The 54,612-nt window shown below is 67.6% G+C and carries 57 protein-coding genes and 1 tRNA gene (1 of these 58 cut by a window edge); 17 read left to right on the forward strand and 41 right to left on the reverse strand.

Annotated features, from left to right (window positions below; translation table 11 throughout):
• Nucleotides 1–159: 159 nt before the first annotated feature.
• On the reverse strand, nt 160–426 hold the full coding sequence (locus AC4D2R_RS11355) for a GlsB/YeaQ/YmgE family stress response membrane protein (protein WP_294568821.1): 267 nt from the start codon (nt 424–426) through the stop codon (nt 160–162).
• A gap of 339 nt (nt 427–765) precedes the next feature.
• On the opposite strand from AC4D2R_RS11355, the gene AC4D2R_RS11360 reads away from it, so the two are divergent.
• From AC4D2R_RS11360 to AC4D2R_RS11380, 5 genes are all read left to right on the forward strand, one after another.
• The gene (locus AC4D2R_RS11360) at nt 766–1,014 is read left to right on the forward strand and encodes a DUF6458 family protein (protein WP_490940078.1); all 249 of its coding nucleotides are present in this window, start codon (nt 766–768) and stop codon (nt 1,012–1,014) included.
• A gap of 185 nt (nt 1,015–1,199) precedes the next feature.
• Complete coding sequence (locus AC4D2R_RS11365; RefSeq protein WP_490902822.1) at nt 1,200–1,967, forward strand: DeoR/GlpR family DNA-binding transcription regulator; 768 nt, start codon at nt 1,200–1,202, stop codon at nt 1,965–1,967.
• Entirely contained in the window at nt 1,964–2,983 is a 1,020-nt protein-coding gene (locus AC4D2R_RS11370; RefSeq protein ID WP_490940079.1) for a 1-phosphofructokinase family hexose kinase, read from the forward strand. Before AC4D2R_RS11365 ends, AC4D2R_RS11370 begins: the two co-directional genes overlap by 4 nt.
• The gene (locus tag AC4D2R_RS11375; RefSeq protein WP_490940080.1) at nt 2,984–5,077 is read left to right on the forward strand and encodes a PTS fructose transporter subunit IIABC; all 2,094 of its coding nucleotides are present in this window, start codon (nt 2,984–2,986) and stop codon (nt 5,075–5,077) included.
• 156 nt (nt 5,078–5,233) lie between these two features.
• The gene (locus AC4D2R_RS11380) at nt 5,234–5,512 is read left to right on the forward strand and encodes an HPr family phosphocarrier protein (protein WP_490902831.1); all 279 of its coding nucleotides are present in this window, start codon (nt 5,234–5,236) and stop codon (nt 5,510–5,512) included.
• A gap of 189 nt (nt 5,513–5,701) precedes the next feature.
• Here AC4D2R_RS11380 and AC4D2R_RS11385 read toward each other — a convergent pair whose 3' ends face one another.
• The 5 genes from AC4D2R_RS11385 to AC4D2R_RS11405 all read right to left on the reverse strand — a co-directional run bounded on the left by AC4D2R_RS11385 (nt 5,702) and on the right by AC4D2R_RS11405 (nt 9,680).
• On the reverse strand, nt 5,702–6,427 hold the full coding sequence (locus tag AC4D2R_RS11385) for a hypothetical protein (RefSeq protein WP_490940081.1): 726 nt from the start codon (nt 6,425–6,427) through the stop codon (nt 5,702–5,704).
• Nucleotides 6,424–7,146, reverse strand: coding sequence for a hypothetical protein (locus tag AC4D2R_RS11390; RefSeq protein ID WP_490940082.1), 723 nt, complete (start codon nt 7,144–7,146; stop codon nt 6,424–6,426). Before AC4D2R_RS11390 ends, AC4D2R_RS11385 begins: the two co-directional genes overlap by 4 nt.
• Before the next feature lie 219 nt (nt 7,147–7,365).
• Entirely contained in the window at nt 7,366–8,658 is a 1,293-nt protein-coding gene (locus tag AC4D2R_RS11395; RefSeq protein WP_490940083.1) for an endonuclease/exonuclease/phosphatase family protein, read from the reverse strand.
• A 128-nt stretch (nt 8,659–8,786) separates the two neighbouring features.
• Nucleotides 8,787–9,437 (reverse strand): hypothetical protein, encoded by a 651-nt coding sequence (locus AC4D2R_RS11400; RefSeq protein WP_490940084.1) that lies wholly within the window; start codon nt 9,435–9,437, stop codon nt 8,787–8,789.
• Nucleotides 9,438–9,607: 170 nt separating this feature from the next.
• Nucleotides 9,608–9,680, reverse strand: a tRNA-Lys gene (locus tag AC4D2R_RS11405).
• Nucleotides 9,681–9,845: 165 nt separating this feature from the next.
• Between AC4D2R_RS11405 and AC4D2R_RS11410 the strand changes: the two genes are divergently transcribed.
• The 3 genes from AC4D2R_RS11410 (at nt 9,846) to AC4D2R_RS11420 (ending at nt 12,310) form a co-directional block, all read left to right on the forward strand.
• Complete coding sequence (locus AC4D2R_RS11410; RefSeq protein ID WP_490902840.1) at nt 9,846–10,493, forward strand: hypothetical protein; 648 nt, start codon at nt 9,846–9,848, stop codon at nt 10,491–10,493.
• A 188-nt stretch (nt 10,494–10,681) separates the two neighbouring features.
• Nucleotides 10,682–11,299, forward strand: coding sequence for a DUF47 domain-containing protein (locus AC4D2R_RS11415; RefSeq protein WP_490902841.1), 618 nt, complete (start codon nt 10,682–10,684; stop codon nt 11,297–11,299).
• The gene (locus AC4D2R_RS11420) at nt 11,300–12,310 is read left to right on the forward strand and encodes an inorganic phosphate transporter (protein WP_490940085.1); all 1,011 of its coding nucleotides are present in this window, start codon (nt 11,300–11,302) and stop codon (nt 12,308–12,310) included.
• Between the two features lie 164 nt (nt 12,311–12,474).
• On the opposite strand, the gene pstB is transcribed toward AC4D2R_RS11420, so the two are convergent.
• The 4 genes from pstB to pstS form a co-directional block, all read right to left on the reverse strand.
• On the reverse strand, nt 12,475–13,254 hold the full coding sequence (pstB, locus tag AC4D2R_RS11425; RefSeq protein ID WP_490940086.1) for a phosphate ABC transporter ATP-binding protein PstB: 780 nt from the start codon (nt 13,252–13,254) through the stop codon (nt 12,475–12,477).
• A 31-nt stretch (nt 13,255–13,285) separates the two neighbouring features.
• Complete coding sequence (gene pstA, locus AC4D2R_RS11430) at nt 13,286–14,389, reverse strand: phosphate ABC transporter permease PstA (RefSeq protein ID WP_490902846.1); 1,104 nt, start codon at nt 14,387–14,389, stop codon at nt 13,286–13,288.
• Nucleotides 14,390–15,307 carry a phosphate ABC transporter permease subunit PstC gene (gene pstC / locus AC4D2R_RS11435; RefSeq protein WP_490940151.1) on the reverse strand — a complete coding sequence of 306 codons (918 nt, stop codon included), beginning with the start codon at nt 15,305–15,307 and terminating at the stop codon, nt 14,390–14,392.
• Between the two features lie 191 nt (nt 15,308–15,498).
• Nucleotides 15,499–16,617: a phosphate ABC transporter substrate-binding protein PstS gene (gene pstS / locus AC4D2R_RS11440; protein ID WP_490940087.1), complete on the reverse strand. Its 1,119-nt coding sequence runs from the start codon at nt 16,615–16,617 to the stop codon at nt 15,499–15,501.
• A gap of 239 nt (nt 16,618–16,856) precedes the next feature.
• Between pstS and AC4D2R_RS11445 the strand changes: the two genes are divergently transcribed.
• From AC4D2R_RS11445 to disA, 3 genes are all read left to right on the forward strand, one after another.
• Nucleotides 16,857–17,984, forward strand: coding sequence for an FUSC family protein (locus AC4D2R_RS11445; protein ID WP_490940088.1), 1,128 nt, complete (start codon nt 16,857–16,859; stop codon nt 17,982–17,984).
• A 68-nt stretch (nt 17,985–18,052) separates the two neighbouring features.
• Nucleotides 18,053–19,438, forward strand: coding sequence for a DNA repair protein RadA (radA, locus tag AC4D2R_RS11450; protein WP_490902852.1), 1,386 nt, complete (start codon nt 18,053–18,055; stop codon nt 19,436–19,438).
• A gap of 206 nt (nt 19,439–19,644) precedes the next feature.
• Nucleotides 19,645–20,721 carry a DNA integrity scanning diadenylate cyclase DisA gene (disA, locus tag AC4D2R_RS11455; protein WP_490940089.1) on the forward strand — a complete coding sequence of 359 codons (1,077 nt, stop codon included), beginning with the start codon at nt 19,645–19,647 and terminating at the stop codon, nt 20,719–20,721.
• A 43-nt stretch (nt 20,722–20,764) separates the two neighbouring features.
• Here the strand turns inward: disA and AC4D2R_RS11460 are convergent, their stop codons facing one another.
• The gene (locus AC4D2R_RS11460) at nt 20,765–21,397 is read right to left on the reverse strand and encodes a hypothetical protein (RefSeq protein WP_490940090.1); all 633 of its coding nucleotides are present in this window, start codon (nt 21,395–21,397) and stop codon (nt 20,765–20,767) included.
• Between the two features lie 87 nt (nt 21,398–21,484).
• Here AC4D2R_RS11460 and AC4D2R_RS11465 point away from each other — a divergent pair, with 87 nt between their 5' ends.
• Nucleotides 21,485–22,438, forward strand: a complete 954-nt coding sequence (locus tag AC4D2R_RS11465; protein WP_490940091.1) for an HhH-GPD family protein — start codon at nt 21,485–21,487, stop codon at nt 22,436–22,438.
• Here AC4D2R_RS11465 and dhaM read toward each other — a convergent pair.
• The 23 genes from dhaM to dacB form a co-directional block, all read right to left on the reverse strand.
• Entirely contained in the window at nt 22,435–23,181 is a 747-nt protein-coding gene (dhaM, locus tag AC4D2R_RS11470; RefSeq protein ID WP_490940092.1) for a dihydroxyacetone kinase phosphoryl donor subunit DhaM, read from the reverse strand. The genes AC4D2R_RS11465 and dhaM overlap by 4 nt on opposite strands.
• Nucleotides 23,178–23,819, reverse strand: coding sequence for a dihydroxyacetone kinase subunit DhaL (gene dhaL / locus AC4D2R_RS11475; RefSeq protein WP_490902862.1), 642 nt, complete (start codon nt 23,817–23,819; stop codon nt 23,178–23,180). The genes dhaM and dhaL overlap by 4 nt, the downstream gene beginning before the upstream one ends.
• Before the next feature lies 1 nt (nt 23,820).
• A complete protein-coding gene (gene dhaK / locus AC4D2R_RS11480; protein ID WP_490902865.1) occupies nt 23,821–24,822 on the reverse strand; it encodes a dihydroxyacetone kinase subunit DhaK in 1,002 nt (333 codons plus the stop codon).
• 223 nt (nt 24,823–25,045) lie between these two features.
• Nucleotides 25,046–25,228, reverse strand: a complete 183-nt coding sequence (locus AC4D2R_RS11485; protein WP_490940093.1) for a CsbD family protein — start codon at nt 25,226–25,228, stop codon at nt 25,046–25,048.
• 128 nt (nt 25,229–25,356) lie between these two features.
• On the reverse strand, nt 25,357–25,866 hold the full coding sequence (locus AC4D2R_RS11490) for an amino-acid N-acetyltransferase (RefSeq protein WP_490902869.1): 510 nt from the start codon (nt 25,864–25,866) through the stop codon (nt 25,357–25,359).
• Between the two features lie 129 nt (nt 25,867–25,995).
• Nucleotides 25,996–28,503: an ATP-dependent Clp protease ATP-binding subunit gene (locus AC4D2R_RS11495; protein WP_490940094.1), complete on the reverse strand. Its 2,508-nt coding sequence runs from the start codon at nt 28,501–28,503 to the stop codon at nt 25,996–25,998.
• A 101-nt stretch (nt 28,504–28,604) separates the two neighbouring features.
• On the reverse strand, nt 28,605–28,928 hold the full coding sequence (locus AC4D2R_RS11500; protein ID WP_490902873.1) for a histone-like nucleoid-structuring protein Lsr2: 324 nt from the start codon (nt 28,926–28,928) through the stop codon (nt 28,605–28,607).
• Nucleotides 28,929–29,004: 76 nt separating this feature from the next.
• Complete coding sequence (locus tag AC4D2R_RS11505) at nt 29,005–29,220, reverse strand: hypothetical protein (protein ID WP_490940095.1); 216 nt, start codon at nt 29,218–29,220, stop codon at nt 29,005–29,007.
• 3 nt (nt 29,221–29,223) lie between these two features.
• Entirely contained in the window at nt 29,224–30,678 is a 1,455-nt protein-coding gene (lysS, locus tag AC4D2R_RS11510; protein ID WP_490940152.1) for a lysine--tRNA ligase, read from the reverse strand.
• Between the two features lie 113 nt (nt 30,679–30,791).
• A complete protein-coding gene (gene panC / locus AC4D2R_RS11515; RefSeq protein ID WP_490940096.1) occupies nt 30,792–31,724 on the reverse strand; it encodes a pantoate--beta-alanine ligase in 933 nt (310 codons plus the stop codon).
• On the reverse strand, nt 31,721–32,680 hold the full coding sequence (locus AC4D2R_RS11520) for a Rossmann-like and DUF2520 domain-containing protein (protein WP_490940097.1): 960 nt from the start codon (nt 32,678–32,680) through the stop codon (nt 31,721–31,723). The genes panC and AC4D2R_RS11520 overlap by 4 nt, the downstream gene beginning before the upstream one ends.
• Nucleotides 32,667–34,301 (reverse strand): PH domain-containing protein, encoded by a 1,635-nt coding sequence (locus AC4D2R_RS11525; RefSeq protein ID WP_490940098.1) that lies wholly within the window; start codon nt 34,299–34,301, stop codon nt 32,667–32,669. The genes AC4D2R_RS11520 and AC4D2R_RS11525 overlap by 14 nt, the downstream gene beginning before the upstream one ends.
• Nucleotides 34,298–34,813, reverse strand: coding sequence for a PH domain-containing protein (locus AC4D2R_RS11530; RefSeq protein WP_490940099.1), 516 nt, complete (start codon nt 34,811–34,813; stop codon nt 34,298–34,300). The genes AC4D2R_RS11525 and AC4D2R_RS11530 overlap by 4 nt, the downstream gene beginning before the upstream one ends.
• Nucleotides 34,806–35,294 (reverse strand): DUF3180 domain-containing protein, encoded by a 489-nt coding sequence (locus tag AC4D2R_RS11535; RefSeq protein WP_490940100.1) that lies wholly within the window; start codon nt 35,292–35,294, stop codon nt 34,806–34,808. The genes AC4D2R_RS11530 and AC4D2R_RS11535 overlap by 8 nt, the downstream gene beginning before the upstream one ends.
• Nucleotides 35,291–35,794 carry a 2-amino-4-hydroxy-6-hydroxymethyldihydropteridine diphosphokinase gene (folK, locus tag AC4D2R_RS11540; RefSeq protein WP_490940101.1) on the reverse strand — a complete coding sequence of 168 codons (504 nt, stop codon included), beginning with the start codon at nt 35,792–35,794 and terminating at the stop codon, nt 35,291–35,293. Before folK ends, AC4D2R_RS11535 begins: the two co-directional genes overlap by 4 nt.
• Complete coding sequence (folB, locus tag AC4D2R_RS11545; protein WP_490940102.1) at nt 35,791–36,177, reverse strand: dihydroneopterin aldolase; 387 nt, start codon at nt 36,175–36,177, stop codon at nt 35,791–35,793. The genes folK and folB overlap by 4 nt, the downstream gene beginning before the upstream one ends.
• Nucleotides 36,165–37,070: a dihydropteroate synthase gene (folP, locus tag AC4D2R_RS11550; protein WP_490940103.1), complete on the reverse strand. Its 906-nt coding sequence runs from the start codon at nt 37,068–37,070 to the stop codon at nt 36,165–36,167. The genes folB and folP overlap by 13 nt, the downstream gene beginning before the upstream one ends.
• Nucleotides 37,071–37,084: 14 nt before the next feature.
• Nucleotides 37,085–37,702, reverse strand: a complete 618-nt coding sequence (gene folE, locus AC4D2R_RS11555) for a GTP cyclohydrolase I FolE (RefSeq protein WP_490940104.1) — start codon at nt 37,700–37,702, stop codon at nt 37,085–37,087.
• 37 nt (nt 37,703–37,739) lie between these two features.
• Nucleotides 37,740–39,815 (reverse strand): ATP-dependent zinc metalloprotease FtsH, encoded by a 2,076-nt coding sequence (ftsH, locus tag AC4D2R_RS11560; protein WP_490940105.1) that lies wholly within the window; start codon nt 39,813–39,815, stop codon nt 37,740–37,742.
• Between the two features lie 179 nt (nt 39,816–39,994).
• Nucleotides 39,995–40,546, reverse strand: a complete 552-nt coding sequence (hpt, locus tag AC4D2R_RS11565; RefSeq protein WP_490902896.1) for a hypoxanthine phosphoribosyltransferase — start codon at nt 40,544–40,546, stop codon at nt 39,995–39,997.
• A 3-nt stretch (nt 40,547–40,549) separates the two neighbouring features.
• Nucleotides 40,550–41,662, reverse strand: a complete 1,113-nt coding sequence (gene tilS / locus AC4D2R_RS11570) for a tRNA lysidine(34) synthetase TilS (RefSeq protein WP_490940106.1) — start codon at nt 41,660–41,662, stop codon at nt 40,550–40,552.
• Complete coding sequence (locus AC4D2R_RS11575) at nt 41,655–42,785, reverse strand: zinc-dependent metalloprotease (RefSeq protein ID WP_490940107.1); 1,131 nt, start codon at nt 42,783–42,785, stop codon at nt 41,655–41,657. The genes tilS and AC4D2R_RS11575 overlap by 8 nt, the downstream gene beginning before the upstream one ends.
• 60 nt (nt 42,786–42,845) lie before the next feature.
• The gene (dacB, locus tag AC4D2R_RS11580) at nt 42,846–44,270 is read right to left on the reverse strand and encodes a D-alanyl-D-alanine carboxypeptidase/D-alanyl-D-alanine endopeptidase (RefSeq protein ID WP_490940108.1); all 1,425 of its coding nucleotides are present in this window, start codon (nt 44,268–44,270) and stop codon (nt 42,846–42,848) included.
• 214 nt (nt 44,271–44,484) lie between these two features.
• On the opposite strand from dacB, the gene AC4D2R_RS11585 reads away from it, so the two are divergent.
• Together AC4D2R_RS11585 and AC4D2R_RS11590 are read left to right on the forward strand one after the other, a co-directional pair.
• Nucleotides 44,485–45,051, forward strand: a complete 567-nt coding sequence (locus AC4D2R_RS11585; protein ID WP_490940109.1) for an inorganic diphosphatase — start codon at nt 44,485–44,487, stop codon at nt 45,049–45,051.
• A 162-nt stretch (nt 45,052–45,213) separates the two neighbouring features.
• Nucleotides 45,214–45,840, forward strand: a complete 627-nt coding sequence (locus tag AC4D2R_RS11590; protein ID WP_490940153.1) for a hypothetical protein — start codon at nt 45,214–45,216, stop codon at nt 45,838–45,840.
• A gap of 59 nt (nt 45,841–45,899) precedes the next feature.
• Here the strand turns inward: AC4D2R_RS11590 and AC4D2R_RS11595 are convergent, their stop codons facing one another.
• Together AC4D2R_RS11595 and serS are read right to left on the reverse strand one after the other, a co-directional pair.
• Nucleotides 45,900–46,733, reverse strand: coding sequence for an HAD family hydrolase (locus AC4D2R_RS11595; RefSeq protein ID WP_490940110.1), 834 nt, complete (start codon nt 46,731–46,733; stop codon nt 45,900–45,902).
• 45 nt (nt 46,734–46,778) lie between these two features.
• A complete protein-coding gene (serS, locus tag AC4D2R_RS11600; RefSeq protein WP_490940111.1) occupies nt 46,779–48,059 on the reverse strand; it encodes a serine--tRNA ligase in 1,281 nt (426 codons plus the stop codon).
• A 69-nt stretch (nt 48,060–48,128) separates the two neighbouring features.
• Between serS and AC4D2R_RS11605 the strand changes: the two genes are divergently transcribed.
• The gene (locus AC4D2R_RS11605) at nt 48,129–49,241 is read left to right on the forward strand and encodes a diacylglycerol/lipid kinase family protein (RefSeq protein WP_490940112.1); all 1,113 of its coding nucleotides are present in this window, start codon (nt 48,129–48,131) and stop codon (nt 49,239–49,241) included.
• A gap of 14 nt (nt 49,242–49,255) precedes the next feature.
• Here the strand turns inward: AC4D2R_RS11605 and AC4D2R_RS11610 are convergent, their stop codons facing one another.
• The 4 genes from AC4D2R_RS11610 to AC4D2R_RS11625 form a co-directional block, all read right to left on the reverse strand.
• Nucleotides 49,256–49,603 carry a hypothetical protein gene (locus tag AC4D2R_RS11610; RefSeq protein WP_490940113.1) on the reverse strand — a complete coding sequence of 116 codons (348 nt, stop codon included), beginning with the start codon at nt 49,601–49,603 and terminating at the stop codon, nt 49,256–49,258.
• 83 nt (nt 49,604–49,686) lie between these two features.
• Nucleotides 49,687–50,661, reverse strand: a complete 975-nt coding sequence (locus AC4D2R_RS11615) for a DNA topoisomerase IB (RefSeq protein WP_490940114.1) — start codon at nt 50,659–50,661, stop codon at nt 49,687–49,689.
• Between the two features lie 47 nt (nt 50,662–50,708).
• The gene (gene pheA / locus AC4D2R_RS11620; protein ID WP_490940115.1) at nt 50,709–51,689 is read right to left on the reverse strand and encodes a prephenate dehydratase; all 981 of its coding nucleotides are present in this window, start codon (nt 51,687–51,689) and stop codon (nt 50,709–50,711) included.
• Nucleotides 51,690–51,699: 10 nt separating this feature from the next.
• Entirely contained in the window at nt 51,700–52,026 is a 327-nt protein-coding gene (locus AC4D2R_RS11625; protein WP_490940116.1) for a rhodanese-like domain-containing protein, read from the reverse strand.
• A 191-nt stretch (nt 52,027–52,217) separates the two neighbouring features.
• On the opposite strand from AC4D2R_RS11625, the gene AC4D2R_RS11630 reads away from it, so the two are divergent.
• Nucleotides 52,218–53,609 (forward strand): amidase, encoded by a 1,392-nt coding sequence (locus tag AC4D2R_RS11630; protein WP_490940117.1) that lies wholly within the window; start codon nt 52,218–52,220, stop codon nt 53,607–53,609.
• A 16-nt stretch (nt 53,610–53,625) separates the two neighbouring features.
• Here AC4D2R_RS11630 and AC4D2R_RS11635 read toward each other — a convergent pair whose 3' ends face one another.
• Nucleotides 53,626–53,802 carry a hypothetical protein gene (locus tag AC4D2R_RS11635; RefSeq protein ID WP_490902914.1) on the reverse strand — a complete coding sequence of 59 codons (177 nt, stop codon included), beginning with the start codon at nt 53,800–53,802 and terminating at the stop codon, nt 53,626–53,628.
• A 135-nt stretch (nt 53,803–53,937) separates the two neighbouring features.
• Here AC4D2R_RS11635 and pgm point away from each other — a divergent pair, with 135 nt between their 5' ends.
• Nucleotides 53,938–54,612 carry the start of a phosphoglucomutase (alpha-D-glucose-1,6-bisphosphate-dependent) gene (gene pgm / locus AC4D2R_RS11640; protein WP_490940118.1) on the forward strand. The gene runs 963 nt beyond the window's last position, so 675 of the gene's 1,638 nt are visible here — the first part of the coding sequence; the start codon lies at nt 53,938–53,940; its stop codon lies beyond the right edge, outside the window.

Raw genomic sequence — 54,612 nt, forward strand, 5'->3', positions numbered from 1 at the left:
CCGGCACAGCCGGGCGTCTTTAGTCTAGGCCCGGGCTGTGCCTCGCGGCACTGATGGTTTTTTGCGGGGCCGGGCAAAACGAAGGGCGTTCCCGGAGACCCGGAAACGCCCTTCTACGGCTGTTCCCCCAGGTTCAGCCGGTCACAACTTATGCGCTTGTTATGCGCGGCTGCGGTTCTTGGTTACAGCGCCGTAGATGAGCAGCACGATGATCGCACCGCCGATGGCGAGCAGCCAGGTGGAGAGATCGAAGAAGCCTTCAATTCCGGTTCCGAAGAGCGCACCACCGATCAGGCCGCCGAGGATCGCGCCGACAACGCCGAGGACGAGGGTGATTACCCAGCCACCGCCCTGACGCCCCGGCAGGATCAGCTTGGCGATGGCGCCAGCGATGAGTCCGAGAAGAAGAAAACCTAGAATACCCATGAGATGCTCCTTTGAGTGATGGTCATCCGCCGGAGCGAATAACGCAACTGATAAAACCGATGCACCGAGGTGCAACTTTTAGATACTCTACTTCATCAGCATGCTTAGGGTTCAATCCTAACACCCGAACTTTCACGATAAACCTCCGAATCCCCCTGCCGCAATGCCCCGGCGGGCGGACGAGTACCCGATCCGGTGCCGGGCGCCCTCCCGGGATTAGCCGCAATGGGAAGCGTGCTGAGCGTTACCGTATTGTCACCAGGCAGCACGGCGCCGCGCGGGGAAGCGCCGAATGAATTGCTGGCTCCGCGGTGCATTTCGACCAAAGGAGTAATGGGCATGAGAATCGGATCCTCAATAGCAATGATCGCGATAGGGGCAATTCTCGCTTTTGCGGTTGCCGACATAGTCAGCTTCGTTGACCTGACCCTTGTCGGGTACATCCTCATGGGTTGGCGTTCTCGGCCTGATCATCTCCCTGGTGCTCAACGCCCCCCGCAGCACCGGGTGACGGAGTCGCGGTCGATCTCCGATCCGGGCACCGGCGAGACTGTCACGCGGAATGAGACCCGCGAGGGAGGGCTCTGATTCCACAGCGAAGGCAGGCAGGCCAGGGCGCTACCGCCTTGGCCTGTTTTTTGTCCAGCCCCGGCCCGTGCCGGGTTAACCGTTGACGCTCGGGCAAAACCGGAGATACTCTCACACAACCAAAGACGCACGGAGAACGGCCAGGAACGAGATGCACCAGCTGGCGCATCACCCATGGAGTCGCAATGTTCGCTGAGGAACGCCACCGTCACATCGGCACACTCGTGCGTACCGATGGCCGCGTCACCGTGACCGATCTTTCCGCGAGGTTCAACATCACCCAGGAAACGGTGCGGCGCGACCTTGCCCTCCTCGAAAAAGACGGACTGCTCCGGCGGGTGCACGGCGGGGCCGTAGCCGAGAACCTCGCGGCGACCAGCGAGTCCGACCTCGCCAGCCGGCAGACCCGCTTCCGGGCCGAGAAACTCCGCATCGCCAAGGCCGCACTCGAGATGCTTCCGGCCACGGGGTCGGTGGTGCTCGACGCCGGCACCACCACCGGGGCCCTCGCGGCACTGCTCGCCGGCGAACACCGTCCGGGGGTAACCGTCATCACCCACTCCGTGCCCATCGCGCACGCGATCACCGGTTCTGCCCTGCACCTCGAGGTGATCGGCGGCCGCGTTCGGGCTTTGACCAGCGCCGGAGTCGGAAGCAGCGCCGTCGCCTCGTTCTCCCGCCTGCGCGCCGACCTCGCCTTTGTCGGTGCGAACGGCATCTCCCCCAAGTTTGGCCTCAGCACCCCCGACACCGACGAAGCGGCGGTCAAGACTGCGATTGTCCACGCAGCGCGCCGGGTGGTCCTTGTTGCCGACTCCTCGAAGTTCAACGAGGAATCCCTTGTCAGCTTCGCCCAACTGGAGGATATCGATGCGTTCATCACCGACCGCCGCCCCGGGGCTGCACTCGCCGCAGCGCTCTCCGCAGCCGACGTCGAGGTGGTGACCGCGTGATCCTCACCCTGACGGCGAATCCGAGCATCGACCGCACCGTCGAACTGCAATCACCCCTTGCCCGCGGAGCGGTGCAGCGCGCCGTGGCCGCTCATTCTGAAGCGGGCGGGAAGGGGGTCAACGTCAGCCGGGCCCTCGCCATGTCGGGCGTCCCGACGCTTGCCCTCCTTCCGGGCGACGACGACGACCCGGTGCTTGCCGGCCTCCGCGCCGCGGCGGTGCCCTTCCGCAACCTGCCCGTGGGGGCTCCGCTGCGCACCAACACCGCGTTCACCGAGCCCGACGGCACCACAACCAAGGTCAACGAGCCCGGCCCCCTCCTCGACGCCGGCCAGGTGGCTTCGCTCGTCGAGCTCGTCGTCGAAGCAAGCCCTGGAGCCTCGTGGCTGGTCCTCGCCGGGTCGCTTCCGCCCGGCGTGCCCGCGGATTTCTACGCCTCGCTCATCGCCGCCGTGCGGACCCGCCTCGGCGCGGGATCTCCCCGGATAGCTGTCGACTCCTCAGGCAGCGCCCTTGCCGAGGCCGCCCGCGGGGCCGTCCTGCCCGACCTGTTGAAGCCGAACGCCGAAGAACTCGCCGAGCTTGCCGGCATTGGCACCGGAGACGAGCTTGAGGCCGACTTCCAGCTCGCGGCGCGGGCCTGCCGGGCCTTGATCGACGCGGGAACGGGTGCCGTGCTCGCCACCCTTGGAGCCCGCGGCGCCCTGCTCGTCACCGCCGAGGGTGCCTGGCATGGCCAGCACCCGCCGGTCACTGCCCGTTCAACCGTCGGCGCCGGCGATTCGGCCCTCGCCGGGTACCTGCTGGCTTCCGCAGCCGGTGAAACGGCTGAGAACTGCCTGCGGCAGGCTGTCGCCCATGGCTCTGCGGCTGCCTCATTGCCCGGATCGACGGTCCCCTCGCTCGATCAGACCACTCCCTCGGCGGTGACCGTCACTGCCCTGGCAATTCCCGCTCGAACGCACGGCGGCGCACCCGCGCAGCACGCAGCACCGTTCCCAAAGGAGGAAAATTGAATGTCCGATCTCATTACGCCGGAACTCGTCACTCTCGATGTGGACCTCGGCAGTGACCGCCAGTCGGTAATACGCTATCTCGCGGAGCAGGTGACCCGGCAGGGCCGGGCGACCGCCGCCGAGGGCCTCTACGCCGATGCCCTCGCCCGGGAAGAGAAAACCGCGACCGGGGTGCCGGGAGGTATTGCGATTCCGCACTGCCGCTCGACCTCGGTGACCCAGGCCACCCTGGCCATGGCGCGCATCAACCCGCCCGTTGACTTCGGTGCCAAGGACGGCCCGGCGGACCTCGTGTTCTTCATCGCTGCCCCTGAAGGCGCCGACCAGGAGCACCTCAAACTGCTCTCCAAACTTGCCCGCTCCCTGATCCGCAAGGACTTCACCGCGGCCCTGCGTGCAGCGGCTTCCCCGGCCGAGGTCGTTGACTTGGTCGAAGGCGCACTCGGCACGGGGAAGAATGCGGCACCAGTTGCGGCGGCCGGAGCCGCGGCGCCGGTTGCTTCGGCGGCCGGCCAGTCGGGCGCCCACGCTGCGGCACCCGCAGCGGGCGACGGCGCAGCGGGTTCTCCCTCCCCCGCTGCGGGGGACGGCGGAGATGGCGCGGTGCGCCGGCTCGTCGCAGTCACTGCGTGCCCCACCGGAATCGCTCACACCTACATGGCGGCCGATTCGCTCGTTGCTGCGGCCAAGGAACGCGGAATCGACCTTCAGGTCGAGACTCAGGGCTCCTCTGCCGCGACCCCGCTCGACCCCTCGGTGATCGCAGCGGCCGACGCCGTGATCTTCGCGGTCGACGTCGATGTGCGCGACAAGCAGCGCTTCGCCGGACTCCCGGTCATCAGCGCACCGGTCAAGCGGGGCATCGACGAGCCCGGGGAAATGGTTGACGAGGCAGTCGCCGCGGCCCGGAATCCGCAGGCGCGCCGTGTCGCGGGCACCGCCGGCGGCGCGGAGGGTGATAACACCGAGAAGGCCGGAAGCGAAAGCTTCGGTTCGACGCTCAAGCGCGCGCTGCTCACCGGTGTCAGCTATATGATTCCGTTCGTCGCAGGCGGCGGGCTGCTGATCGCCCTTGGCTTCCTCCTCGGCGGCTACGCCATCACCGACGTTGCAGACGCCGTCGTGCTTGAGAACAGCCTGGGCAACCTGCCCGAGGGAGGGCTCGGAACCTACCTCGGCGCTGTGGCTTTCAAGATCGGTCAGCTGTCGCTGGGGTTCCTGGTTCCGGCCCTTGCCGGCTACATCGCCTACGCGCTGGCCGACCGGCCCGGAATCGCTCCGGGCTTCGTGGCGGGTGCGGTTGCAGGATTCATGGGGGCCGGCTTCCTTGGCGGCATCGTCGGCGGCCTCCTCGCCGGTTACGTGGCACGGGTGATTGGCCGGCTCAGCGTGCCCCGCTGGCTGCGCAGCCTGATGCCTGTTGTGATCATTCCGCTGCTTGCCTCGCTCATCGCTTCGGGTGCAATGTTCCTGCTGCTCGGCGGACCGATCGCCGGGCTCACCAATGCGCTCAACGGCTGGCTGTCCGGGCTCACCGGGACCGCCGCGGTGGTCCTTGGCATCATCCTCGGACTGATGATGGCGCTCGATCTTGGCGGCCCCGTGAACAAGGTCGCCTACTCGTTCGCCGTTGCCGGGCTCGGCGCCGGCAGCGCCGCCAACCAGGCACCGTGGCAGATCATGGCCGCCGTGATGGCGGCCGGCATGGTCCCGCCGCTGGCCATGGCCCTCGCCACGTTGATCGACCGCAACCGGTTCTCGCAGGCAGAGCGGGAGAACGGCAAGGCGGCCTGGCTGCTCGGAGCGTCGTTCATCTCCGAGGGCGCCATCCCGTTCGCGGCGGCCGACCCGCTGCGGGTCATCCCGGCCTCGATGGTCGGAGCAGCAGTGACGGGTGCCATGGTCATGGGACTGGGGGTAACCTCGCAGGCGCCCCATGGCGGATTCTTCGTCTTCTTTGCGATAGGCGGCTTCGGGTGGTTCCTCCTGTCGATCATCGTCGGCATGGTGGTTTCCGCCGTCGTGGTCGTTGCGCTCAAGCGCTATGCCTCACGCAACCGGGACGAAGTCCCAGCCGAACCGGTGAGCGTGTAGCGCAAACCCCGCGCATCGGCGACCCCGGCCCGCCTGCTCCGGAGAGTCCCTTCACTGAGGGACTCTCCGGAGCAGGGTGGCTACCCTTACAGAACCTTAGAAAAGGAAAAGGCCGGCAAGAGTCAACGGCCCAACCACCGAGCAAAGGAAATCCGAATGTCAGAACGCAAAGCCACAGTCGCCAGCCGCGTCGGCCTGCATGCTCGCCCTGCCTCGATCTTCGCCGAAGCTGCCGGAGCGGTTCCTTTGGAGGTGACAATCGCCCTCGAGGGGGATCCGGTCGACGAGGCAATGGACGCTTCGAGCATCCTTTCGCTCATGAGCCTCGGTGCCTCCCACGGGGACGTCGTGGTGTTGCGCGCTGAAGGAGAGGGCGCCGACGCGGTCCTTGAGGATCTTGCGAAGATTATCGAGACGGATCACGACGCCGAATAGGCCGTGCCGTGCTGGCTGTTCCAGCCAGGAGGTGAATCCCCGGTACGTCCACCCGTTCTAATGGACGCACCGGGGATTCGTAACCATCCGCTGACCCCCCACGGTCAGCGGCAGTTACATAATCATTATATTTTCACACTGTCATGAAAACGTGAACCGATTTTGAACACGATTCGGTCTCGAAACCGATCAGCGGGGCAGTCTGCTGTGCTTTCGAGTCCTCAACCTGCGCTTGCTGAACCAGATAAGGGTCAGCCCCGAGACAACGAGCAGGATTGCGGCGAACGGCAGCAGCACGTCCAAGGGACCGAGCACGCTGCTTTCGACAAACACCCGAACCGCCGCAAAGGCAACGATCAGCGCAAAACCCAGCCCGAGCAGCAGGCAGGCGACGCGGTGGATTCCACGGAACGAGCGGTTGCGGGCCGCGGCCACGGCCGGCAGGACAAGGCATGCCGCAACATAGCCGGGGTAAAGCCTGCCGACAGCCGCGTAGAGCTGGACCTCCTGCTGGTCCTTGAACGCCGCCAGCCCCGTTGAGGAGCCGCGCAGGTCGCTCAGGAGGAACAGGACGACGGTGCAGGCAACCGCAATGACCAGTACTGTTCTGCCGACCGGCCCCACGAGCCGGGACCGCGCCCGCCGGCAGCCGAAGGCCGCGGCCATGCGCAGGCCGAGCAGGATGGTTACCGCAAAGAGCGAGAGCCGGATGACGAGGTTTGCGAGATTTTCGCGGCCGAGGGCGGAGTCGACGGTGAGGTAGATGGGCGGTAGCGACAGCGCGACCGCCACCGAGAGCAGCACCAACGCTGTGAACACGGACCTCCCCTGCCCGCGCACTGCGTCAGGGAGCCGCAGGCCGGCCCCGACCAGGCACAACACAAGGGCGGCCCACTGGACCGTTTGGACGCTCATCCGAGGTTCTCCAAAATTGCACGGTCCTTCCGGTCGTCCGCTTCAGCCTTCTTCAACTGCTTGCCGAGCGCCTCGAGACGGTCACGCCCAAGGAGCACGAGGTCGATCTCGCTCAGCGCCTCAAGCGCCTGGCGCCGGCCGTCCTCGGGCCAGCCGCCCTCGGCTGCGGTCAGGAGCCCCGTAACGACCAGCCCGCTGGCGAGCGAAACCCCTGCGATGCGCGCTGCTTCAACCGCGAGATCCGGGCTGAGTCTTCCCGCGGTGAGCTGAGCCGAAATGTTCTGACGGGCGACGCCGGTGTGCCGCGACAATGCCTGGCGCAGGTCCCCCGGATCGATTGCTTCGATCCAGGCCCGCACCGAATTCCGGTGGGGAAAGGGCTGGAGCTCGAAGGCCGTCCCCTGCCGGTCCTCGCTGTGCTGGACCACAAGCCTCAGCACGTCAATGTGGGAAACCTGGCTGAGGAGCTCGGCCTGGGTGGGCGACCGGATGCCCGTGGGCAGATCGGCGTAGCCTTCGAATTCGCCAAGGGCCTGCACGGGATCGAGTCCGTAGCCGCGGGCGATGGCAATGACTGTTGCAACCGACACCTTGCCGCGGACGAGCTGCTGCGCGAGGGTAGACCGTTTCAGCCCGGCGGTCCTGCACACATCGGAGACGGTGTCGTGCGGAGCGATCCGCACACGCCACAGCTGGAACGCCTTTGCCGTGACGGCCATATTCGCCTTCCAACTGGACATTTTCGGACCACTTCGCAGTATACTTAAACCGCTGGCTCCCCTTTCTGCGATTCCCCCATACGCAGAACGCGGAGCCAGTTTCAATTTTAAGCCTGAGCGGTCAAAACAGGGATCGGCGCAGGGATCCAGCCGGGTGGAAAACGAGAATGCCGCCGGCAAGGCTGCCGGCAGGGCCGGCGCCCTAGCGGAAGTCCCGAGCTATTTCCGCGGCAGCCTCACGTCGGCGAAGACCAGGCGGTGATCGCTTGAGGGGAAGGGATAAATTCCGGTGAGTTCGGATCCCTCGGTTCCCACCCGCGGCCAAAAGACCCCTGAGCCGAGCACCGGAAGGTTCTTTGAGGGAAGCACGTAGTCAACGCGCAGGTTCCCAGCACCGAGATCCTCGAAGTCCGCGGTGTCGTAGCGGGGACTCGTCGAGTGCCGGGTGTTCGCCCCGCCCTGGAGCGCCGAGGCTTCCTCCGCGCCTTCGGAGGAAGGCAGGGGATCCTCGATGAGCCGGTGAAACAGCAGTTGGCCGATCGAGCCGGGGACCGAGTCGCCGTCGAGCGGGTCGCTGTTCTGGTCTCCCATGATGACGAACCGCGAGCCGCGCGCCAGCCCGCCCCGCACTCCCGCGTCGTCGTAGAGGTAGGCGGCCGTCTTCCCGCCCTCGACGTAGTCCGCCCAGAGACGGATTTCGTCGTTGTTGCGCTTGCCGTTGCGGTCCTCGCGGCCGTCGAAGACCGGCGGGGTCGGATGGCTCGCCAGGACATGGACCGTCTTGCCGCCCACCTTGACCGGCACGTCCCAGTGGGACTTGCTCGAGAGCCGGACGCGCTCGAGCTCGTCGGGCGAGTACCAGCCGTTGCCTTCGGTTGCGACCGCGTCGGTGGGAAGCAGCGCACCCGGCATGTCCTTCCAAAGGAACTCCTGGAAGGTGCGGATGTTCGCTTCATCAATTGGGTATTTCGAGTAGAGAACCATCCCGTACTGGCCTTCGAAGGCCCCGAAACCGAAAGCGTCATCGGGCCCGCCGGTCACGCCGTCATTGTTCAGGTCGAGCCCGCTGGGAACCCCGGTGTTGGAGGGTGCGACGTAAACGTAGGGGTAGGTGACACCCGCACGGCCGCCCTGGCCCACCTCGAGGTAGTTGGTGCGGAAGAGGTCGGCGGCTCGGTGCTCGGAGTCGTAATCGAACTCGTTGAGCAGCAGCACGTCCGGATCCGTACTCTGGACTACTGCCGCGATAGTCCGCGCCTGTGCGTTGTTCCTGGTGCTGAGATCGCGGGCGAGGCCTCCGGCGTTCGGGCGGGTAAGGCTCGCGTTGTAGGTTGCGAACCGCACTCCGGCCGTAACTGCGCCTGCCGCATTTCCGCCACCCGCATTTCCGCCGACGCGGGGTTCGGCGCTGACGCGGCCCGGCTCGACGGCGGCTGCACCGACGGGAAGGGCTCCGACGACAAAAAGAGCTGCTGCGGCAGCTGCCGCAAGGCTTCTTCTCACTAGGCGCATTCGTCCCTCTCGAAACACTTTTCTTCCGGGATTCCCACCCTACAGGGCATCCACCGTGGGGAAAGGGTCCTGCGGTAACGATTGTGGATCGGCTGCCCTCCGGCGCGGAAGCCGGCGGCGTGCGGCCCTTACGGGCGGGGCTGGGAGGCCGTGTCGAGTAATGCCGAGGGTGCCGCGCGGCCGGCCGGCAGGGCCACGCCGGCTTCGCGTTCCGCGGCAACCAGTGCGTGCTCGAACCGGCGCACCGCCGCCAGGTACCCGCCCGCAACCTCGAACCCCGTGTGCCGGTTCGAGCCGTCCGCCGCCCGTGCCGCCCACTCATTGTCCGAGTCACGCAAAGCAGCGAGCACGCGGCGCGATGCGGCCCTGGAGGGGTCGGACATTGCCGGGTAGGCGATGGCTTTGCCGGGATCCAACTCGTAATCGATCCAGCGGCGCACCGCAGTTTCGTGGCGCAGCCGAAGACTTGCCCATTCCGTTTCCGCCGCGGCTTCGGCCCGGCCCGAAACCCGCCTCCGCTGCCGCAGCGCGACGTAAACCGCGAGGATGGAAGCGATCAGCAGGACGGCAAGAATTGCAGGCTTCCCGCTCGGGGATCCTGCACCCGCGGCGGCAAGGGCGATGACGGTGAACACCCCGGGGAAAATCAGCCAGAACAGGGAGTCAGCGTCGACCCGCCGGCTCAGGGCCACGTCAACCCGCCAGGCCGTGAAGCAGGCAGCAGCAGCCGCTGCCGCCGCCAGCAGCGGGCCGGAAAGCCCGAATGCGACGTCGCTCATGGGAATCCTCATGACTGGGCGCCAGTGCCCGGCACCCGTTCGGAGCTACTTCCCTCAATTGCAGACCCCCGGAGGGCGTTAGTCAACGCCCAAGCGCAGACGCCGCCGCTTCGGCAACGCAAAAGCCTCCGCCGGCCGTGGCCGACGGAGGCTTTCCACTCTCGAAAGAGTGGGCCCTGTGGGGCTCGAACCCACGACCCACGGATTAAAAGTCCGATGCTCTACCAGCTGAGCTAAAGGCCCGTCATCGGGCGGGCTGGACCCAGCCAGCTCGAACGACCTTTTAACTTTATCGTAAATCCCCGCACCGCTGGTGCAGGAGGATGCCGGAATCCGGCCTCGGCACCGCCTGCTCCACAGGCGGGGCTCTCCTTCTTACCGGTCTTCGGCAGGAGTATTCTCGTTCCCATGGACGGCGACTACACGAACAAGACCCCGCGGCCGCACAAGCCCAAGCCATTTGCTCCTGTTGACTTCGAGGTCTTCGCCGGCGGCGTCGACCCGTCGCGCGTTTCCGAAGCGGCGCACATGGCGGCGCATGCGCTGGTCCACCACGGCCGGGACAACGACGACCCCGAGGTGACCCGCCGGTTGGTGGAGCTGGCAGACAGGCAGGGTCTTGAGGCGGTCGCGGAGATGTGGGCGGAGAGCCCCGCGCGGTCCCTCCCCGGGGCCCTGTGGCGCCTTTACGCGCTGCGGGCGGCAACGCAGAAGGACCCGGAGCGGATCGCCTCCTACTTCAGCGCCGGAAAGGAGGTAGCGCAGGTCTCCAAGGTGGTGGCCGGCGTTGCCGAACCTCCGGGCGCCACCGAGGTCGCCGAAATGGCCGACACCATCCTTTCGGGGGCGTTCGAAGGGGAGTTCGACGTCGCCCTTGAACGCTTCGCCGCCTTCTGCAGGGTGATCGCCCTCGGACAGGCAAACCATGCTGCCGACGCCGAACACTCGAACAGTGCGCACGCGGCGAAACTGACGAGGAACTCCCACCAGCTCATCAAGACGGCTGAGGACCTTGAACACGCCGCAGCCGCCTGGCGCCGGGGAGAGCTTGACTAACGGCGCCGGAGGCGCGTGTTGACACAGACGCCGCAGAGGAGAAAACTGAAACTGGCGTCGGACCGTGGAACCCCCGGGCTTCAACACTCAGCCGCTTCGAGCGGCCTTCCGCCGAGAGGCGCTCCCGGTTCGGCGCCATTACCATGCCATCCATCGAGTCCAGCCGCACCTGAGCGCAGGAAGCATCCGTGAAGTTACGCCTCTTCCCCCAGGAAACCGCCGGTCTCGAGCTCCTCTCCCGAATGGCGCAGCAGCTCGTGCTCGGAGTCGGCACGATGTCGGCTGTTCTTGGCGCCGCGACCGAGGAGTACGACAGGCTCGCCGAGGAACTGCACCAGCACGAGGCGGCTTCGACCGACCTCCACTTCGCACTGCTGACCTCAATGCGCACCTCCTTCGTGAACCCCCTGCCCCGGGAGGACATGTACTCCCTTTCACGGCTCCTCAACGAGGCAATTGAGAAGCTCGACGGGGCCGCCGAACTGATCGCCCTGTATAAACTCAGCAGGCTGAGCCCCCGCGCCGCGGAACAGCTCGAGGTCATCAACCGGCAGGCCGAACTCACCGCTGTGGCGATGCGCCGCCTGAATTCGATGGACGAACTCGAGGAATACTGGATCGAAATCCTCCGCCTTGCCCGTAGAGCCGAGCGGACCCACCGCAGTTGGTGCGCCGAGCTGCTTTCGGACCACAAACCGCTCGCCTACGCGCGGCACCGGGATGTTGCAAACCAGCTTGTGGATGTGACGAAAGACATCCGCAAGGTCGCCACCCATGTTGGCAGCATCCTCGTCAAGGAATCCTAGGTGGAGCCTGTCCTCCTGGTTGCCGTGATCGGCTTGGCGGGAGGTTTCGCATTCCTCAACGGGTTCCACGACGTCTCCAACTCCGTGGCGACGGCCGTGCGCACCCGGGCGCTGACCCCCACAGTCGCGGTACTGCTCGCCGCGTTCTTCAACCTCGTCGGGGCGCTGCTGAGCACCTCCCTTGCGCTCTTCTTCGCTGACGAGGGGCTCCGCCTGCCCCCGGGCACCACCGGACTCGGCGTGCTCATTGCCGGACTGCTCGGCGCCGGCTGCTGGGGGCTCTTCACCTGGTACCGCGGCAAGCCAAGCTCGTCGACGCATGCCCTGATCGGGGGCCTGATCGGGGCCGGCGCGGCCTCGAGCCTGCTCGGCGGCGAAGCGATCGCCGGCCCGGGCCGGGTGCTCCTCCTCCAGATCGTGCTGCCACTGCTGCTCTCCCCTGTTGTGGCCTATCTTCTAGCGTATGTCGCAGTGTTCCCCGCGATCTGGCTGCTGCGCTACAACTCCCCCCGCAAGGTGAACACGGGCAACCGGATCGGCCAGTCGGTTTTCGCGGGGATCTTTGCCCTCGGGCACGGGCTGCAGGACGGCCAGCGGACAATGGCCGTGATCCTGCTCGCGCTCGTGGCCACCGGGGCTTCCTCGGGGACGCAGATGCCGCTGTGGGTGCAGGTTTTCGCGGGCGTCCTGCTGGCGTGCGGCTCGCTGTGCGGCGGTTGGCGCATCACCCACACCCTGGCGCACCGGCTCGTCCGCATCGACCCCCTGCGGGGCATGACGGCCCAGGGGGTCAGTTCGGTCATGCTGTTCGTAGGGGCGATCTCGCTGCAGGTCCCGCTCTCAAGCACCCACACAATGACGTCGGCGATCGTCGGAGCCGGCGCCAACCAGCGCTTCGCCTCGGTGCGCGGCTCCGAGCTGCTGCGGATCCTCCTGGTCTGGCTGGCCACCGCCGTCGTTGCCGCGCTCCTGGGCGCCGTGTTCTTCCTGGCGCTGAGCCCGCTGTTCTAGCCTCGCGGCACAGCTTCCCTGCACAACTTAACTCCCGGTACGGCTCCCGCGCCGCTCGGGTGGGCGGGGCACGGCTTGAACGAGTCGGCTTAAACGCGTCGGTCCCGCCGCCGCCGGGGTGTTCCGGGCGGGACGGCGGGACCGATGATCGGTTTACCCGAGGGTTATCCGAAGCGCCCGGAGACGTAGTCCTCGGTCGCCTTCACGGAGGGCTTGCTGAAGATGGTTGCAGTGTCGCCGTACTCGATGAGCTTTCCGGGCTTGCCGGTCCCGGCGATGTTGAAGAACGCCGTCTTGTCGGAAACCCGTGCCGCCTGCTGCATATTGTGGGTCACGATCACGACCGTGTAGTCGTTCTTGAGCTCGTTGATGAGGTCCTCGATGGCGAGCGTAGAGATCGGATCGAGCGCGGAGCAGGGCTCATCCATGAGGATCACCTCGGGCGAGACCGCGATCGCGCGGGCGATGCACAGACGCTGCTGCTGGCCGCCGGAGAGTCCCGAGCCGGGACGGCCCAGCCGGTCCTTCACCTCGTTCCACAGGTTTGCACCCTGCAGCGACTTCTCAACGAGGTCGTCGGCGTCGGACTTGCTGATCCGCTTGTTGTTGAGCTTCACGCCGGCGAGGACGTTGTCGCGGATCGACATGGTGGGGAACGGGTTGGGCCGCTGGAACACCATGCCGATCTGGCTGCGCACGGTGACCGGGTCGACACCCTGGTCGTAGAGGTTGTCTCCATCGAGGAGCACTTCGCCCTCAACCCGGGCGCCGGGGATGACCTCGTGCATGCGGTTCAGGGTGCGCAGGAACGTTGACTTGCCGCAGCCGGACGGACCGATGAACGCGGTGACCGAGCGGGCCTTGATTTCAATATTGACGCCCTCTACGGCAAGGAACTTGCTGTAGTAGACATTGAGGTCCTTGACGTCGATTCGCTTGGACATGAATTCCTTTTTCGTTTGGTACCGCGCGGGCTCAGCGGCTTGTCTTGGGGGCGAACATACGGGCGATCAGGCGGGCGGCGAGGTTCAGCAGCATGACCATGAGGATCAGCAGGAGTGCCGCCGCCCACGCGCGCTGCGTACTTGGGTCGGTGTTTGTGGGAGAAGTCGGCGTGAGGATCTGGTAGTAGATCAGCGTGGGGAGGGTGCTCATCCAGCCGCTGAACGCACTCCAGTTGATGGCGCTGGCGAATCCTGCCGTAACTAGGATAGGCGCCGTTTCGCCGATCACCCGGGCGATCGCAAGGGTTACGCCAGAGGCGATACCGGAAATGGCGGTGGGGATGACAACCTTCGTGATGGTGCGCCACTTGCGCACGCCAAGGGCGTAGGACGCCTCGCGCAGCTCGTTGGGCACGATCTTGAGCATTTCCTCGGTGGAGCGGACCACCACGGGGATCATCAGGACCGACAGCGCAACGGCCGCAACGAAGCCCGTGCGGGTTCCGGGCCCGAACAGCAGCCCGAAGAGGGCAGCTGCGAAGAGACCCGCGACGATCGAGGGGATGCCGGTCATCACGTCGACGAAGAACGTGATGGCGCGGGTCAGCGGGCCGCCGGTGCCGTATTCGATGAGGTAGATGGCGGCGAGCAGGCCGATGGGCACCGAGATGGCCGTTGCCCAGAGGGTGATCTGCAGGGTGCCGATCACCGCGTGGTAGGCGCCGCCGAGCACGGGAGTTCCCGCTGCGACCGACTGGTTGTCAACGGCACCGGTCACGCCGTTCATCGAGGTGAACAGGAAGTCGTAGGAGATTCCGGGCAGGCCGCGCTCGAGGACAGTCCAGAGCACGGACAACAGCGGCAGGAGCGCGAGCACGAAGCACCCGTAGACGAGGTACGTGGCAAGCGAGTCGGTTGCCTTCCGCCCGCCTTCGACCACGGCCGTCACCCCGGTGGCACCGAGAATGAAGAACACGGCCGAGAGGACGCCCCAGGTCACGGCGCTGAAGCCCACCAGGGAGGCGACGGCCGCACCGAAGATGAGTGCGGCGCCGAGCACCACCCAGACGGCGTAGGAGGGCAGTTTCCCCTTGGTGAGCTGGGACTGCCGGCGGGTGAGGGTTGCATTTGTCATTTAGTTGGCCCCCGAGAAGTCCTTGTGGCGGGTGATAATCCAGCGGGCCACCATGTTGACGGCCAGGGTGATGAGGAACAGGACGAGGCCGGCGGCGATGAGTTCGCTGAGCCGGAGCCCGAAGGCCTCAGGGAAGTTGAGGGCGATCTCCGCGGCGATTGTCTGGTTGCCCGATGCGATGAGGCTTGCGGTGAGCGCTCCGCCGGAGAGGACGAGGGCCACTGCCATTGTCTCGCCGAGCGCGCGGCCAAGGCCGAGCATCGCGGCGCTGATGATGCCGGGGCGGGCGAAGGGAAGAACCGCCATCTTGATCATTTCCCAGCGGGTGGCTCCCATCGCCAGCGCCGCCTCCTCGTGGAGGTTGGGGGTCTGGAGGAAGATTTCCCGGCTCAGGGAGGTGATGATGGGGAGAACCATGACGGCGAGGACGATGCCCGCCGTGAGCATCGTGCGCCCGGTCTGGCTGGCCGGACCTTCGAAGATGGGGATCCACCCCAGGTTCTCAGCGAGCCATGCGTAAATCTTTGCCAGCTCCGGGGCCAGGACCGCGTAGCCCCAGGCTCCGTAGACGACCGAGGGGATCGCGGCCAGCAGGTCGATGACGTACCCGAAGCCCTGCGCAAGCCGCCGTGGGGCGTAGTGGGAGATGAACAGCGCCACGCCGATTCCCAGCGGGGTGGCGATCAGCAGGGCGATGAGGGCGGCAACGATCGTCCCAATGACGATCGGGAAGATGTAGGTGGCAAAGCCGGCCCCTCCGGTGATCTCCGAGGGGTCGGCGCTGGCCACGGGGAGCGCCTGCACCAGCAGGAAGACCGCCACGCTGAAGAGAACGGCGAGGATGAGGCAACCTGCGGCGAGTGTCGCGCCGGAGAAGATCTTGTCTCCGGACTGACCCGACCGGCGGGTCTCGGTCATCGTGATGGTGGACACTGGTAAACCCTTCGGAACTGTTGCGCTGGAGTGCACTTGATGGTGCGGATGGTGCTCTGGATAGTGTTCATCGTTCAACCGGCCATTACAAACCGGCGTCGGCGGTCCGGTCCCCTCGGACAGCCGACTGCCCCGCCCGGCCGCTGGGCGGCCGGACGGGGCATTGGTGTGGTGCTTTAGGAAGCAACGGCGATCGAGTCGATCGCCGTCATCGCCTGGTCGCGCAGGGTGTCGGAGATCGGCGCGTTGCCGGCGGACCCGGCGGCGTCGTCCTGGCCCTGCTCACTCACTGCGTAGGTGGCAAACGCCTTGACGAGGTCAACGGTCTCCTGGTCCTCGTAGGTGGAGCAGTAGATGTGGTACGAGACAAGGACGATGGGGTAAGCGCCGGAAGCCTCGGTGTCGCGCTCAAGCTCGAGGGACATGTCGACGTCGGAGCGTCCTTCGACCGGCTTGGCCGCCTCAACGGCGAGCGAAGCGGCCTCGGGGCTCAGTTCGACGTACTCTTCGCCGACCTTGACATGCACCTGTCCCAGATCCCCGACTGCCGAAGCGTCGGTGTAGGAAATGGCACCCTCGGTTGACGAAGTGGTCGAGACAACGCCGTTGGTTCCCTGGGCGTTCTCGGCGACGATGTCGGCGGGCCACTCTCCGGAGGCCTCATCCGTCCACGCCTTAGGTGCCGCCTGGGAAAGGTATTCGGTGAAGTTTTCGGTGGTGCCCGACTCGTCGCTGCGGTGGACAACGGTGACCGGGGTGTCGGGAAGGTCGACGCCCTCATTCTGGGAGGCGATTGCGTCGTCGTTCCAGGTCTTGATCTCGCCGCGGAAGAGCGAGGCGATGGTTTCCGCGTCGAGGTTCAGCGACTCGACGCCCGGAAGGTTGAACGCCACGGCGATCGGGGAAACGTAGGCCGGGATGTTGATCGCGCCGTCGGGGCCGCAGATCTCCTTCGAGGCTTCGTACTCTTCGTCGTCGAGGGCGGCATCGGAACCGGCGAACTGCACGCCCTGGGCGAGGAACGCATCCCGGCCGGCACCCGAACCGTCGGGCGAATACTGCACCGTCGCGCCGCTGTTCGCCGTCTGGAACCCCGACTGCCAGGCGGTCATTGCGGCGTTCTGGGCCGAGGAGCCGGCTCCGGTGAGGGTTCCGGTGACGGAGGCACCGGCTGAGGTGGACTCGCCGCCCTCAGCTGCCGGCGCGTTGGTTGCGTTGTCGGAGCCACAGGCGGTCAGTGCGAGCGCCGCAACGGAGATTACTGCTGCTGCGCGGCCAAAGCGAAGAACCTTCACTTGATATTGCCCCTTTCAGGGATTTAACGGTGGTGCGTAGGGCACCGAGTTGAATGAACGCGTCCTTGTACATCGTTCAAGCTAGGCGTCCCAGGTAACGAGATTGGCCGCACTACATGAACGGAAGGTGAACAACGCGGAGACATTGCTTTCAGGGGCTTGAGCCGGACCCCTGCCGGAGGTAGGGAAACGGTGGTGCCCGCGGCGGTTCGGCGGGCCGGTTATGGGAAACTGATGCCATGCCGCCGCGCCAGGGTTTATCAGCTGCAACGGCTTTCCTGCGCGACCGGACCCGGGTGGGCCTGAAGCGGAGCGCAAACTCGGTAGTGACTGCACTCCAGATGACCGTGTGCGCAGTCGGTGCCTATGCCTTCGCGGAAATGGTGCTTGGGCACAACGGCCCCCTCTTCGCCGCAACGTCGTCGATGATCTCCCTGGGCTTTTCGACCGACCCGCGCCTGCGCCGGGTCCTTGAGGTGGGGCTGGGCTGCACCCTTGGGATAGCCCTCGGCGATGTTCTCCTCGCCCTGCTGGGCACCGGGATCTGGCAGGCCGCGGTGGTGCTCCTGATCTCGATCCTGCTGGCACGGTTCCTTGACGGCGGAACCATCTTCACCACGCAGCTGGGCCTTCAGTCCCTGCTCGTGGTGCTGCTCCCCGCACCGGAGGGCGGGCCGTTCACCCGCAGTGCTGACGCCGTGGTTGGCGGGTTGTTCGCCCTTGTCATCACCATGCTCGTGCCGCGTGATCCCCGGCGGGAGCCCAAGGCCGACGTGCGGGAGCTCCTCTCCGAGCTTGCCGCCGTGCTGCGCGAGAATGCGTCGGCGCTCCTGACCAGCGACTCGACCCTCGCCTGGCACGCCCTGGTCCGCGCCCGGAACTGCCAGTCGAGGATGGATTCGCTTTCGAGCAGCCTGCGGGCCGCCCAGGAGGTCGCAACGATTTCCCCCGCCTACCGCAGGCACCGGGACGAGCTCCACGCCCTTGAGGGGTCGATCGAGGCGATCGACCTTGCCATCCGGAACAGCCGCGTCTTCACCCGGCGCCTCGCTTCGGTCATCAACCATGCGGCGCTGACCGATGAAGCAATCGCCTCGCTGAGCGAAGCCCTCGAGGACACGGCCGACGCGGTCGATGTGCTGAACCGGGCGCTCGCGGCCCACGACGCCGCCGAAAGGCGGCTGAACCTGCGCCAGGCCCGCAACGAACTCGCCGCCGTCGCTACCCTGCTGCACCCGGCAACCCTCAACGTCCACCGGCTTGAGGGCGAAGGGCTGATCCTGCAGTTCCGGCCGCTTGTCGTTGACCTGCTTGAGGCAGCGGGCCTGAGCCACACCGAGGCCTCCGGCTACCTGCCCCGCCTCTAGCGGTGCCGCCGGACGTTGCCGGTGATGCCACGGCCGGGAATGTCGATGGCCGCGGCTACGCTGAAACCATGGCAGCAAAGAGTTCCTCAGCAGTGCGCGCCGGGCGCGCCAACAGCCCCAACTACCGGTGCGCCGAGTGCGGTTGGACAACCGCCAAGTGGGTTGGCCGTTGCGGGGAGTGCCAGGCGTGGGGAACCGTCGAGGAAACCGGGGCGCCGGTGGCACGGACGACGGCGGCCGCTTCGGTTGCCAAGGTCGCCCAGCGCATCGCCGAGGTCGATGCGACGACGGCGGCCTTCCAGCCCACCCAGATCGACGAACTGGACCGGGTGCTCGGCGGCGGGCTCGTGCCCGGCGCGGTGATCCTGCTCGCCGGGGAGCCGGGCGTCGGGAAGTCCACGCTCCTGCTCGACGTCGCCGCACGCGTGGCACGGCTGGGCCGCGACGTGCTCTACCTGACCGGCGAGGAATCGGCCGCCCAGGTGAAGCTGCGGGCGGAACGGATCTCCGCGGTGGCCGACTCGCTCTACCTCAGCGCCGAAACGGACCTTGGGCAGGCGCTGGGCCAGGTGGAGAAGATCGACCCGGCGCTGCTCATCGTGGACTCGGTGCAGACGCTGAGCAGTTCGGCGGTCGACGGCACCGCCGGCGGGGTGACCCAGGTGCGGGAGGTCGCCGCCTCCCTGATCAACGCCGCGAAGCTCAAGGGCATGACCACCCTCCTTGTCGGCCATGTCACGAAGGACGGCTCGATCGCCGGACCCCGGCTGCTTGAACACCTTGTCGACGTCGTCTGCCAGTTCGAAGGCGAGCGGCATTCACGGCTGCGGCTGCTGCGCGCGGTGAAGAACCGGTACGGGCCAACAGACGAGGTTGGCTGCTTCGATCTCACCGACACCGGCATCGAGGGCCTCGCCGATCCCAGCGGCCTCTTTGTCTCACGGACGAAGGACCCGGTGTCGGGAACCTGCATCACCGTCACCCTTGAGGGGAGGCGCCCGCTGCTGGCCGAGGTGCAGGCCCTGCTAGCCGAATCGGCCAACGCCCAGCCGCGGCGGGCAACCAGCGGGCTCGACAGCGCCCGGGTGGCGATGCTTCTTGCCGTGCTGCAGCGGCGGGCCTCGCTCAGCCTGGCCAAGGACGACAGCTACGTGGCAACGGTCGGCGGCGTCAAGCTCGGTGAACCGGCAACGGACCTCGCCGTGGCGCTGGCCATCGCCTCGGCGAAAACGAACCAGCCCCTTCCCGCGCGGCTTATCGCATTCGGCGAGGTGGGGCTCGCCGGTGAGGTGAGGCCCGTGCCCGGCATCGCCCGGCGCGTCCAGGAGGCCGAACGCCTCGGGTTCACCCATGCCGTGGTTCCCGCCTCTCCCAATGGGCCCGGCGACATCCCAGCCGGGTTCACGGTGCGCGAGGTCTCCACCCTTACCGAAGCTTTGGCTCTGCTCTTCTAGGACCGTCCCCGGTTCGCGGGGCTGCCCGGCGACGCGAGCTGTGACGGGCCTGGGTCGTGAGGTCGGGTAGCAGGTAAACCGTGCGCGCCCATTAGTATTATGAACGGCTGCATGGAAACCCGTATCTGCTGTAGCCCGGTACCTCCGCCGCGCGGCTGCCCAACCCGCGGGGATTGAAGGCGCGCGGACGCTGAAAGGATGGGACCATGGCCCGTAGTCCCGAGGACTCTCTCAAAGCCACGCTGGCCCGGGTCGCACCCGGCACCCAGCTGCGCGATGGGCTCGAACGGATCCTGAGGGGCAGGACGGGCGCGTTGATCGTGCTCGGCTTCGACCGCACCGTCGATTCAATCTGCTCCGGTGGATTCGACATCGGCATCGACTTCTCCCCCACCCGGCTGCGTGAGCTCGCGAAGATGGACGGCGCCATCGTCTGCGACAAGGATGCGAGCAATATCCTCCGTGCCGGCGTCCAGCTGGTTCCGGACCACACGATCGAAACCCAGGAGTCGGGCACCCGCCACCGCACGGCGGAGCGAGTTGCAATCCAGACGGGGTTCCCGGTCATCTCGGTGAGCCAGTCAATGCAGATCATCGCCCTCTACATCAGCGGCCTGCGCCACGTCCTTGAGGGATCCGAACCCGTGCTTGCCCGGGCGAACCAGGCACTTGCCACCCTTGAGCGGTACCGGGCACGGCTGGACCAGGTCACCAATGCGCTCTCCGCACTCGAGATCGAGGCGATGGTGACCGTGCGCGACGTCGCGGTGACCCTGCAGCGCCAGGAGATGGTGCGCAGGATCTCCGAGGAGATCTCCCAGTACGTCCTTGAGCTGGGCGTCGACGGGCGGCTGCTTTCCCTCCAGGTGGAGGAGCTCACCACCGGGCTTGGCCCCGGCAGCGAGATGGTGCTGCGCGACTATATGGACCTCGGCGGCAACGGGGCCTCGCCCGAGGACCGCCTGGCCCGCCTCCAGGGTTTCAGCTCCACCGACCTCATCGACCTCGGGACCATCGCCAGCGTCCTGGGGTTCAATCCGTCAACCGACTCCCTCGACGCGGTTATCCAGCCCAAGGGTTACCGGCTGCTCTCCGGCATCAAGGCCGTGCCGCCGGCGATCGCCGCCCGCCTCGTTGACCACTTCGGCGGGCTGCAGAACCTGATGGCGGCAAACATCGACGACCTGATGGCAGTTGACGGGATCGGCGAGCAGCGTGCGCGCACGGTGCGTGAGGGGCTCTCGCGGATAGCCGAGACAAGCCTGCTCGACCGGTTCATGTAACAGCCTGAGGCTTCGCGAACGGGCAGTGCCGCTGCGGCAGGGCCTACTTCAGGACGAAGGTCGTCTTTTCGCTGGTGCGGGTGCCGAGCTTCGTGACCAGCGCATAGGTGCCCGGTCCGGGCTTGGCCTCAACGGCCGAGCAGCCCGGAGCGCTGCGCACCCGGTCCCAGATGAGTGTCGCTTTCTCCTCCTTCCCCGGGCCGATCACCTTCTGGAGGTCAGTTGCTCCGTCCTGGCAGTCGACCGAGGAAAAGACGCGGTCCTCGGCACTCGTCACCTGGAACTCCATCTGGGAGGTGCCGACGTTGACCTTGCACGGAGCCTTGCCGGTGTTCCGCACCGAAAGCGTAAGGACCGGTTCCTCGCCGGGACCGTAGTTTGCGGCATCGGTTTCGGCGGCGACGATCACCTTGGTCTGGTCGCACTCCCCCGCCGGTGCCGGCGGTGCGCTTGCCGTGGCGGTGGGTTCGCTCCCTGCGACCGGTTCCGAGGGCCCCTGCGCCGGCCCTGCGCCGGTCAGGGCGCCGACCACCGCCGAAATCCCAAAGATCAGGCCGGCCAGGACCGCCAGCGCGAGCACCGCCGCGACGAGGCGCCGCCGGCGGTACACGGCGGGGCTGGGCCGCCGCCGGGCGCTGGAACTTCCGGTGCCGTGCGCCATCCCTGCTGAGTCCATGGGTTAAAGGCTAGGGAGGGGAAGCGGGATTACACCCCGCACCACGCCGGTCGATAGAGTAAGAATGATGATGGTCCGGGAATATCGATGAGCTCCACCGCCACGTCCTCCGCCGCCGCGGTTGAGGATGCGCAGCTGCGCATCACACATTGGTTCGCCGCCGAGGCGCGGGACCTGCCCTGGCGTAGCCCGGACCGCACCCCATGGGGCGTGCTTGTGAGCGAGGTGATGCTCCAGCAGACCCCGGTGGTGCGGGTGCTTCCCGTCTGGCTCGAGTGGATGGACCGGTGGCCCTCCCCCTCCGACCTGGCCCGCGAGCCCTCCGGCGAGGCCGTCCGGCGCTGGGGACGCCTTGGATACCCGCGGCGCGCCCTGCGGCTGCACGCCGCCGCTGCGGCAATCCAGGACCGGCATGGCGGTGAAGTGCCCGGGAACTATGCCGACCTGCTGGCGCTGCCCGGAGTGGGAAGCTACACCGCGGCCGCGGTTGCCGCGTTTGCCTTCGGTCAGCGGCAAACCGTCGTCGACACCAACATCCGCCGGGTCCAGGCCCGGCTCTTCACGGGCACCGCACTCCCCCGTCCCTCGCTCACTTCAGCCGAAACCAGCCTCGCTTCGAAGCTGCTTCCGGAGGACGCCGAAACCTCGGTGCTGTGGAACGCGGCGGTGATGGAGTTGGGCGCCGTCATGTGCACTGCAAGGAGCCCGCAGTGCGGGCTGTGCCCGGTGCGCGCGTCATGCGCGTGGGTGGCCGCAGGGCGGCCCGCCCCCGAATACGCGCCCAAGGGTCAGGCGTGGGCCGGCACGGACCGGCAGGTCCGCGGGGCGATTGTCGCTGTGCTCCGCGAAGCGGACGCACCTCTCGGCAGGGACCTGCTGCTCACCGGGCCCGTCGACCTGGGGGTGGCCGGCCCGCCGACCGCCCTGGCCCGCCTCCACGCACTGCGGGCGCCGGAGGAACAGGTGGAGCGCTCGCTCGCCGGCCTGCTGGAAGACGGCCTCGCCCAGGAGACCGCCCGGGGCATCCAGCTCCCGGCCTAGCGGTGCGAATTGTCCATCTCGCCGAAGCCCGATTCAACCGCAGCGCCGATCAGTTCAAGGGCGGCCGGGGCGTCGGGGCCGGTTGCCTCGGCGGTGACGGTCTTCCCCTTGCCCAGTCCAAGGCTCATCAGCAGCATGACCGATTTGCCGTCGACTCCGTTCACCGTGACCTCGGCGTCCAGGTCGGCCAGGCCCTTGGCGATGACGGCGGCCGGGCGGGCGTGGAGGCCCATGTCGTTGGGCAGGATCCACGACCCGCTCAGGGTCGGCCCGTCGGGCTGCCCGGAGGGGCGCGGATCTCCCGGTGCCGCGGCCTTGTGCGAGACGAACGGTTCGAGCGCTTCCGGGCTGATTGAGACGACCGCCGCTTCGGCGGCCCGCACAACCTCTTCGAGGGTGCCTCCCGACTGGGCCTGGACGGCTGCGGCGACTGCCCCTTCGACGAGCGCGGCGCTGGCCACGCGCACGGTGCTCCGCTGCTCGTCTTCGAGGAACTCCAGTGCCATCTCCGCGGTCATCACCGCCGACCCGAGGTCGGTGAGGATGACGACGCCGTCGCCGCCGCCGGCCCTGGTGATCCCCGCGCTCACCCGCTCAAGGCTGGTGCCGATACGGGAGTGGCCGCCGTCGTCGACACCGCCGGCGGGCACGAGGCGCACATCCGGGGCCATCTGGGCGGCGAGGTCGCAGACCCCCTCGGCGATTTTCTGGCTGTGGGAGACGATCACGAGGCCGACGGTCATACCTGTGCTCCTGCGGCGGCAGCCGCGGCCGCGAGGATCAACGCCGACGAAACCGCTCCCGGATCACGGTGCCCGGCGCTCCGCTCCCCGAGGTAGCTCGCCCGGCCCTTCCGGGCGATCAGCGGGTCGGTGGCAACCGCCCCGGCGTGGGCGGCGCTTGCCGCAGCGGCAAGGACCTCCCCTGCCGTTGCGCCGGCGGTTGCCGCCGTTGCCGCCGCCTCGACCGCTGGGGTCCAGGCGTCGATCATGGTCTTGTCGCCCACCTCGGCCTTCCCGCGCGCCACGATGCCGTCGCGTGCGGCTTCGAGCATCGCGGCAAGCGCCTCCGGCCCGGCCTCCTCCGCTCCCCCGAGGGAGGTTGCCGCCCGCAGGAACGCGGTCCCGTACAGCGGCCCGGCGGCGCCCCCGACTGTCGACATGAGGGTCATTGCTGCCGTCTTGAGCACCTCGGCGGGAGTTGCGGGCGCAGCCGATGCGGCGAGCTTCTCAACGACGGCGGTGAAGCCGCGGTCGAGGTTCTCGCCGTGGTCGGCGTCGCCGATGGCCCGGTCCAGGTCGATCAGCAGGGCACGGTTTTCCGAGACGGCCTCGGCCGAGGCCTTCAGCCACGCCTGGGCCCAGCCGGCGTCAACCGCCATTTCAGATTCCCCAGCGCAGGGCCGCGGTTTGGACCGGGGAGTCCCAGAGCTCGATCATTTCGTCATCGAGCCTCAGCACCGTCAGGGAGGCCCCCTCCATCTCAAGTGCAGTGATGTAGTTGCCCACCAGTGACCGCTCCACGCTGACCCCGCGCTCAACGAGCAGCTGGACGGCCTTGCGGTAGACGATGTAGAGCTCGCTCGCCGGGCTGCCGCCCATGCCGTTCACCATCAGCAGCACGCGGTCGCCCTGGGTGAGGTTCATGTCGGTGGTGATGGGCTCGAGGAGGCGGGTGGTGATCCCGTCGGCATTCTCCATGGCAATGCGGTGCCGGCCGGGCTCACCGTGGATCCCAATGCCGATTTCAATCTCGTCCTCGGCAAGGTCGAAACTCGGAACTCCGGCATGGGGAACGGTTGAAGGTGCGAGGGCAGCGCCCATGGAGCGGACGTTGTCGATGACCCTCTGGGCAATTGCCGCAACGGCGTCGAGGTCGTCGCCGCGCTCGGCGGCCGCTCCGGCGATCCGCTCGACGAAGACCGTTCCGCCGACACCCCGGCGTCCGGCGGTGTAGAGGGAATCCTCGACGGCGACGTCGTCATTGACGAGGACTGTGCGGACGGTGACGCCTTCGGCCTCGGCCAGCTCCGCGGCTGTCTCGAAGTTGAGCACGTCCCCGGTGTAGTTCTTGACGATGTGGAGGACGCCGGCGCCGCCGTCAACCGCCGTCGTCGCGGGAAGGATCTGATCGGGGGTGGGCGAGGTGAATACGGCGCCGGGAACCGCGGCGTCGAGCATGCCGCGCCCGACGTATCCTGCGTGGAGGGGCTCATGGCCGCTGCCGCCGCCGGACACCAGTCCGACCTTGCCCTGGACCGGGGCGTCGCTGCGCACAACAAACAGGGGGTCCGGATTGACTCTAACGAGGTCGGCGTGGGCGAGGCCGAAGCCCTCCACCGATTCGGTCACCACAGCCTTGGGGTCATTGATGAGCTTTTTCACGACGGCACGCTCCTGGTCATCTCGGGCGAAGTTACGGCCCTGCCGCCCACTGTGGACCGCACCGGCCACGATGAACGATACCCGGTGGCGTGCGCCATTCCTATAGCGGTTCCGTTCTCCGGAACCGGCTTAAAGTACTGCGGGAGAGGCCCGATACTGGGCGCTCTCCCGCAAGTTTTTTCCATCCGGCAGCCGGTGCCGGACTACGTTTCAGGCTGCCGGCCTAACGGTCGTCCTTCTTGAACGCGTCCTTGATTTTCTCGCCGGCGTCTTTCAGGTTCGCTTTAGTCTGGTCGGTGTGCCCTTCGGCTTCAAGGCGCTCGTCGCCGCTCGCCTTGCCAAGACCTTCCTTGACCTTGCCGCCCAGGCTCTCGCCCTTGTTTCCGATCTTGTCATCTAAACCCATGATTAGACTCCTTTTCTCTCGGCGTCCAGGCCCCAGTTCCGGGATACCCAACCGCACCTCAAGCGATGCTAAGCCCTCTTAGTATATCGCGGGATGCCGGTTCGGGCCATGGGAGCCGGTTCCGCGGCTCAAAGCCAGCGGATCATGCGGGTGTTGCCCAGGGTGTTGGGCTTGACCCGGGCCAGGTCGAGGAACTCCGCCACTCCCTCGTCGTGGGAGCGCAGGAGCTGCGAGTACACCTCGGGGTTGACCGCGCTCTGGTCGGCCATGACCTCGAACCCGCGCCTCCGGAAGAACTCGACCTCGAAGGTGAGGCAGAAGACGCGTTTCACCCCGAGGTCTTTGGCGTCGCTGATCAACCGCTCCACCAGGGCGCTTCCCACCCCCCGGCCCTTCGCCGACTCGGCTGTGGCAAGGGTGCGGACCTCGGCGAGGTCCTCCCACATGACGTGGAGCGCCCCGCAGCCGAGGATCTCCCCGTCGGCCGCCTCGGCGATGCGGAACTCCTGGAGGCCCTCGTAGTAGGCAACGGCCTCCTTCGCGATGAGCACGCGCTCGTCGGCAAGGGGTGCCACCAGCGCCTTGATTGCCGCGACATCGGAGGTGCGTGCGGGACGGACGACAAAGGGCTGGTTCACGTAGGCCAGTCTACAAAGGCCCAGGATGGCCTCCTGCCGCCGGCTCCTTCCTTAACGCAGAAAAGCCCGCCCCGGCGGTGCCGGGACGGGCTTTTCTGTTAGCTCGGAGCGCGCGGTCCCCGCGGGCCCTTATTCGGGAACGGTTGCCTCGATGGCGGGCGGGGCGTCTTCGATGGCCTTGGGCTCCCCGTGTCCAACGAACGTGAACCTGGCGTCCACTCCTTCGCCCTCGACGTCGACCTCCACCCGCTCGCCGGACTTGAGGTCTCCGAAAAGGATCTTCTCGGAGAGCTGGTCCTCGATCTCGCGCTGGATGGTGCGGCGCAGCGGCCGGGCACCCATTGCGGGGTCGTAGCCGCGTGTTGCAAGCAGCACCTTGGCGGCGGGGGTGAGCTCGATCGTCATGCCCTTGTCCGCCATGCGCCTGCCGAGGCGCTCGAGGAACAGGTCGACAATCTCGACGATCTCGCTCTGGGTGAGCTGCGGGAACACCACGGTGTCGTCAACACGGTTGAGGAACTCGGGCCGGAAGTGCTGCTTGAGCTCCTCCGTGACCTTCGCCTTCATCCGGTTGTAGCTGGTGTTGGTGTCGGTGCCCGACTGGAAGCCGGTCATGACGCCCTTGGAGATGTCGCGGGTTCCAAGGTTGGTGGTCATAATGATCACCGTGTTCTTGAAGTCGACGACCCGGCCCTGGCTGTCGGTCAGGCGCCCGTCTTCTAGGATCTGCAGCAGCGAGTTGAAGAGGTCGGCGTGGGCCTTCTCCACCTCATCGAACAGCACGACGGAGAAGGGCTTGCGGCGGACCTTCTCGGTGAGCTGGCCGCCCTCCTCGTACCCGACGTAGCCAGGAGGCGCACCGAAGAGGCGCGACACCGTGTGCTTTTCGGAGTACTCGGACATGTCAAGGGTGATCAGTGCGTCTTCGTCACCGAAGAGGAATTCGGCGAGTGCCTTGGCAAGCTCCGTCTTACCGACGCCGGTGGGGCCGGCGAAGATGAACGAACCGCCCGGACGCTTGGGATCCTTCAGACCGGCACGGGTGCGCCGGATGGCCTGGGAGATCGCCTTGATCGCCTCGTTCTGGCCGATGACCCGCTTGTGCAGCTCATCTTCCATGTGAAGCAGCCGCGAGGACTCAGCCTCGGTGAGCTTGAAGACGGGGATGCCCGTGGAGTTGGCAAGCACCTCGGCGATGAGTTCCTCGTCGACCTCGGCGATGTCGTCGAGCCCGCCCGACTTCCACCGGCGCTCCTTGTCGGCGCGCTGGTCCTGGAGCTTCTGCTCCTTGTCGCGCAGCGACGCGGCACCCTCGAAGTCCTGGGCGTCGATCGCCGATTCCTTCTCCCGGCGGACATCGGCGATACGCTCGTCGATCTCCTTGAGCTCCGGCGGAGCTGTCATCCTGCGGATCCGAAGCCGGGCGCCGGCCTCGTCGATCAGGTCGATCGCCTTGTCGGGCAGGAACCGGTCGGAGATGTAGCGCTCGGCGAGTGTTGCCGCCGAAGCCAGCGCCGCATCGGTGATCGAGACCCGGTGGTGGGCCTCGTACCTGTCGCGCAGCCCCTTGAGGATTTCGATGGCGTGGGCCACCGACGGCTCCTGGACCTGGATCGGCTGGAACCGGCGCTCCAGGGCTGCGTCCTTCTCGATGTGCTTGCGGTACTCGTCAAGCGTTGTTGCACCGATGGTCTGCAGTTCGCCGCGGGCGAGCATCGGCTTCAGGATCGATGCAGCGTCGATCGCTCCTTCGGCGGCACCGGCACCAACGAGGGTGTGGATTTCGTCGATGAAGAGGATGATGTCGCCGCGGGTGCGGATTTCCTTGAGGACCTTCTTCAGGCGCTCCTCGAAGTCACCGCGGTAGCGCGAACCTGCGACGAGCGAGCCGAGGTCGAGCGTGTAGAGCTGCTTGTCCCGGATTGTCTCGGGCACGTCGCCGCGCACGATCGCCTGGGCAAGCCCTTCGACGACGGCTGTCTTGCCGACGCCGGGCTCACCGATCAGCACCGGGTTGTTCTTCGTACGGCGGGAGAGGACCTGCATGACCCGCTCCATCTCCGTCTCGCGCCCGATGACCGGGTCGAGCTTGGACTCGCGGGCGGCCTGCGTGAGGTTGCGGCCGAACTGGTCGAGCACGACGGAACCGGCAGGGGTTCCCTCCTGCTGCTGGCCTCCGGCGGCTGCCGGCTCCTTGCCCTGGTAGCCCGACAGCAGCTGGATGACCTGCTGGCGGACACGGTTGAGGTCGGCTCCGAGCTTCACGAGCACCTGTGCCGCAACGCCCTCACCCTCACGGATGAGTCCCAGCAGGATGTGCTCCGTGCCGATGTAGTTGTGGCCGAGCTGCAGGGCTTCCCGGAGGGAAAGCTCAAGCACCTTCTTGGCACGGGGGGTGAAGGGGATATGCCCGGACGGAGCCTGCTGGCCCTGCCCGATAATCTCCTGAACCTGCTCTCGCACAGCACCCAGGGAGATGCTGAGTGACTCCAAAGCCTTGGCGGCGACACCCTCACCCTCGTGGATCAGGCCAAGCAGGATGTGCTCGGTGCCGATGTAATTATGGTTGAGCATGCGGGCCTCTTCCTGGGCCAGCACCACAACTCGACGGGCACGATCTGTAAATCTCTCAAACATGAGACACACTCCTAGCTAACGCGTATTTCGATGCTACGGGCATTAGCTAGGGTTTTGGGGCGTGTTCGCCACAGGCGAGAATATGCCGCGAAATGTGGCGTTCAGCGCTGGGCGGCCCGGTAGGCCTCGACAATCTCGCTGTTCACCCGGCCGCGTGCGGAAACGTTGTAGCCGTTTGCCTTGGCCCACTCCCTCACCTGTGCCGCCTCCTGGTTGCGTGCAGGGGCAGCAGCGGGCCGCTGCTTCGACTGGCTGCTGCGCCGGGCCGAGGAGATGTAGCCGGAGAGGGACTCGCGCAGCTCAGCGGCGTGCGCCTCGGACAGGTCGATTTCGTACTGAACGCCGTCTAGTCCAAAACGGACGGTCTCGTCGGCTTCTCCGCCGTCGGTATCGTCAATGAGGATGATTTTCACTTTTTGCGCCACAATGTGCTCCCAAATTAGTGCCTGCGAAGATATCCCCTAATTAGATTATGTTACAGGCAGGGGGCGGCGTCAAAAGCTATTTACTTGTATTATGACCGTCATTTTCGGGCTCCGGATCGGAGTCGGTGCTTTCCGGTGCCGGATCCTCCAAACGAGCCTCGGAGCGATATGGTTCCCGCGCCTTGGTCAACGCTTCACGCTCGGCGCGGTCGGCATTCAGGATCGACCTCATCACAAAGTAGAAAAGAACCGCGAGTGTGGCCGACGGCAACAGTACGGCGAGGTATTCCACGGCCTAGCCCAGTTCCGGCTTCAGAATTGGAAAGAGGATGGACTCGCGAATTCCCGCGTTGGTGAAGAGCATCACGAGGCGGTCAATGCCGAGGCCAATGCCGCCCATGGGCGGGGCTCCGTATTCGAGTGCCCGAAGGAAGTCCTCGTCGAGCTGCATTGCCTCTTCGTCACCGGCGGCGGCGCGGCGGGACTGCTCGGTGAGCCGCTCGCGCTGGATGACGGGGTCGATCAGCTCCGAGAACGCGGTGCCCCGCTCCATGCCCCCGATGATGAGATCCCAGGCCTCGATCAGCTGGGGGTTGTCCCGGTGCTGGCGGGCGAGCGGCTGGGCCGAGGGCGGGTAGTCATAAACGAAGGTCGGCTGAATCAGGTTCGGCTCGACGAGTTCGGAAAACAATTCGAGGACCAGTTTTCCGGCGTCCCAGGACGGGTCGGCCGAGATATCGTGCTTGTCGGCGAGGACGCGGAGGGCCTGCGCATCGGTATCCGGAGTGATCTCCTGTCCGAGGGCCTCCGATAGGCCCGGATATACGCCGAGCCACTTCCACTCGCCGCCAAGATCAATGACGCCGCGGGGCGTCTCGATGGTGCGCATGCCCAGCAGGTCTGCGCAATTCAGAATGATTTCCTTCATGCGCTCGGCCATTCCGAACTGGTCGGTGTACGCCTCGTAGCATTCGAGCATGGTGAATTCGGGGCTGTGCGTCGAATCGACACCCTCATTGCGGAAAATCCGGCCGATCTCGTACACCCGGTCAATTCCTCCGACCACCGCGCGCTTGAGATAAAGCTCAAGGGCGATCCGCAGCGTCATCTTCTGGTCGAAGGCATTCAGGTGGGTTTCGAAAGGCCTTGCCGCCGCCCCGCCGTGGACAAGCTGCAGGACGGGGGTTTCGACTTCGATGTACCCATTGGCGTTGAGGGTCTCGCGGACGGAGCGGGTGATTGCAGCCCGGGTCCGCACCATGCTGCGGGCCTCTTCGCGCACCATGAGGTCGACGTAGCGCTGGCGGACCCTGGTTTCCTCATTAACGCCGGCATGGAGGGTTGGCAGGGGCCGCAGGGCCTTCGAGGCCATGCTCCAGCTGTCGGCCATCACGGAGAGTTCACCGCGCTTGGAGCTGATCACCTCTCCGTGCACCTGCACGTGATCGCCGAGGTCGACGATCGACTTCCATTCGGCGAGCTGGTCCGGACCGACGACGGCAAGGCTGAGCATCACCTGCAGCCGGGTTCCGTCCCCTTCCTGGAGGGTTGCGAAAAAGAGCTTCCCGGTATTGCGCATGAAGACGACGCGGCCCACGACGCTGACCAGGTCCCCGGTCGTGTCATCCGCCTGGAGGTGCCCGTAGGCGGCCCGGAGCGCGGCAAGGGAATGGGTGCGCTCAGGCTTTACGGGGTAGGCCTCTTTGCCGCCCTCAAGCAGGCGGGCGCGCTTTTCGAGGCGGATCCGCATCTGCTCGTTGAATTCGTCGGTGCTTTGCTCATTCGCATCGATGGCGCCGGTCGCGGGGTTTTGGTCGTGAGTCACGGTAGCTAAGTTTACGGGGTTCCGGGCCCCGGCCCGGTTCACGCTCCCTCGAGGAGCATGTTGTCGATGAGCCGCACCGGGCCCACCCGGGCGGCGATCAGCACCAGGGCGTTTCCGGCCAGAGGGGTGTGCCTGCAGTTGAACGCGAGCGGCTCGAGGGTTTCCGGATCGACAACCTCGAGGTACTCGAGGCTCACGCCGGGTTCGCTGCCCACCATGGCGAGCACCGAGTCGAGGTCGAGGGGCTCGCGCAGCCGCGCCCGTTCCGCGAGCAGCCCCAGCGCCCGTGGGAGCACGAGCGCGCTGGCGCGCTCGGCCGGTGAGAGGAACCTGTTGCGGCTTGACAGCGCAAGCCCGTCGGCGTCGCGGACGGTTGGTGCTCCGACAATCTCGACCGGGAAGTTGAGGTCCCGGACCATGCGGCGGATCAGGGCGAGCTGCTGCGCGTCCTTCTGCCCGAAATAGGCCCGGTAGTCGGCGTCGGCGGCCGGAGCTCCAAGGTGCAGCAGCTTTGCGACGACGGTCAGCATCCCGTCGAAGTGCCCGGGCCGGAACTCACCCTCGAGTTTCCCGCCAAGGGGTCCCGCGGAGAGCCGTACCTGTGGCTCTCCGCCCGGGTAGACCTCCTCGGCGGCCGGTGCGAAAACGAGGTCGGCCCCGCTCTCCCCGAGGATCACCAGGTCCTCGTCCAGGGTCCGCGGGTAGCGGTCAAGGTCCGTCTTCTCGCCGAACTGCAGCGGGTTGACGAAGATGCTGACCACAACCACGTCATTGGCTGTCCTTGCCGCCTGGACCAGCCCGGCGTGCCCGGCATGCAGGGCGCCCATCGTCGGAACGAGTGCGACTGAGCCGCGGAGCTGCTCCCCCGCGGCCGCGGCGCGGCTGCGCGCCTGAAGCAGCTCGCCGGTCGCGGTCCTCAGCTCGGCGGCCGTTGTGACGAGCCGCGGCGCATGAGCGGTTGTGGGTGTCATTCCTGTTCCTCGGTCGCGGTGGGGTCGAGCGCGGCAAGGACCGCCGAGCCCTGGGCGGGGCCCAGGAGCCCCCGGTCGAGCGCCCTTGCGGCGGTTGCCCGGGCCATGCCCTGGTACGCCAGGGCGATGTCGGGGGCGGCAAGTCCGGCCAGGGCCGAGCGGTGGGCAGCCACGGTTCCGGCGTCGCCGCGGGCCACCGGCCCGGTCAATGCACCCTCCCCCGAGGACAGGGCGTTTTCAAGGGATGCCTTCATCAGCGGGCCCAGCATGCGGTCCGGGCGCTGCACGCCGAGGTCGCCGAGGATCTGGGCGGCCTGGGATGCGAGGGTGACGAGGTGGTTCGAGGCGTGCGCCAGCGCCGCGTGGTAGAGGACGCGGCTCTCCTCGTCGATGACCACGGGCTCGGCCCCCATCTCCACCACCAGCGCCTGGGCGATGGGCAGGACTGCTGCCGGTGCGGTGATCCCGAAGGAGCACTCGGGGAGCCTGCCCAGGTCCAGGCTGAGGCCGGTGAACGTCATCGCGGGGTGGATGGCCAGGGGGATCGCTCCGCTGCGCCGTGCCGGGTCAAGGACGGCGGTGCCGTGGCGCCCGGAGGTGTGGACAACGAGCTGCCCCGGCTGCCATGCGCCAAGAACCGCAAGGCCCTCGACGAGTCCGGGCAGGGCGTCGTCGGGCACGGCCAGGAGCACAAGCTCGGCGCGTTCGACGATCGTGGGTATTTCAAGCACCGGGACACCGGGAAGCAGGGTGTCGGCCCGTTCGCGGCTCGCCTCGGACACTGCGGAGACGCCGACGACGGCGTGGCCGGCCGCGCGCAGTGCCGCACCGAGCACCGCACCGACCCGGCCCGCACCGATCACGCCGACGCCCAGCCTGCCGGGCCGGCGGGAGCTGCGCGGGGCTTCGGGAACGGAGAAGGGCGGGGTGTCGGGAGACGGTTCAGGAGCGACCATGCGGTTCCATCCCTTCCGGGTGGTTGTCGGAGATTCCGGCAGCGCCGGTTGCTTTCAAGCCGGGTGCGGTGGCGCCGGGACCGGTCCGTTCGGATTCGGCGGCGGGAGAACCCGGCTCAGGCACCGGCCGCCCGGCCGGAACCGGGTGCCCTGACTCCAGGCCCGGTTCCGGGATGGGTTCCGGCGTGTTCCGGCGGCCGTCCTGGCGCCGGGCTTCGGCCGCCCGGCGGGCCTGGCCGTCGAAAAGCTCAAGTGCCGTGTCGCGTGCCATGTGCTGGACCCGGGGCAGCACCGGTCCGGGGCTTGTCTGAACCTGCAGTTCGGCAAGGCGCAGCCGACGGTCAAGCGGGCCCTGGTGCAGGGAGAGGGATTGCGTGCGTTCGTGGAGAACGACTGCCAGGTGGCGCCAGAAGAACCCGGACCGGATCAGCAGCGCGGTGTCGGTGACGGCGAAGCCGCTGCGCCGCCAGGTGAAGGGCGCAATCCAGCGCGCGCGGCGCGGGGAGGTGGTGAAGCCCTGGCCCGGCCCTGAGGAGTCGAGGCCGGCGGCGAAAACGGCGATGGGGTCGTCGACCCCGGGGTCGGGCAGGACGAGGGCAACGATGCGCAGCACTTCCTCGCGGGTTCCGACCGGAAGGAGGGTCGCTCTCGACTGGTCACCCGAACCTGTTGCACCGTAGCCGGCGACGTTGGCGTTGACCTTGTACCAGCCCTTGAGCCGCCACAGCAGCGGTTGGGTGATGCCGACCGCCTGGACGCGTCCGGGCGGCACCGTCTGCGCCCGGGTGTCGAGCAGCCCGTAACGCAGGCGGATGCCGTCGGGAGAGGTCGCGGCCCGGAAGTTGTATCCGCCGTTGAGGCCGCTCCAGTAGGCTCCGGCCACGCCGAGCACCATGGGAATCAGGGTTGGCGCGGCGAACGGCGTGCGGAACACGATGGTGACCACTGCAACAACCGCTGCGCCGACGAGCAGCAGCAGCGTCGTGCCCGACAGCAGCAGGGCACCGATGACGCGCCCTCCGGGCACTGCGACAACCTCGTGCTCGGGGGCTTCGGGAGGTTCCGGGTGGTCGGCATCGACGGTGATCCCCGCGGCGCCGGCAAGGATGGCCGCCCGCAGCCGCTGGGCATCCGAGAGCCGGAGGAAGGCGAGCCGTACCGCCGACTCGCCGGCGTCGGCGACCTCGAACTTCAGTTCGGCGAGTCCGAAGATGCGCGCAAGGAAGGGCTGGACGACGTCGATCGCCTGCACGCGGTCAAGCCGCGCCTGCCGGTTCTGGCGGAACAGGACGCCGGAGTTCACCCGGACGTACTGGTCCGTGACCTGGTAGCGGGTGAAGTACCAGGAGACGAGGAAGCCGAGGGCGATCAGCACCACGACGCCGAAGGCAAGGGCGACGGCGGCCGGAATGCCGATCTGGCCGGGAACCCCCGTGGGCCCGCCGGGGGCAAACAACCCCTCGAACCAGTCCCTGCCGACGAAGTAGGCGATGGCCGCGAGCGCGATCCACCCGCGCACCAGCGGCGAAACGATATGTACCCGCTGCCAGGCGCCGTCGGACCCGTCGACTCCGCGCGCCGTGGCGGGATGCTCCCCAGCGGTGCGGTCCGGGGTGCTCACAGTCCCGCCAGTCTTGCTTCCCCGCGCGTGGAGAGCTGCTCCCGGAGCCGGGTGCCCTCGGCGGTGGGAAGGCCCGGGATCTCGGCGTTGGTGGCAGGGGAGGCTGTGTGGAGTTTCAGCGTGCAGATGCCGAACGCGCGCTCAAGCGGTCCCACGGCGACGTCGACGTACTGCATCCGCCCGTACGGGACGACGAGGGTGCGCTGGAAGAAGACACCGCTGCGGATCAGGAGGTCGTCGTCGCGTTCAGCGTAACCAAGGGCGCGCACCTGCCGGGGCAGGAGGATCCCGCGCACGGAGGCAATCAGGAGCACGAACGACGGCAGCGCCACGGCCAGGAACAGCGGGGGGAAGCCCTCCCACACGTTGGTCAGCCGAAGGAGAAGTGGAATGCCTGAGAGCACGAGGGTGATGAGGGTGCCGACAAGCCAACCCACAAGGCGGGCCGGAAGGTAGCGGGGCGAGACCCGTGACCACTGCAGGCCCTGCGGGTCGATTGGTTCGTTAGGCATATTCCCCCTCGCTTTTCCCTTGAGTTCCGGCGCCGCCTTCGTCATCGGGCGGGAGCCGGCAGAACCCCTCGACAACGAGCCCGACAACGATCATCACGATTCCACCACCCATGAGGGCTAGCGTTCCCCACAGCGGCCAGAGGGTGTCGCGCACCGCGAGCAGGGATATCTGGTCCACGAGGATCCCGGCATGCCAGCCCATGCTCAGCGAGCCGGCGTAGGCGGTCGCCTGGGCGAGGATGAGCGTACGCGTGGCGAGGATCGGGTCGAGCTCCTTTTCCCGGTTGCCGTTGCGCCACCGCAGCACCCGCACCCCGAAAATCAGGGTGACCGCGATGATGACGCCGACGGTGAGCAGGGAACTCAGGTGCAGGGCCGGTGTCGGGTAACCGTTGCTCCCTGCCCAGAGGTTGACGAACCAGCCGGCGAGGCCCGCGCTGAGGCCGATGACAGCCAGCCAGCGGAAGCTGATGCTTTTCACGGCGTCCGGGCTTCCTCGAAGAGCCGGACGCCGGTGCGGTCGGCTGCGGCTTCGGCGAGCCGGGCAACGGGTTCACCGTTGAGCGTCGCGCCGGGGTCCATCAGCGCCCAGGGCCGCAGGACGAAGGCCCGCTGGGCGGCGCGCGGGTGCGGGACGGTGAGCCTTTCGTCGTCGGAGGTCCAGTCGCCGAAGGTGATGATGTCGACGTCGAGCGTGCGCGGGCCCCAGCGCACCGAGCGCGTCCTGTGGTGTTTTTGCTCAACCGCCTGGCAGTGCTCGAGGAGTTCGTAGGGTCCGAGGTCGGTTTCAACCTCGAGCACCTGGTTGAGGTAGTCCGGCTGCTCCGGGCCGCCGACGGCTTTGGTGATGACAACCGGGGATGCCCTGAGCAGGCGGACCCGCGGGGACCGGGCCAGGTCGTCGGCCGCGCGCGCCAGGGTTGTGCCGCTCTCGCCGAGGTTGCTGCCGAGCGCCAGGACCGCCCGTACGGGATTGTTCACGCCGCGCTCCTGCGGATGCTTACGGCGACGTCGGTGAACGCCACGGGGATGGGCGCCTGCGGCTTGTGAACGGTGACGTCGACGGCGTCGGCTGGGTAGGTGGCGAGGAGGTCGGCGGCGATCTTCTCGGCGAGGGCCTCGATGAGCTGGAACGGCTCGCCGGTGATGCTCTCAACAACCCGCTGCGCCAGCTCGCCATAGTGGGCGGTCTTCGCGAGGTCGTCGCTCTGCCCTGCCGGACGCAGGTCCAGGTGCAGCACCACGTCGACGACGAACGGCTGGCCGTCGCGGCGTTCGGCCTCGAAGACCCCGTGGTGGCCGACGGCGGTGATGCCGGTTACGGTGACCGTGTCCCGGCGGGCCGCGGGTGCTACTTGGCCCATGCTGCCGCGACCTTCACGGCGTCGAGGGTCGGACCTACGTCGTGGGCCCGGATGCCCCAGGCCCCGTTCGCGGCAGCGAGGGACGCCACGGCCAGCGATGCCGCGTCGCGCTCGGCGGGGGCGGCGGTCCGTCCTCCGGAGCTGAGCAGGGTGCCGAGGAAACGCTTCCGGGAGGCCGCGACAAGCACCCGGTGGCCGAGCCCTGTGAAGCGGTCAAGGGAGCGGAGCAGCTCCCAGTTGTGCTCGGCGGTCTTGGCGAACCCCAGCCCGGGGTCCACGATGATGGAGCCGGGCTCGACTCCGGCCTCAACGAAACGGTCCCGCACGGTGAGCAGTTCGGCGATGACCTCCTCGACGACGTTCGAGTAGTTGGCCAGGGAGTCCATGGTGGCCGCAGTTCCCCGGCGGTGGGTCAGCACGTAGGGCACTTTGCGTTCGGCGACAAGGGCCGGCATCGCGGGGTTGAACCCGTCACCCGAGATGTCGTTGATGATCGCCGCGCCGGCGTCGAGGGCCTGGGCCGCGGTTTCGGGGTGCATCGTGTCAATGCTGACCAGGGCGCCGGCCGCGGCCAGCGTCTTGACGACGGGCAGCACGCGCGCGAGCTCCTGGTCGAGTGGCACGCGCGAGGCGTTGGGGCGGGTGGATTCCCCGCCCACGTCGATGATGTCGGCGCCCGCGTAGTGCATGCGGAGCCCGTGCGCGATCGCGTCGTCCGTTGTCGCGTATTTCCCGCCGTCGCTGAAGGAATCGGGGGTGACGTTGAGGATGCCCATCACCACGGCACGCCCCGTGGGGAGGTCGTTGACGGTCTTGGGCGTGCGAACCCGGCGCAGCACCGGCAGCGGCGATGTCGCGGGCCCGGTCCCGGGGGCGGCGGCGAGAGAATCCATTCGCTTACGGTTTCCTATCTTCCAAGTATCAGGCTCATGGCCTCGGCGCGGGTGGCCGTTTCGCGGATCTGTCCGCGCACCGCCGACGTCACCGTCTTGGCTCCCGGCTTGCGGACGCCGCGCATCGACATGCACATGTGTTCGCATTCGATAACCACGATCGCGCCCTTTGGTTTCAGATGCGTCATCATAGCGTCAACGATCTGGGTGGTCAGCCGCTCCTGGACCTGCGGCCTGCGGGCGTACACCTCGACGAGGCGGGCAAGCTTGCTCAACCCTGTCACACGCCCGTCGTCGGAGGGGATGTACCCGACATGCGCCGAGCCGTGGAACGGCACAAGGTGGTGCTCGCACGTTGAGTAGAAGGGGATGTCCTTCACCAGCACGAGCTCCTGGTGGTTGAGGTCGAACGAGGTGGAGAGCACCTCCCCGGCGTCCTGGCGGAGCCCGGCGAACATCTCCGTGTAGGCCTTGGCGACCCGCCGCGGCGTCTCGACGAGGCCCTCGCGGTCAGGGTCCTCGCCGATTGCCTCGAGGATTTCGCGCACCGCGCGTTCAATGCGCGGCTGGTCAACCGACGTCTCAGCGGCGGCCAGGGCAGCGTCAAGCACTTCGTTGTCGAACTGGGTCACAGCTTGAATCCTATCGCGGCCGGAAAAGCCAGCGGCCTCACGGCTGCTGGTTTCCGCTTCTGCCCTTGCCGTCGGGTGATGCGCCGTTCGACTCGGGAGAAGGCAGCTCCGAGGCGTGGACGTCGAAGTCGTTCGGAATGTCCGCTTCCGCGATCTGGTCCTGGGGCGGGACCGTTTCGGGGGCCGGCTGGCCGTTCCGTGCCGCTTCGGCGCGTTCCTTGGCCGAGACGACGGGAGGCAGCGCGTGCACGGGGCGGGAGTCCTTCGACAGCCACACCTGCCGCAGCCCGCGCTTGCGCACGTCGGCGAACACTTCGGCGATCTCGGCCTGGTTCAGGGTTTCCCGCTCGAGCAGCTCAAGCGCGAGACGGTCGAGGACGTCGCGGTTCTCGGTGAGGATCTCGTACGCCTCGTCGTGGGCGTTGTCGATCAGCCTGCGAACCTCCTCGTCGACAACCAGTGCGATCTGGTCCGAGTAGTCGCGGTCGCTGCCCATGTCGCGGCCGAGGAAGGGCTCTCCTGCGCCCTGGCCAAGCTTCACGGCGCCGATGCGCTCGCTCATGCCGTACTGGGTGACCATCTTGCGGGCGGTGCCGGTTGCCTTCTCGATGTCGTTCGAGGCGCCCGTCGACGGGTCGTGGAATACGATCTCCTCGGCGACCCGGCCTCCCATGGCGTAGGCGAGCTGGTCGAGGAGTTCGTTGCGGGTCACCGAGTATTTGTCGTCCATCGGCAGCACCATCGTGTAGCCGAGGGCGCGCCCGCGCGGCAGGATCGTGACCTTGGTGACCGGGTCGGTGTTGCGCAGTGCCGCGGCGACGAGGGCGTGCCCGCCCTCGTGGTAGGCGGTGATCTTCCGCTCGAGTTCCTTCATGACGCGGCTGCGCTTCTGCGGGCCGGCGATCACGCGGTCGATCGCTTCGTCGAGGGCGCGGTCGTCGATGAGCTGGGCGTTGGAGCGTGCCGTGAGCAGTGCCGCCTCGTTCAGGACGTTGGCAAGGTCGGCGCCGGTGAAGCCCGGCGTTTTCTTCGCCACGGAACGGAGGTCGACGTTCTGGGCCATCGGCTTGCCCTTGGCGTGAACGTTGAGGATGTGCTCGCGTCCGCGCATGTCCGGAGCCTCAACCCCGATCTGCCGGTCGAACCGGCCCGGGCGCAGCAGGGCCGGGTCGAGGACGTCGGGGCGGTTGGTCGCGGCGATCAGGATGACGTTGGTCGTGGAGTCGAAGCCGTCCATTTCAACGAGCAGCTGGTTGAGGGTCTGTTCGCGTTCGTCGTTGCCGCCGCCGACGCCGGCTCCGCGGTGGCGGCCGACGGCGTCGATTTCGTCGACGAAGATGATGGCGGGCGCGTTGTTCTTCGCCTGCTCGAACAAATCGCGGACGCGGGAGGCGCCGACGCCGACGAACATTTCGACGAAGTCGGAGCCGGAGATCGAGTAGAAGGGCACCCCGGCCTCACCTGCCACGGCGCGGGCCAGGAGGGTCTTGCCGGTGCCCGGCGGGCCGTAGAGCAGCACGCCCTTGGGGATCTTGGCGCCGAGGGCCTGGAACTTGGCGGGCTCCTGCAGGAATTCCTTGATCTCGAGGAGTTCCTCGACGGCTTCGTCGGCTCCGGCAACGTCGGAGAAGGTGACCTGCGGCATGTCCTTGGAGATCAGCTTCGCCTTGGACTTGCCGAACTGCATCACCTTGGAGCCGCCGCCCTGCATCCGGCTGAGCAGGAACCAGAAGATCGCGCCGAGGATCAGGATGGGGAAGATCAGGCCGAAGATGCTCAGGAACCAGTTGCTTTCGACGGGCTGGTCGGTGAAGCCTTCAACGTCGGAGGAGTTGACGGCATCGACAACGTCTTCGGCGCGGGCGGTGCTGAAGAAGAACTGGACGCTGCGGCCCATGTCCTCGTAATCCTCGCGGAGGGTCAGGTCGACGCGCTGCTCGCCGTCGTGGATTTTCGCCTGCTCCACCTTGTTGTCCTGCAGCAGCTGCAGGCCGACGTTGGTGTCCACCCTGCCGCCGCTGGTGTTGAACAGGGTGGGGAGGATAATCAGGAGCCCGGCCACGGCCAGGACAATCCAGAAAACCGGACCCTTGAAGATGTTCTTATATTTCATTCGTCTCAGGGCTGCAAGCCCTGTCCCTCCTGCTGAAGCAAGCCATGATAAAAGCGCGTTCCGCTTGCGGTTTCCTCGAAATCACTCCAAGGTATACACGCTCACAGCAACACCACGCGCGGTTTTGGCGGAAAGTTCCCTGTCGGCGTACACCCCCGGGAGGGCGGAGTGGGCCGGAACTACTCGTAGACGTGCGGAGCGAGCGTGCCGATGAAGTCGAGGTTGCGGTACTTCTCGGCGAAGTCGAGCCCGTAGCCGACAACGAATTCGTTGGGGATGTTGAAGCCCACGTACTTCACGTCGATGTCGACCTTCGCGGCGTCGGGCTTGCGCAGCAGGGTGCAGATTTCGACCGACGCCGGCCCGCGGGACACGAGGTTGGCCTTGAGCCAGGAGAGGGTCAGGCCCGAGTCGATGATGTCCTCGGCGATGAGCACGTGCTTGCCCATGAGGTCCGTCTCAAGGTCCTTGAGGATGCGGACAACACCCGAGGACTGGGTTCCCGAGCCGTAGGAGGAAACCGCCATCCAGTCCATGGTGATGTGGGAGTGGAGCGAGCGCGCCAGGTCGGCCATCACCATGACGGCGCCCTTGAGCACGCCCACGAGGAGGATCTCGCGCCCCTGGTAGTCGGCGTCGATTTCGGCGGCAAGCTCCTGGACCCGCTGCTGAATCTGCTCTTTCGTGAAAAGAACGTGCTTGAGGTCTGCCTGGACGTCGCTTGAATCCACCGGTTACTCCTGAGTTGAACGGCCCGGCGGCTCCGCGCCGGAACGGTTGTTTCTTAGGATAAGACTGCCATAGCCTGCGTCCCCGTGAAGAACCGATTTGCCCCGCACCTGGCGGTAGGCGGAGAGATTTCCGCCGAGCTGCACCGGGCCCGCCGAGCCGCGGCGTGCGAGCAGGGACTCGACGGCAAGCAGCCGCTCGAAGCTGGGCTGGAAGCCGCCCAGGTCGACCGCCGCAAGGGCCAGCACGCGCTGGCGCAGTGAGGCCGGAAGGTCGCGGAGGCCCGCCTCGGAAAGCAGGATCTGCCCCTCCCGCTCGACCCGGAGCCGGGCGTAGGCTTCGGCGCTGAGCTGGTCGAGGTACTCCGCGTCCTGCACGAGGATCTGGGAGGTGCGGTGGAGCGCCGGGGCGACTCCCGGCCCGAGCTGGTCCTCGAGGCAGGGAAGCACCACACCGCGCACCCGGGAGCGGGCGAAGGACGGATCGGAGTTCGCCGGGTCGTGCCACGGGTCGAGCCCGTAGAAGGCGCAGATCTCCTCGGTGTCGAAGCGGCGCAGGTCGAGGATCGGCCTGCGGTAGGCACCCCTCCGCCGCGGCATGCCGGCGAGGGAGCGCGTGCCGGAGCCGCGTGCCAGGCCAAGGAGAACCTGTTCGGCCTGGTCATCGAGTGTGTGGCCGAGCAGGACGGCGGCGGCACCGGCGTCGTGGGCGGCCGCGTCGAGCGCCGCATACCGCGCGGTCCGCGCCGCGGCCTCCGGCCCCACCCCCTCGGTACGCACTTCGACCTCCCGGATCTCCACGGGATTCAGCCCCAGCGCCGTGAGCTGTTCGGCCGCCCGCCGCGCGACGGCGCGGCTTCCCTCCTGCAGCGCGTGGTCGACGATCACGGCGCCGACCCTGCAGCGCCCGGTCGAGGCGAAATGCGCGGTGACGGCGGCGAGGGCAAGTGAGTCGGGGCCGCCGCTGCAGGCCACCAGCACGAGCGGCAGGTCCTTTCCTGCCGGGGGCGGCCCGCCGGGCCGGCCCTGCCCGGCCGGCAGGAGCACATCCTCGAGCGAGCGCTCAACCAGGTTCCGGGCGGTGCCGACAACGGGGTTCAGCCGGGGGCGCCTACCCATGCCGGCTGATGCTCATCCTGTCGATCCATTCATCGGGGGCGTGGATTTCGCGCTCGGTGGGAAGGTTCCCCTCGGCCTCCCACACCAGGTTGAAGCCATCCATCCCGGTCTGGTCGACAACGCGCCGCACGAACTTGGAGCCGTCGCTGTACTGGCGCATCTTGGCGTCGAGGCCGAGGACCTGGCGGATGAGCTTCTCGAGCGGCCCCCGGGACTTCCCGCGGGCGTTGAAGCGGCGGCGGATGGTCTTCACCGTCGGCACGATGCTCGAGTCGACCCCGTCCATGACCACGTTGGCGTGGCCTTCGAGCAGGCTCATCACGGCGGTGAGGTGGGACAGCCGCGCCTTGTCTTCGGGGTCCTGCAGGATCGAGAGGATTCCGACGTCGCGCCCGGGCCCTTCCTCCGGCTGGCCGCCGCGGGTGGTGAGGGTCTTCACGGCGTTGCCGAGGCGTTCGGCGAGGGTGTCGGCCTTGCCCATCAGGCCCGAGGTCAGTTCGGAGATCGATCCGGTCATGTGGTCCTTGAGCCACGGGGCCGCGGCGAACTGGACGCGGTGGGTCTGCTCGTGGAGGCACACCCACAACCGGAAGTCGGAGGGGTCGACGTTGAGTTCGCGCTCGACGGAGATGATGTTCGGGGCAACGAGGAGCAGCCGCCCGCCGGTTCCGTTGCGTGAGGGGACGAAGGGGTCGTACTGCCCGAGGACCTTGCTCGAGAGGAAGGCGAGGATGGTGCCGAGCTGGGCCCCGGTGATGGTCCCGCCGAGGCTCATCGAGGCCGTCTTGAAGAGTTCGGGTTTCGTCTCAGCGAGGTGGTCGAGGGCCGGTTCCATGAGCGTCCTGAAGCTCTGCGCGTTCGCCTTGGCCCAGGAGGCGCGGTCGACGATCAGCAGTTCGGAGTCGTGAAGGTCCCTGGCCGCCTCGAGGCGCGAGATCGAATGGACGTGGCTCACCGAGGCGTCGGCCAGTGCCCTGAGGTTCCCGACTGCCACTGCGATTTCCCGGGGGGTCATGACCGGCCCGGGTGGGGTGAGCCTCGCGGCGGTGCCGGCGGCCAGCTCCCAGTTCACCAGCTGGCGGGGTGGTCGGTTGGACTGAACGGTCGGCTCGTTGCTCTCCATGTCCTTATTCGACCACATCCCCCGGCCCGCCGCTTCCCCGCCGCCGTCCTGACGGTCCTCTCACCTGCATCCACAGGCGGCAAGCACCGACGCGGCGTTGTCGGCGGCCGTCCGCGCTTCGTCCAGATGCCCGTCGAGCCCGGAGGCGATCAGGGAGAACACCAGCAGGCGCCCGTCCCCTGTGACCACCTGCCCGCTGAGTGCCGAGACAGCGCTCAGCGTCCCGGTTTTCGCACGAACGATCCCGGCTCCGGTCTCAGCGCCGCCGGTGAAGCGCTCCTCGAGGGTTCCGGAGAGCGAAGCGATGGGCAGGGCGCCAAGCAGCCCGGCAAGGGCCGGGTCGTCGCTCACCGCCAGGGCGCGCAGCAGGTCCGTCAGCTGGCCGGCGGATACCGCGTTGCGCACGGAGAGCCCTGCGGCGTCGCCGAATTGCATGCCGTCGGCGGGCACCCCGAGTGCTGCCGCTGCCGCTGACATTGTGTCGGTCGCTCCGCCGAAGGAGGCGGGACTGCCGGCCGCTTCGGCGGCGACCCGTGCCAGCGCTTCGGCCAGGTAGTTGTCAGAGGCGACGAGCATGTGTTCGACCTGCGCGGCGATGGTTGCCGACTCCACCGAGGCAAGGACCTCAGCTGTGGCCGGGGCGGCGCCGCGGTCAACGCCGGCCCGGACCTCGACCCCGCGCTCGGCGGCCGCTGCAACAAGGGCCCGGGAGAAGGAACCGGCCGCGGCGAGCGCGGCGTCGGAGTGGCGCGGACCGGAGTCTGTTCCCTCGTCGAGCCAGGCGGAGTTGACCGCCAGCGGGTAGATGGGCGCGACTTCCCCTGCTTCGACGTCGCCTGCGGCCCACGTGGGGTTCAGTGCCTCCCCCTGGAAGAAGGTGTCATCGAGGAACAATGCGTACGGCCCCGACTCCGGGTCGAGCGCCGCCGCTGTCTCGGCGGCGAGGGTGGCCAGGCCCGCGCGCCCCACTACGGCGTTCGGCTTTGATTCCCCGGCGCCCAGGAGGACGTCCCCGCCGCCGCGCAGGTAAAGCACGCCGCCATCGGGGTGGACGGAGACCGAGGTCTTCAGCCGCGCCTCGGGGCGCAGGTGGGTCAGCGCCGCGGCGGCGGTGAAGAGCTTGATGTTCGACGCCGGGGGCACGGGGTCCGCGCCGGCGCGGTCGTACAGCACCTTTCCCGTCCGCGCGTCGCGCACGACGCCGGTGAAGGCACCGTGCTGCAGGCCAAGCTCGGCGTCGAGCAACGGTCCGAGAACGCCGGGGGCAGGTGCAGGGGCAGTGTCCGACAGTTCGGACACCACGGCGGGCTCGGACAACGAGGCGGGCGGGCGCTGCACGGCGGGGACCGGCGGTGGCGCTGGCGGGCCGGGCCGGTTCAGGGTTTCAAGGACGGGCGGGCCGACATGGAGGGCCAGCGGAAAGGCGAGCGCCGTCAGCGCGCAGGCCAGCAGCAGCGCACCCAGCGCGCGGGTCGAGCGCTTCATGGCTGTCCTTCCGGGCGGGTCGGGCGGCGGCGCGGTCGGCCGGCGGGAGTGGTGCAGGGCGACAAATGCCGGGAAGCCGCGCCCGACCGATATGTTTAACGGGAAGGGTTAAACAGTAGACCGGCGCGTCCGCGGACTGCTGTTCCAAGCGCTGTGTCCCATCTGCTGTTTTCCGATCTGCCAAGAACCGACCTGCCGTTACCGAGGAGTTGCCATGAAGCTCGACGTCACAATCGAGATCCCCAAGGGATCCCGCGTCAAGTACGAGATCGACCACGACACCCACCGCCTCCGCCTTGACCGCGTGCTCTTCACGGCGATGCAGTACCCGACCCATTACGGCTACTTCGAAAACACCCTGGGCGAGGACGGCGACCCGCTGGACGCCCTCGTGATGCTCCAGGACTTCGACCTGGTTCCGGGCGTGCTTGTCGAGTCCCGTCCGATCGGCGTCTTCAACATGACCGACGACGCCGGTGGAGACGCCAAGGTGCTGTGCGTACCGGTGGACCCCCGGTTCGATTCGATCAAGGAACTCTCCGACGTGTCGGATTTCCTCCTCGACGAGATCAAGCACTTCTTTACCCGGTACAAGGACCTTGAGCCGGGCAAGTGGGTCGAAGCGGCTGAATGGGCCGGCCGCGAGGAAGCCGAAGCCGAGGTTGAAGCCTCGCTTGCCCGCTTCAAGGCACTCGGGGAGCGCAGCGAGGAAGACGAGCCCCAGGGCCGCCAGGTCGACACCGAAGCCGACAACGCAACTGCGGTTCCCGAAGGCCGCTAGCCCGGAACAGGGGTGGGCGGCGCGGGTGCCGCCCGCCCCTGCCGCCCGCCCCTGCCGCCTGCCCCTGATGTGGTCCCGCCGTTCTCCGGCGCTGCCGCCATCCGCGCCGGATCAACGCAAAAGGGTTGATTTTGGAAGGTGGTGACCCATACTGAAGCAATGTTGTACGTGCTCACCATCAACCAGCGGGACTCGCGTGAAGTGGGCGACCAGGTCCCCGAGCTGCTCAGGGCATTCCGTCACCTGCCGGCGGTCGTACCGTTCCAGCGGTCGGTTGCGGACGAGGTCCAGGGCGTCGTCGACTCCGCGCAGACCGCGGTTGAGGCCGCCCTCCGGGCCATCCGCTACCGCCGCTGGCACGTGGGCATCGGCGTCGGCGGTGTCCTCCCCCCGGTGCCGGAGCGGATCGTCGACGCCGAGGGGTACGGGCTTGTCTATGCGCGCCGCGCCGTGAACCGCGCCCAGAAGACCGGCGAACGCATCCCCCTTGCCGTTGAGGGCCCGGACTCGGACATCGCCGCGGAGGCCGAAGCGGTCCTGCGGCTGCTCGGGCATATCGTCTACACCCGCACCGGGGCCGAATGGAACGTCCTCGACCTCCTGACCCCTGGCGCACGCGGACAGCAGAAACTCATTGCGCAGGAACTGGGCATCAGCACGCAGGCGGTGAGCAAGGCCGTCGTGCGCTCCCATTGGATCGAGGAACACGCGACCCGGCCTGCCGCGGCGCGGCTGCTCGACCTCGCCCACGGGCCCGCGGCGCTTCCCGCGGCTTCACTCGCCTACTGAGGACCGGGCCCCTGCGGCGCCGTTCCGGCGTCGGGCTTGATGTCCTGCTCGATCTCCTGCTAGACCAGCGAGCGAAGCACCTTGGCGGCGCCGTCGTCGTAGACGGTGCCGGTGACCTCGGTCGCCGCGGACTTCACTTCTTCGGGCGCCTGGCCCATTGCCACTCCGCGGGCTGCCCACTGGAGCATCTCGATGTCGTTGCGCCCGTCGCCCACCGCGACGGTGAGTGCGGGGTCGGCCCCGAGCCGGCGCCGCAGCAGTTCGAGGGCGCTTGCCTTAGTCACGCCCGCGGCCGCGATGTCCAGCCACGCGGTCCAGCCCACGGAGTAGGTGACACCGTGGAGCCCTATCGCCTCGACGGCGTTGCCGAATTCCTCGGCGGTGCTGTCGGTGCTGAAGACAACGACGCGCACGGCGTTCGCCGCAAGCATCTGGTCGAAATCGACGTTCTGCGCTTCGGCGCCGAAGCTGGCGTCCTGGAAGCTCTCCGTGGCGAGGAAGCGGCCCTGGTCGTCCTCCAGCGCGTACTTGGCCGAGGGAAGGCGTTCGCGCAGTGCGGTGAGGGCGGGCCGGGGATCGAAGGTGACCTTGTCGACGACCTCGAACCCCTGTGGGAGGTCCGGATCGACGCACAGGGTGACCCCGCCGTTCGAGCAGACCGCGTAACCGCGGGTCAGTCCGATCTCCCGGAGCACCGGCAGTGCGGCGCCGAGGGACCGGCCGGTTGAAATGATAATGTCGTGGCCCGCATCGATGACCGCCTGTGCGGCGGAGCGGACCTCTTCGGTCATGAACCCGTCATGATCGACCAGGGTGCCGTCGACGTCGAGCGCCACCATGTGCTTTTTCCGGTTCTGAGGCTGGTCATCGATGCCAGCCAATGAAATATTCATCCCATTAGTGAACCAGATGAGCCCCGTTGGCCGATATAAGCAGTGTCACAGTACCGGCAGGACTTCCAGTCCGCTAAGATACGGGCGAAGTGCCTCGGGGACCCGCACGGAGCCGTCGGGGTTCTGGTGGTGCTCGAGGATCGCGACGATCCACCGGGTTGTGGCGAGAGTGCCGTTGAGCGTTGCAACCGCGCGCGTTCCCTTTGCCCCTTCGCCGCTCTGGCGTTCACGGATGTTGAGCCGCCGGGCCTGGAACGTGGTGCAGTTCGAGGTTGAGGTCAGTTCCCGGTAGGCCCCCTGGGTGGGAATCCAGGCTTCGCAGTCGAACTTCCGGGCCGCCGACATGCCAAGGTCTCCGGCGGCCGTGTCGATCACCCGGTAGGGAAGTTCAACCTTCGCCAGCATCTCCTCTTCCCACGCGAGAAGCCGCTGGTGCTCCGCGTAGGACTCCTCGATTGTCGTGTAGGTGAACATCTCCACCTTGTTGAACTGGTGGACTCTGATGATGCCGCGGGTGTCCTTGCCATGGGATCCGGCCTCGCGCCGGTAGCAGGATGACCATCCGGCGTAGCGCACCGGGCCGTCGCTGAGGTCAAGGATTTCATCGGAGTGGTAACCGGCCAGTGCCACCTCCGACGTGCCTACGAGGTAGAGGTCGTCTTCGGCCAGCCGGTAGATTTCGGCGTCGTGGGCGATGTCGAAGCCCGTGCCCTGCATCGTCTCCGGACGGACGAGGGTGGGGGTGATCATGGGGACGAAGCCGGCCTGGATTGCCTGGTCCATCGCCATCTGCAGCAGGGCAAGCTCCAGCCGGGCGCCGACGCCCTTGAGGAAGTAGAACCGCGAGCCGGAGACCTTCGCGCCGCGCTCCATGTCGATTGCGCCGATCAACTCGCCGATCTCAAGGTGGTCCCGCGGTTCGAAGCCTTCTGCGGTGAAGTCGCGCGGGACGCCGACGGTCCGCAGGACCTCGAAGTCCTCCTCGCCGCCTGCGGGCACGCCGTCCTCGATGAGGTTCGGCAGCCGGCGCACGAGCGCTTCCTGTTCGGCCTTGGCCTCCTCGGCCCAGGCCGCGGCTTTCTTCACCTGCCCCGCAAGGTCCTTGACCTCGGCGAGCAGCGCCTGCTTTTCCTCGCCCTTGGCCCCGGCCACCTTCTTGCCGAAGGCATTCTGGTCGGCCCTGAGCGTCTCGTAGCGGGTCACCGCTTCCCTGCGCGCCGTGTCGGCGGAGATGATCGCCTCGATCAGGCCCTCGTCGGCACCGCGGGCGCGCTGTGAGGTGCGGAACTTGTCAGGGAAGGTGCGGAGCTCGTTTACATCGATCACCTCCCCAGAGTACCAACGGCGCGAAACGCCCGGACGCCGCCGCGGCGTGCGCGGTACTCTGGGGAAACTATGCGCCCTAAACTGCTTGCCCTAGCCGCCGCGGGCTCGGCTGCTGCGGCCTCGGCGCAGAGCTGGTGGGCTGTGCGGCGGCTGAGTTACCAGCGCTCCCCCGCGGCCTCGGTCCACCCGCTGATTCCCCTGCCCGAGGGACCCCAAAAGGTGGCGCTCATCCTCAACCCGGTCAAGCTCGGCGCCGCCGCGACGCGGGCCCTGGTGGAGCAGGCGTGCGCGGACGCCGGGTGGGATCCGCCGCTGGTCCTTGAGACGACGGTCGACGACCCCGGAACCGGACAGGCGGCGCTTGCCGTCGAGGCGGGGGCCGACGTCGTGATCGCCGCCGGCGGCGACGGTACGGTGCGTGCCGTCGCCCAGGCCCTCGCCCACGGCGGTGCGGCGCTTGCGCTGCTTCCGATCGGCACGGGCAACCTCCTGGTCCGGAACCTTGGCCTTCCCTACAACGACATCGCCGGCTGCCTTGAGGCGGCCCTTCACGGCAGCCAGCGCAGGATCGACATGGCCACCGTGCAGCTGCGCAACGACCGCACGGGCTTCGCCTCAACCTTCCCGTTCCTCGTGATGGGCGGGGTGGGCCTGGATGCCGCGGTTGTCGCGGCAACCCGGGACGACCTCAAGGAGAAACTTGGCTGGCTCGCCTACAGCGAGGCCGGAGTCCGGCTCCTGCCCGGGCGCCGCCAGCGGGTCACGATCAGCCTCGACGGCGGCGCTCCGCAGAGCCGGAAGGTGCGCAGCGTGGTGTTCGCCAACTGCGGGAAACTGCCTGCGGGGATCGATTTCATCCCCGATTCAGTCATCGATGACGGGTATCTCGACGTTGTCGTCATGAGCCCGCGCAGCCTGCTGGGGTGGCTTTGGGTTGCCGGGAAGATCGTCTTTCGGCACCGGGGGGCGATTCCCGTCATCAAGTACTACCGCGCCCGGGAAGTGACGGTGTGGACCGCGGAGCCGACCGGCACCCAGCTCGACGGCGACCTTTCCGGGACCGTGACCTCGGTGACGGCCCGCGTTGACCCCGGAGCGCTGGTCGTGCGGGTTCCCGCCGGCCCGCCGGAGCCGGCCCTTGCCCGGGCGGCTGCGCCCGGAGCGGACCGGCCGGCCGACTGACCGGCCGGCGTCCGCTACGTCCGGTCGCGGTCGGTGTATTCGCCTTCGCCTTCGGGGGCGTCGAGGAACTGCTTGTCCTTGTCGGGGTACTCGCCTTCCTCTTCGGGCTTCTGAGAACCCGTGTAACCGCCCTCGTTCCCGGCGGGCGCCGCACTGGTGAAGCTGCCCTCGGCGGCGCCGTCCTCAACCTCCGCGGCCTGGGCGCCGTGGCGCTCGGCCTGCTGGTTGATCAGCCGCTGCTCCTCGGCGAACCGCAGGTCATTGCCCTGGTCCCCGATGTCACCGCGCCGGTTCGGGTCCGAGTTGGGGCCGTCTTCCTTGCTCGGATTCACGATGTGCCCTTCGCTAGCGCTGTCAGTCATCATGCTGCCTCTCGTTGAAGGTCGGGCGTCCGCCGGACACCCGTTGTAAGCGTACTTACGAATGCGGCGTGGAGAAAGCCCGGTCACTCCTGCAGCAACTCGCGGACCGCCCGTTCCGAGGTCGAATAGCCCGCAACGGGGATGACCTCTCCGCTCATGAACCGGTCGACGAGCCGCGGATCGACGTAGGAACTGCGCGCGACGGCGGGCGTGTTGCCAAGATGATCGGCGACAGCCCGCATCGTTTCGGCGACGGCCTTCTGCCGGGCGGTCCGGCTGGTCGCCTTGAGGTCCCGCCGGGCGAGCTCCATCGCGGCGACAACAGTCGCCTGCCAGGTGCGGAAGTCCTTGGCGGTGAAGCCTCCGCCGGTGACCTGGCGGAGGAACTCGTTGAGCTGGGAGCCGTCAACGCGGTGCCACTTTTCGTCGGCCGTCCGGTAGGCGAGCACCGTGTCCGCCTCCTCCCGGCGCATCATCGGACGCAGCGCCGCGGCGAGATCGGCGTCTTCGAGCGTCGTGTCCCACTGCTGGCCGCTCTTGCCCGGGAAGCGGAAGGTAATGACATGACCGTCGATCGAGACATGGTCAACGCGCAGCGTCGTGACCCCGAAGGAGCCGTTCGCTTCCGCGTACTGTGCCGAGCCGATCCTCAGGGCGCCGGCGTCGACGATCCGCAGGGCCGCGGCGAAGGCGCGTTCCCTCGTGGTTCCGTTGCTGCGCAGGTGCTGGGTGACGACGCGCCGGGCGCTGGGAAGGCGCGCCCCGAAGTCGAGGGCGCGGTCAAACTTCTCGCGGTCCTTCTTTTCGCGCCACGCGGGGTGGTAGATGTACTGGCGACGCCCGGCGTCGTCGGTGCCCATCGCCTGGACGTGGCCGTTGGCGTAGGGGGCGATCCACACGTCTTTCCAGGCCGGCGGGATGGCAAGGTCCCGGATCCGCTGCAGTTCGTCCCGGTCCTGCAGCAGCGACCCGTCGGGGCTGCGGTAGCTGAACCCCTTGCCATGGCGGCGCCGGGTGATTCCGGGCCGGTTGGAATTGCTGCGGCGCAGTCGAACCATAGCGGCCACCCATCTCCGAAGAAGGAAACTACCCGATAATGGTAAGCCTACTTTGTTTTGTGCCGGCCCAGTCCCGAAAGGATGGCCGCCACCCAACCGTCGGCGGCGGTGAACGCCGCATCCGAGGTGCGCGGCGCGACGGTGTGGGGGCGCCGGTCGGCCCGCGCGTAGGAGCCAAGGAAGCGCAGGTTCGGGCTGATGCGGTGCAGCCCCTTCAAAGCGTCGGCAACCCGTGCGTCAGCGACATGGCCGTCCGCGTCGATGCTGAAGAAGTAGTCACCAAGGAACTGCCCGGTGGGTCGCGACTCGATGCGGCTGAGGTTGACCCCCCGCGCCGCGAACTGGTCGAGGATCTCCATCAGCGCCCCCGGGTGGTCCTCCGGGAGGGGAATCACGAGGGAGGTCTTGTCGGCACCGGTCGGGGGCGGAAGCACGGTCGGCCGGCTGACCAGGATGAAGCGGGTCACCGCATCGGCGATGTCGCCGATGTCCTCCGCGAGGATTTCAAGTCCGAGGCGCCGCGCCAGCAGGGGGGAGCAGATCGCAGCGTCGTAGTCGGCGGTGCCGGATCGCAGGCCTAGGGCCGCGGCCGCCGTCGACGACGCCGGAACGTATTCAGATTTTGGAATGTTTTGATCGGCCCAGCCCCGGCACTGCGCCCAGGCATGCCCGTGCGTTGCGATCCGCGTGATCCCGGCCAGTCCGGCTCCGGGGGACGCGGCAAGCACGAAGGTGATCGGCACGAGCTCCTCGCGGACGATCCGCAGCGGCTCGCCAACGGCTATGGCGTCGAGGGTTGCGGTCACCCCGCCCTCCACCGAGTTCTCGATGGGGACCATTGCCGCCTCGACCCGGCCGGAGCGCACCAGTTCCAGCGCCGCGCTCACGGTCGACGCGGGAACCCGCTCACTGCCCTCTGCGCCGGGCACCTGGAGGAGGGCCGCCTCGGTGAAGGTGCCTTCCGGGCCGAGATAGGCATAGGAGGAAAACCCGAAATCCGTCCCGCCGGGTACGGTCTCGGGGATCACAGGCCGGTCCTCACAGAACCGTTGGCTCCTTGCCGCTTTCAGCGACCATCGGTTTCCCCGCTTCGAACCAGGCACCCATTCCGCCGGTGACATTAACTGCCGAATACCCGTTTGCGGCAAGCCAGGAAGCCGCGCGGTGCGACCGGCCCCCGGATCGGCAGATCACCGAAATGTCCTCGTCCGGATCCAGCTCGTCAAGGCGCTCCGGAAGCTGGTCCAGGGGGATGTGGAGGGCGCCGTCGACGTGGCCGGCCTCCCACTCATAGTCCTCGCGGACATCGAGGATCCTTGCGTCCGCGGAGAGGGACTCCACCGACACGTTTTCTACTTCGCTCACCTGTTGCTCCTATTCCTCGCCTGCTCCAATGGCCTGACCGCACCAACCGCCCGAACTGCGGGAGGCTCCTGGGCTCGAAGGCGGCCCTCCCAGCCTATAGTGGGAGCGGACCGCGCCCAAGGCGCACCGGCCTCCCACCGCGGCTCCTCCAGACCGTGGGGTTCTTCGCCGCGGAAAGGAAGGGAGCGGACATGAGCGAACTGCACGAACTCTCCGCACTCTCTCTCCGCAGGGCTCTGGCCGCGGGCGAAGTCGGGGCCCGCGAGCTGACCGAACATTACCTCCGGCGCATAGACGAGCTGAACCCCGCCCTTGGCTCATTCGTCACCGTCACGCACGACCTGGCGCTGGCCGAGGCGGATGCCGCGGACAGACGCCGCGCCGCAGGGGAAAACCTGCCCTCGCTGCACGGCCTTCCCCTTGCCCACAAGGACCTGACCGACGTCGCCGGTGTTCCAACCACCTCCGGAACGGCCGCCCTCGATGCGGTGACCGCCGCGGCCGATTCTCCGCTCGCCGCAGTCCTGCGCCGTGAAGGCGCGATCAGCCTCGGAAAGACGCAGGTTCCGGAATTCGGCCTGAGCTCCCACAGCGAGAACCTCATCGCCGCCCCTTCACGCAACCCGCTAAATCCGGCACTGAGCCCCGGGGGGTCCTCGGGCGGCAGCGCTGCGGCGGTTGCCGCGGGGATGATTCCTTTTGCTCCGGGCACCGATGGAGGCGGCTCAGTGAGGATCCCCGCCTCCGCCACGGGCCTTGTGGGATTGAAGCCCAACCGCGGGCGGGTCCCGTCGGGGTCGGGGCAGGCTGATCTGGGCCAGTTCGTTGTCGCGGGGCCGCTCGCCCGCAGCGCCGCCGATGCGGCGCTGCTTCTCGATGCGCTGGTCAATGAGCCCAACCACCGCCCCCTGAGCGCCGCCCCACCCGCCGAAGGAACCTTCTTGGAGGCGGCGCTGCGGGCCGAGGGCAGGTTCCGGATCGGGGTCAGCACGCTTTCCCCCTTTGCCAGCGCCTTCGCGATCAACCTCGACCAGCCCTCCACCGCAGCACTTGAGGCGGGCATCGCCGCCCTGGGGCGGGCGGGGCACGACGTCGTCGAAGCCCCGCTCACGTACGACCCCCGCTACCACGAGGCGTTCCAGACGGTGTGGACCGCTTCCCTGGCCAACGTCCCGATCCCCGCGGGGCGCGAGGCCCGGCTGACTCCCCTTGCCCGCACGATGCGCGCCCGGGCGCTGGCCCGCGGCGCGGGCGAACTGGCTGCCGCCATCGACGTCCTGCGCCAGTTCGAAACCGAAACCATCCGCCAGTACGCCGGGTACGACATGATCCTGACCCCTGCGCTGGGGCTGACTCCGCGCCCGATCGGCTGGTACACGGGCGCCGACGCCGACGCGGACTACGAGCGGCAGTGCCAGTACTCACCGTTCACGTCGATGGTCAACGTGTCCGGGCTTCCGGCCCTGACGGCTCCGACGCTGCGTACCCCGGAGGGCCTGTCAATGGGAATCCAGCTCATCGGCAGGCCAAGCGCCGAGGCGCAGCTGCTCGCGGTCGCCGCGCAGCTCGAGGCGGTCCTTTAGCGAAAGCGGGTGCGCCCTACCGGTCGTCCTTGCCGTCGGCTGAGCCCCCGTCGAAGCCCGGGGCCACCTCGGCCTCCGGGTCCGGGCCGCCGTACCCCGCGTCGACCTCGTCCGTGTTGCCTGCGGCTTCGGCCCCCTTTTCGTCGGGGTCCATGTTCGCTTCGCCTGCGTTTTCGCTGCCGCTGTCCGTCATGATGCTTCCTCTCTCGAAGGGGACGACCCGGCCGGGTGGTCTTTTTCAGCATACTTACGATGCGCCTGCCGCGCCGGTTAGAGGCGCATCGGAACTTCGGCTGTATTTGCGGCAGTTCTTTGGCATGCTGTTCCCATGGCTAACCGAGCGGGCACCGTTGCCCTACCCAGCGACCTTGTAGACGTCACAGCCCTCCTCGACGCGTATTTCGACGTGGTCCCCGATCTCTCGGACCCGGTGCAGCGTGTTGCCTTTGGCACCTCCGGGCACCGCGGGTCGTCGCTCAAGGCCTCGTTCAATGAGGGCCACATCGCCGCGATCACGCAGGCGATCGTCGAATACCGGTCGGGGCAGGGCATCACCGGGCCGCTGTTCATGGGGAAGGACACCCACGCGCTCTCGGAGCCGGCACAGAACACCGCGCTCGAAGTGCTCGCGGCGAACAACGTGACGGTGCGCATCGACGCCCGGGGCGCCTTCACGCCCACACCGGCCGTATCGCACGCCATCTTGGCCTACAACAACGCCGGCAACCCCGACCAGGCCGACGGCATCGTGATCACGCCCTCGCACAACCCCCCGGCGGACGGCGGCTTCAAGTACAACCCTCCCCACGGCGGACCGGCCGGATCCGATGCAACGAACTGGATTGCCGCCCGGGCCAACGAACTGCTCGAGGGCGGGCTGAGCGGGGTGCGCCGCACCCCCTTGGCGCAGGCGCAGCAGGCCGACGGCATCGGAAGCTATGACTTCCTCCAGAGCTACGTCGAGGACCTTCCCAGCGTGCTCAACCTCGACGCCATCAGGGCC

The organism is Arthrobacter sp. TJ-217, from assembly GCF_058269255.1.

What these genes read in the sequence shown, in the direction of transcription:
- AC4D2R_RS11460 (WP_490940090.1), bottom strand. Translation starts at nt 21,397, where the DNA reads ATGGACTCAGCAGGGATGGCGCACGGCACCGGAAGTTCCAGCGCCCGG.
- radA (WP_490902852.1), top strand. Translation starts at nt 18,053, where the DNA reads ATGGCAGCAAAGAGTTCCTCAGCAGTGCGCGCCGGGCGCGCCAACAGC.
- AC4D2R_RS11595 (WP_490940110.1), bottom strand. Translation starts at nt 46,733, where the DNA reads ATGAATATTTCATTGGCTGGCATCGATGACCAGCCTCAGAACCGGAAA.
- AC4D2R_RS11630 (WP_490940117.1), top strand. Translation starts at nt 52,218, where the DNA reads ATGAGCGAACTGCACGAACTCTCCGCACTCTCTCTCCGCAGGGCTCTG.
- folB (WP_490940102.1), bottom strand. Translation starts at nt 36,177, where the DNA reads ATGGGCCAAGTAGCACCCGCGGCCCGCCGGGACACGGTCACCGTAACC.
- AC4D2R_RS11615 (WP_490940114.1), bottom strand. Translation starts at nt 50,661, where the DNA reads ATGGTTCGACTGCGCCGCAGCAATTCCAACCGGCCCGGAATCACCCGG.
- lysS (WP_490940152.1), bottom strand. Translation starts at nt 30,678, where the DNA reads ATGCGGATCCGCCTCGAAAAGCGCGCCCGCCTGCTTGAGGGCGGCAAA.
- AC4D2R_RS11360 (WP_490940078.1), top strand. Translation starts at nt 766, where the DNA reads ATGAGAATCGGATCCTCAATAGCAATGATCGCGATAGGGGCAATTCTC.
- AC4D2R_RS11385 (WP_490940081.1), bottom strand. Translation starts at nt 6,427, where the DNA reads ATGAGCGTCCAAACGGTCCAGTGGGCCGCCCTTGTGTTGTGCCTGGTC.
- AC4D2R_RS11390 (WP_490940082.1), bottom strand. Translation starts at nt 7,146, where the DNA reads ATGGCCGTCACGGCAAAGGCGTTCCAGCTGTGGCGTGTGCGGATCGCT.
- AC4D2R_RS11465 (WP_490940091.1), top strand. Translation starts at nt 21,485, where the DNA reads ATGAGCTCCACCGCCACGTCCTCCGCCGCCGCGGTTGAGGATGCGCAG.
- AC4D2R_RS11585 (WP_490940109.1), top strand. Translation starts at nt 44,485, where the DNA reads ATGAAGCTCGACGTCACAATCGAGATCCCCAAGGGATCCCGCGTCAAG.
- AC4D2R_RS11495 (WP_490940094.1), bottom strand. Translation starts at nt 28,503, where the DNA reads ATGTTTGAGAGATTTACAGATCGTGCCCGTCGAGTTGTGGTGCTGGCC.
- tilS (WP_490940106.1), bottom strand. Translation starts at nt 41,662, where the DNA reads ATGGGTAGGCGCCCCCGGCTGAACCCCGTTGTCGGCACCGCCCGGAAC.
- AC4D2R_RS11635 (WP_490902914.1), bottom strand. Translation starts at nt 53,802, where the DNA reads ATGACGGACAGCGGCAGCGAAAACGCAGGCGAAGCGAACATGGACCCC.
- AC4D2R_RS11365 (WP_490902822.1), top strand. Translation starts at nt 1,200, where the DNA reads ATGTTCGCTGAGGAACGCCACCGTCACATCGGCACACTCGTGCGTACC.
- AC4D2R_RS11530 (WP_490940099.1), bottom strand. Translation starts at nt 34,813, where the DNA reads ATGCCTAACGAACCAATCGACCCGCAGGGCCTGCAGTGGTCACGGGTC.
- pstC (WP_490940151.1), bottom strand. Translation starts at nt 15,307, where the DNA reads ATGACCGAGACCCGCCGGTCGGGTCAGTCCGGAGACAAGATCTTCTCC.
- AC4D2R_RS11380 (WP_490902831.1), top strand. Translation starts at nt 5,234, where the DNA reads ATGTCAGAACGCAAAGCCACAGTCGCCAGCCGCGTCGGCCTGCATGCT.
- AC4D2R_RS11445 (WP_490940088.1), top strand. Translation starts at nt 16,857, where the DNA reads ATGCCGCCGCGCCAGGGTTTATCAGCTGCAACGGCTTTCCTGCGCGAC.
- AC4D2R_RS11410 (WP_490902840.1), top strand. Translation starts at nt 9,846, where the DNA reads ATGGACGGCGACTACACGAACAAGACCCCGCGGCCGCACAAGCCCAAG.
- AC4D2R_RS11605 (WP_490940112.1), top strand. Translation starts at nt 48,129, where the DNA reads ATGCGCCCTAAACTGCTTGCCCTAGCCGCCGCGGGCTCGGCTGCTGCG.
- AC4D2R_RS11485 (WP_490940093.1), bottom strand. Translation starts at nt 25,228, where the DNA reads ATGGGTTTAGATGACAAGATCGGAAACAAGGGCGAGAGCCTGGGCGGC.
- AC4D2R_RS11395 (WP_490940083.1), bottom strand. Translation starts at nt 8,658, where the DNA reads ATGCGCCTAGTGAGAAGAAGCCTTGCGGCAGCTGCCGCAGCAGCTCTT.
- AC4D2R_RS11575 (WP_490940107.1), bottom strand. Translation starts at nt 42,785, where the DNA reads ATGGAGAGCAACGAGCCGACCGTTCAGTCCAACCGACCACCCCGCCAG.
- panC (WP_490940096.1), bottom strand. Translation starts at nt 31,724, where the DNA reads ATGACACCCACAACCGCTCATGCGCCGCGGCTCGTCACAACGGCCGCC.
- AC4D2R_RS11355 (WP_294568821.1), bottom strand. Translation starts at nt 426, where the DNA reads ATGGGTATTCTAGGTTTTCTTCTTCTCGGACTCATCGCTGGCGCCATC.
- pstB (WP_490940086.1), bottom strand. Translation starts at nt 13,254, where the DNA reads ATGTCCAAGCGAATCGACGTCAAGGACCTCAATGTCTACTACAGCAAG.
- pstA (WP_490902846.1), bottom strand. Translation starts at nt 14,389, where the DNA reads ATGACAAATGCAACCCTCACCCGCCGGCAGTCCCAGCTCACCAAGGGG.
- AC4D2R_RS11520 (WP_490940097.1), bottom strand. Translation starts at nt 32,680, where the DNA reads ATGGTCGCTCCTGAACCGTCTCCCGACACCCCGCCCTTCTCCGTTCCC.
- AC4D2R_RS11375 (WP_490940080.1), top strand. Translation starts at nt 2,984, where the DNA reads ATGTCCGATCTCATTACGCCGGAACTCGTCACTCTCGATGTGGACCTC.
- dhaL (WP_490902862.1), bottom strand. Translation starts at nt 23,819, where the DNA reads ATGGCGGTTGACGCCGGCTGGGCCCAGGCGTGGCTGAAGGCCTCGGCC.
- dhaM (WP_490940092.1), bottom strand. Translation starts at nt 23,181, where the DNA reads ATGACCGTCGGCCTCGTGATCGTCTCCCACAGCCAGAAAATCGCCGAG.
- ftsH (WP_490940105.1), bottom strand. Translation starts at nt 39,815, where the DNA reads ATGAAATATAAGAACATCTTCAAGGGTCCGGTTTTCTGGATTGTCCTG.
- folP (WP_490940103.1), bottom strand. Translation starts at nt 37,070, where the DNA reads ATGGATTCTCTCGCCGCCGCCCCCGGGACCGGGCCCGCGACATCGCCG.
- dacB (WP_490940108.1), bottom strand. Translation starts at nt 44,270, where the DNA reads ATGAAGCGCTCGACCCGCGCGCTGGGTGCGCTGCTGCTGGCCTGCGCG.
- AC4D2R_RS11400 (WP_490940084.1), bottom strand. Translation starts at nt 9,437, where the DNA reads ATGAGCGACGTCGCATTCGGGCTTTCCGGCCCGCTGCTGGCGGCGGCA.
- disA (WP_490940089.1), top strand. Translation starts at nt 19,645, where the DNA reads ATGGCCCGTAGTCCCGAGGACTCTCTCAAAGCCACGCTGGCCCGGGTC.
- AC4D2R_RS11610 (WP_490940113.1), bottom strand. Translation starts at nt 49,603, where the DNA reads ATGACTGACAGCGCTAGCGAAGGGCACATCGTGAATCCGAGCAAGGAA.